The sequence below is a fragment of the Kitasatospora sp. NPDC092039 genome (assembly GCF_044756065.1).
Classification (GTDB): Bacteria; Actinomycetota; Actinomycetes; order Streptomycetales; family Streptomycetaceae; genus Kitasatospora.
In genome coordinates, this window is the sequence record NZ_JBIVSD010000003.1 from 655884 (window position 1) to 698877 (window position 42994).

General features: G+C 75.6%; 38 protein-coding genes, 1 tRNA gene, 1 rRNA gene, 1 pseudogene and 1 riboswitch (1 of these 42 running past the window's edge). Of the genes and pseudogenes, 18 read left to right on the plus strand and 23 right to left on the minus strand.

The window, feature by feature from the left end; genetic code table 11:
- The 4 genes from ACIQI7_RS09360 to ACIQI7_RS09375 all read left to right on the plus strand — a co-directional run.
- A protein-coding gene (locus ACIQI7_RS09360) for a glycoside hydrolase family 65 protein (RefSeq protein WP_401106789.1) crosses the window boundary here: on the plus strand, positions 1-1161 show its end. It extends 1245 nt beyond the left edge of the window; only the last 1161 of its 2406 coding nucleotides appear in the window; its start codon lies off the left edge, out of view; the stop codon is at positions 1159-1161.
- Positions 1162-1346: 185 nt separating this feature from the next.
- Positions 1347-3080: a pyruvate dehydrogenase gene (locus tag ACIQI7_RS09365; protein ID WP_401106792.1), complete on the plus strand. Its 1734-nt coding sequence runs from the start codon at positions 1347-1349 to the stop codon at positions 3078-3080.
- Between the two features lie 76 nt (positions 3081-3156).
- Positions 3157-3792 (plus strand): helix-turn-helix domain-containing protein, encoded by a 636-nt coding sequence (locus ACIQI7_RS09370; protein ID WP_401106794.1) that lies wholly within the window; start codon positions 3157-3159, stop codon positions 3790-3792.
- Between the two features lie 32 nt (positions 3793-3824).
- Positions 3825-4001 carry a DUF6126 family protein gene (locus ACIQI7_RS09375; protein WP_387759078.1) on the plus strand — a complete coding sequence of 59 codons (177 nt, stop codon included), beginning with the start codon at positions 3825-3827 and terminating at the stop codon, positions 3999-4001.
- A gap of 56 nt (positions 4002-4057) precedes the next feature.
- On the opposite strand, the gene ACIQI7_RS09380 is transcribed toward ACIQI7_RS09375, so the two are convergent.
- Together ACIQI7_RS09380 and ACIQI7_RS09385 are read right to left on the minus strand one after the other, a co-directional pair.
- Positions 4058-5488 carry a PLP-dependent aminotransferase family protein gene (locus tag ACIQI7_RS09380; protein ID WP_401106797.1) on the minus strand — a complete coding sequence of 477 codons (1431 nt, stop codon included), beginning with the start codon at positions 5486-5488 and terminating at the stop codon, positions 4058-4060.
- A gap of 27 nt (positions 5489-5515) precedes the next feature.
- Positions 5516-5986 carry a carboxymuconolactone decarboxylase family protein gene (locus ACIQI7_RS09385; protein WP_401106800.1) on the minus strand — a complete coding sequence of 157 codons (471 nt, stop codon included), beginning with the start codon at positions 5984-5986 and terminating at the stop codon, positions 5516-5518.
- A 66-nt stretch (positions 5987-6052) separates the two neighbouring features.
- On the opposite strand from ACIQI7_RS09385, the gene ACIQI7_RS09390 reads away from it, so the two are divergent.
- Together ACIQI7_RS09390 and ACIQI7_RS09395 are read left to right on the plus strand one after the other, a co-directional pair.
- Positions 6053-6970 (plus strand): sigma-70 family RNA polymerase sigma factor, encoded by a 918-nt coding sequence (locus ACIQI7_RS09390; protein ID WP_401106803.1) that lies wholly within the window; start codon positions 6053-6055, stop codon positions 6968-6970.
- Positions 6971-7181: 211 nt separating this feature from the next.
- The gene (locus ACIQI7_RS09395; protein ID WP_401106805.1) at positions 7182-7892 is read left to right on the plus strand and encodes an alpha/beta fold hydrolase; all 711 of its coding nucleotides are present in this window, start codon (positions 7182-7184) and stop codon (positions 7890-7892) included.
- Between the two features lie 89 nt (positions 7893-7981).
- Here ACIQI7_RS09395 and ACIQI7_RS09400 read toward each other — a convergent pair whose 3' ends face one another.
- On the minus strand, positions 7982-8197 hold the full coding sequence (locus ACIQI7_RS09400) for a hypothetical protein (protein WP_401106808.1): 216 nt from the start codon (positions 8195-8197) through the stop codon (positions 7982-7984).
- A gap of 133 nt (positions 8198-8330) precedes the next feature.
- On the minus strand, positions 8331-9113 hold the full coding sequence (locus ACIQI7_RS09405) for an NRDE family protein (RefSeq protein ID WP_401106810.1): 783 nt from the start codon (positions 9111-9113) through the stop codon (positions 8331-8333).
- Positions 9114-9253: 140 nt separating this feature from the next.
- Between ACIQI7_RS09405 and ACIQI7_RS09410 the strand changes: the two genes are divergently transcribed.
- Together ACIQI7_RS09410 and ACIQI7_RS09415 are read left to right on the plus strand one after the other, a co-directional pair.
- The gene (locus ACIQI7_RS09410) at positions 9254-9742 is read left to right on the plus strand and encodes a carboxymuconolactone decarboxylase family protein (protein WP_401106813.1); all 489 of its coding nucleotides are present in this window, start codon (positions 9254-9256) and stop codon (positions 9740-9742) included.
- Positions 9739-10563: an isocitrate lyase/phosphoenolpyruvate mutase family protein gene (locus ACIQI7_RS09415; RefSeq protein ID WP_401106814.1), complete on the plus strand. Its 825-nt coding sequence runs from the start codon at positions 9739-9741 to the stop codon at positions 10561-10563. The genes ACIQI7_RS09410 and ACIQI7_RS09415 overlap by 4 nt, the downstream gene beginning before the upstream one ends.
- A 141-nt stretch (positions 10564-10704) precedes the next feature.
- Here ACIQI7_RS09415 and ACIQI7_RS09420 read toward each other — a convergent pair whose 3' ends face one another.
- The 10 genes from ACIQI7_RS09420 to ACIQI7_RS09465 form a co-directional block, all read right to left on the minus strand.
- The gene (locus tag ACIQI7_RS09420; protein WP_387759095.1) at positions 10705-10965 is read right to left on the minus strand and encodes a hypothetical protein; all 261 of its coding nucleotides are present in this window, start codon (positions 10963-10965) and stop codon (positions 10705-10707) included.
- A 43-nt stretch (positions 10966-11008) separates the two neighbouring features.
- On the minus strand, positions 11009-12097 hold the full coding sequence (locus ACIQI7_RS09425; protein WP_401106817.1) for a cytochrome P450: 1089 nt from the start codon (positions 12095-12097) through the stop codon (positions 11009-11011).
- The gene (locus ACIQI7_RS09430; RefSeq protein WP_401106819.1) at positions 12094-13554 is read right to left on the minus strand and encodes a cytochrome P450; all 1461 of its coding nucleotides are present in this window, start codon (positions 13552-13554) and stop codon (positions 12094-12096) included. The genes ACIQI7_RS09425 and ACIQI7_RS09430 overlap by 4 nt, the downstream gene beginning before the upstream one ends.
- Positions 13551-14186, minus strand: coding sequence for a GTP-binding protein (locus tag ACIQI7_RS09435; protein WP_401106822.1), 636 nt, complete (start codon positions 14184-14186; stop codon positions 13551-13553). The genes ACIQI7_RS09430 and ACIQI7_RS09435 overlap by 4 nt, the downstream gene beginning before the upstream one ends.
- Positions 14164-14511: a DUF742 domain-containing protein gene (locus ACIQI7_RS09440; RefSeq protein WP_387759103.1), complete on the minus strand. Its 348-nt coding sequence runs from the start codon at positions 14509-14511 to the stop codon at positions 14164-14166. Before ACIQI7_RS09440 ends, ACIQI7_RS09435 begins: the two co-directional genes overlap by 23 nt.
- Positions 14508-14921, minus strand: coding sequence for a roadblock/LC7 domain-containing protein (locus ACIQI7_RS09445; protein WP_387759104.1), 414 nt, complete (start codon positions 14919-14921; stop codon positions 14508-14510). The genes ACIQI7_RS09440 and ACIQI7_RS09445 overlap by 4 nt, the downstream gene beginning before the upstream one ends.
- Entirely contained in the window at positions 14905-16170 is a 1266-nt protein-coding gene (locus ACIQI7_RS09450; RefSeq protein ID WP_401106911.1) for a sensor histidine kinase, read from the minus strand. Before ACIQI7_RS09450 ends, ACIQI7_RS09445 begins: the two co-directional genes overlap by 17 nt.
- Before the next feature lie 300 nt (positions 16171-16470).
- Complete coding sequence (locus ACIQI7_RS09455; RefSeq protein WP_401106826.1) at positions 16471-17037, minus strand: TetR/AcrR family transcriptional regulator; 567 nt, start codon at positions 17035-17037, stop codon at positions 16471-16473.
- A 51-nt stretch (positions 17038-17088) separates the two neighbouring features.
- Positions 17089-17916: an alpha/beta fold hydrolase gene (locus ACIQI7_RS09460; RefSeq protein ID WP_401106828.1), complete on the minus strand. Its 828-nt coding sequence runs from the start codon at positions 17914-17916 to the stop codon at positions 17089-17091.
- A gap of 118 nt (positions 17917-18034) precedes the next feature.
- Positions 18035-18325 carry a YiaA/YiaB family inner membrane protein gene (locus ACIQI7_RS09465; protein WP_401106830.1) on the minus strand — a complete coding sequence of 97 codons (291 nt, stop codon included), beginning with the start codon at positions 18323-18325 and terminating at the stop codon, positions 18035-18037.
- Between the two features lie 195 nt (positions 18326-18520).
- Positions 18521-18679, plus strand: a riboswitch (cyclic di-AMP (ydaO/yuaA leader).
- A 13-nt stretch (positions 18680-18692) separates the two neighbouring features.
- On the opposite strand from ACIQI7_RS09465, the gene ACIQI7_RS09470 reads away from it, so the two are divergent.
- Positions 18693-19538 (plus strand): M23 family metallopeptidase, encoded by an 846-nt coding sequence (locus ACIQI7_RS09470; RefSeq protein ID WP_401106833.1) that lies wholly within the window; start codon positions 18693-18695, stop codon positions 19536-19538.
- A gap of 64 nt (positions 19539-19602) precedes the next feature.
- On the opposite strand, the gene ACIQI7_RS09475 is transcribed toward ACIQI7_RS09470, so the two are convergent.
- Positions 19603-20478: a hypothetical protein gene (locus tag ACIQI7_RS09475; RefSeq protein WP_401106836.1), complete on the minus strand. Its 876-nt coding sequence runs from the start codon at positions 20476-20478 to the stop codon at positions 19603-19605.
- A gap of 42 nt (positions 20479-20520) precedes the next feature.
- Here ACIQI7_RS09475 and ACIQI7_RS09480 point away from each other — a divergent pair, with 42 nt between their 5' ends.
- The 3 genes from ACIQI7_RS09480 to ACIQI7_RS09490 all read left to right on the plus strand — a co-directional run bounded on the left by ACIQI7_RS09480 (position 20521) and on the right by ACIQI7_RS09490 (position 22522).
- Entirely contained in the window at positions 20521-21108 is a 588-nt protein-coding gene (locus tag ACIQI7_RS09480; RefSeq protein WP_401106839.1) for a GNAT family N-acetyltransferase, read from the plus strand.
- A 113-nt stretch (positions 21109-21221) separates the two neighbouring features.
- Positions 21222-21962, plus strand: coding sequence for a sensor domain-containing protein (locus ACIQI7_RS09485; RefSeq protein WP_401106842.1), 741 nt, complete (start codon positions 21222-21224; stop codon positions 21960-21962).
- A 113-nt stretch (positions 21963-22075) separates the two neighbouring features.
- Positions 22076-22522: a GNAT family N-acetyltransferase gene (locus ACIQI7_RS09490; protein ID WP_401106845.1), complete on the plus strand. Its 447-nt coding sequence runs from the start codon at positions 22076-22078 to the stop codon at positions 22520-22522.
- Here ACIQI7_RS09490 and ACIQI7_RS09495 read toward each other — a convergent pair.
- From ACIQI7_RS09495 to ACIQI7_RS09520, 6 genes are all read right to left on the minus strand, one after another.
- Positions 22519-23685: a hypothetical protein gene (locus ACIQI7_RS09495; protein WP_401106848.1), complete on the minus strand. Its 1167-nt coding sequence runs from the start codon at positions 23683-23685 to the stop codon at positions 22519-22521. The two genes, ACIQI7_RS09490 and ACIQI7_RS09495, sit on opposite strands and share 4 nt — an antisense overlap.
- Before the next feature lie 532 nt (positions 23686-24217).
- Positions 24218-24291, minus strand: a tRNA-Met gene (locus ACIQI7_RS09500).
- 50 nt (positions 24292-24341) lie between these two features.
- Positions 24342-25640 carry a PrsW family intramembrane metalloprotease gene (locus ACIQI7_RS09505; protein ID WP_401106851.1) on the minus strand — a complete coding sequence of 433 codons (1299 nt, stop codon included), beginning with the start codon at positions 25638-25640 and terminating at the stop codon, positions 24342-24344.
- A 115-nt stretch (positions 25641-25755) separates the two neighbouring features.
- Positions 25756-26586: a tRNA (guanosine(46)-N7)-methyltransferase TrmB gene (gene trmB / locus ACIQI7_RS09510; protein WP_387759123.1), complete on the minus strand. Its 831-nt coding sequence runs from the start codon at positions 26584-26586 to the stop codon at positions 25756-25758.
- Positions 26587-26769: 183 nt separating this feature from the next.
- Complete coding sequence (locus tag ACIQI7_RS09515; protein WP_401106854.1) at positions 26770-28344, minus strand: TROVE domain-containing protein; 1575 nt, start codon at positions 28342-28344, stop codon at positions 26770-26772.
- Positions 28345-28909: 565 nt separating this feature from the next.
- Complete coding sequence (locus ACIQI7_RS09520; RefSeq protein ID WP_355264844.1) at positions 28910-30337, minus strand: MFS transporter; 1428 nt, start codon at positions 30335-30337, stop codon at positions 28910-28912.
- 816 nt (positions 30338-31153) lie between these two features.
- On the opposite strand from ACIQI7_RS09520, the gene ACIQI7_RS09525 reads away from it, so the two are divergent.
- The 3 genes from ACIQI7_RS09525 (at position 31154) to ACIQI7_RS09535 (ending at position 35307) form a co-directional block, all read left to right on the plus strand.
- Positions 31154-33292, plus strand: a complete 2139-nt coding sequence (locus tag ACIQI7_RS09525; RefSeq protein WP_401106856.1) for an asparagine synthase-related protein — start codon at positions 31154-31156, stop codon at positions 33290-33292.
- 649 nt (positions 33293-33941) lie between these two features.
- Positions 33942-34463 carry a universal stress protein gene (locus ACIQI7_RS09530; RefSeq protein ID WP_401106858.1) on the plus strand — a complete coding sequence of 174 codons (522 nt, stop codon included), beginning with the start codon at positions 33942-33944 and terminating at the stop codon, positions 34461-34463.
- A 139-nt stretch (positions 34464-34602) separates the two neighbouring features.
- Positions 34603-35307: a DsbA family oxidoreductase gene (locus ACIQI7_RS09535; RefSeq protein WP_401106860.1), complete on the plus strand. Its 705-nt coding sequence runs from the start codon at positions 34603-34605 to the stop codon at positions 35305-35307.
- 104 nt (positions 35308-35411) lie between these two features.
- Here the strand turns inward: ACIQI7_RS09535 and ACIQI7_RS09540 are convergent, their stop codons facing one another.
- Positions 35412-37664, minus strand: coding sequence for a sigma-70 family RNA polymerase sigma factor (locus tag ACIQI7_RS09540; protein WP_401106863.1), 2253 nt, complete (start codon positions 37662-37664; stop codon positions 35412-35414).
- 338 nt (positions 37665-38002) lie between these two features.
- Positions 38003-38890 (minus strand): TetR/AcrR family transcriptional regulator, encoded by an 888-nt coding sequence (locus ACIQI7_RS09545; protein ID WP_401106866.1) that lies wholly within the window; start codon positions 38888-38890, stop codon positions 38003-38005.
- Between the two features lie 554 nt (positions 38891-39444).
- On the opposite strand from ACIQI7_RS09545, the gene ACIQI7_RS09550 reads away from it, so the two are divergent.
- The 3 genes and pseudogenes from ACIQI7_RS09550 to ACIQI7_RS09560 all read left to right on the plus strand — a co-directional run.
- The gene (locus ACIQI7_RS09550) at positions 39445-40818 is read left to right on the plus strand and encodes an NAD(P)/FAD-dependent oxidoreductase (RefSeq protein ID WP_401106914.1); all 1374 of its coding nucleotides are present in this window, start codon (positions 39445-39447) and stop codon (positions 40816-40818) included.
- A gap of 205 nt (positions 40819-41023) precedes the next feature.
- Positions 41024-42316: pseudogene (locus ACIQI7_RS09555) on the plus strand (SpoIIE family protein phosphatase); the annotation flags it as partial.
- A gap of 585 nt (positions 42317-42901) precedes the next feature.
- Positions 42902-42994: ribosomal RNA gene (locus ACIQI7_RS09560) — 16S ribosomal RNA — on the plus strand; the annotation flags it as partial.

Sequence of the window (42994 nt, forward strand, 5' to 3'; positions counted from 1 at the left end):
GAGGAGTGCTCCGGGTACTGGCCGGCCGGCACCGCGGCCTTCCACATCGGCGCCGACATCGCCGCCGCCGTCGCCCGCTACGTCCGGGCCACCGGCGACGCGGAGTTCGAGCGCGAGTACGGCCTCGAACTGCTCGTCGAGACCGCCCGGATGTGGCGCTCGCTCGGCCACCACGACGTGGCCGGGAAGTTCCGCATCGAGGGCGTCACCGGCCCCGACGAGTACAGCGCCGTCGCGGACAACAACGTCTTCACCAACCTGATGGCGCAGAGCAACCTGCGCGCCGCCGCCGAGGCCGCCGTCCGCCACCCGCACGAGGCCTCGCTGCTCGGCGTGGACACCGAGGAGACCGCCGCCTGGCGCGACGCGGCCGCCGCGATGTACATCCCGTACGACGAGGACCTCGGCATCCACCCCCAGGCCGACGACTTCACCCACCACCAGGTCTGGGACTTCGAGCACACCCCGCCGGAGAACTACCCGCTGCTGCTGCACTACCCGTACTTCGACCTGTACCGCAAGCAGGTGGTCAAGCAGGCCGACCTGGTGCTCGCCATGCAGGTCCGCGGCGACGCCTTCACCGACGAGCAGAAGGCCCGCAACTTCGCCTACTACGAGCGGCTGACCGTCCGGGACTCCTCGCTCTCCGCCTGCACCCAGGCGGTCATCGCCGCCGAGGTCGGCCAGCTCGACCTCGCCTACGACTACACCGCCGAAGCCGCCCTGATGGACCTGCACGACCTCGGCGGCAACACCCGGGACGGCCTGCACATGGCCTCGCTCGCCGGGGCCTGCATCGCCCTGGTGGCCGGCTTCGGCGGGCTGCGCGACCACACCGGGACGCTCTCGTTCCGGCCCCGGCTGCCGTCCGGGCTGATGCGGCTGGGCTTCTCCCTGCTGGTGCGCGGGCACCTGCTGAAGGTCGACATCACCCACGCGCGGACGACGTACACGCTGCGCCGCGGCGAGGTCCTCCACCTGTGGCACGACGGCGAGGCGGTGGAGGTCAAGTCCGGCGCCCCGGTCACCGTGCCGACCACCGTCCCGCCCGCCCAGGAGCGGGTCGCCCAGCCCCCGGGCCGCGAACCCGCCCGCCGCCAGCCCCAGGCCGGCCTCGCGGCGGGCAAGCTCGGCCAGCAGGACCACCTTCCGGCGGAATAGCCCGGCCGCCCGTCCCGCCCGGCAGCCCCGCTCCCCGGTCCTGCCTGGCCGCCCCGCTCCCCGGTCGGCCGCTCCGCTCGGTCCTGCCCAGCCGGCCCGCCCACCCGTCCGGCCCACCCCGGCTGCGCGCGGCACCGCCCCGGCGGAGGGTGCAGGTGTCCCGTGGCGACCGAAGGAGCGCAACCGTGCCGAGCGTGGCCGAACAGATGGTGGAAGTGCTCCGGCAGGCCGGGGTGGAGCGGGTCTACGGCGTCGTCGGCGACAGCCTCAACCCCGTCGTGGACGCGATCCGCCGGGCCGACGGCATCAGCTGGGTGCACGTGCGCAACGAGGAGGCCGGCGCCTTCGCGGCCGCCGCCGAGGCCGAGCTCTCCGGCCGGCTGGCGGTCTGCGCCGGCTCCTGCGGCCCCGGCAACACCCACCTCATCCAGGGCCTCTACGACGCCCAGCGCAGCGGCCTGCCGGTGCTCGCGCTCGCCTCGCACATCCCGTCCGGGCAGATCGGCACCGGCTTCTTCCAGGAGACCCACCCCGAGCGCGTGTTCACCGACTGCAGCAACTGGTGCGAGATGCTCTCCGCCCCCGCCCAGCTGCCCCGGCTGCTGCGGGTCGCCGTCCAGCACGCGCTGGGCTCGCACGGCGTCTCGGTGCTCGCCTTCCCCGGGGACGTCGCCGCGCTCCCCGCCGCCACGCCCACCGGCACCAGTCACTTCCTCACCGAGCAGGCCGTCGCCGCGCCACCGTGGTCCCAGGTGCAGGAGCTGGCCCGGCTGCTCAACGCGGCCCGCAAGGTGGTCCTGTTCTGCGGCGCCGGGGTGCGCGCGGCGCACGCCGAGGTGATGGCGGCCGCACGGGCCCTGAACGCGCCGGTCGGCCACTCCCTGCGCGGCAAGGAGTGGATCCAGTTCGACAACCCGTACGACGTCGGCATGAGCGGCCTGCTCGGCTACGGGGCCTGCCACGAGGCGCTGCACTCCGCCGACCTGGTGCTGCTGCTCGGCACCGACTTCCCGTACGACTCCTTCCTGCCGCAGGCGCACACCGTCCAGGTCGACCACGACGCCACCCGGCTCGGCCGCCGCACCGCCCTCGACCTGGCCGTCCACGGCGACGTGGCCGCCACCCTGCGGGCCGTGCTGCCGCTGCTGGACGCCAAGTCCGACCGCGCCTTCCTGGACGGCATGCTGCGCAAGCACTACCGGGCGCTGGAGGACGTGGTCGGCGCGTACACCCGGGACATCGAGAAGCACCTGCCGATCCACCCCGAGTACGTCGCGTCGGTGCTGGACGAGGTGGCCGCCGAGGACGCGGTGTTCACCGTGGACACCGGCATGAACAACGTCTGGGCCGCCCGCTACCTCCAGCCCAACGGCCGCCGCCGGGTGATCGGCTCCTTCCTGCACGGCTCGATGGCCAACGCCCTGCCGCACGCGATCGGCGCCCAGCTCGCCTGCCCTGGGCGGCAGGTGGTGGCGATGGCGGGCGACGGCGGGATCGGCATGCTGCTCGGCGAGCTGCTCACGGTGGCCAGGCACCGGCTGCCGGTGAAGACGGTGGTCTTCAACAACGGCGCGCTCGGCATGATCAAGCTGGAGATGCTGGTCTCCGGCTACCCGGAGTCCGAGATCGACAACGGGGACGTGGACTACGCCGGGATCGCCCGGGCGATGGGCATCCAGGCCAAGCGGGTGACCGAGCCGGCCCGGGTCCGGGAAGTGCTGGCGGAGGCGCTGGAGCGGCCGGGCCCGGCCCTGGTGGACGTGGTCACCGACCCCAACGCGCTGTCCATCCCGCCGCACATCACCGCCGCCCAGCTGAAGGGCTTCGCGCTGGCGGCAGGCCGGACGGTGCTCTCGGGCGGGGTCGGGCGGATGATCGACCTGGCCCGGAGCAACCTGCGGAACATCCCGCGGCCGTGAGCGCGCGGGCTTCCCGGCACCTTGCCTCTGAGGCAAATTTCTTGCCCGAGCGGCACGCCGGGTGTCCACTGGACACATGACCAGCAGCTCCACCGGTGCCGCAGCCACCGGCGAACAGCTCGACGACCAGGAGGTCGCCGGCCTCGCCGCCCGTCTCCGTGAGCACCGGCTCAGCAGCCGGCTCACCCTGGAGGTGGCCGCCGGGCGGGTCGGGCTCTCCCCAGCCTATCTGTCCCGGCTGGAGACCGGCCGCCGACAGCCCTCGCTGCCCGTGCTGCTCGGCCTCGCCCGCGCGTACGGGACCTCGGTCTCCGGGCTGCTCGGCGAGACGCTCGCCGAGCCGGACCCGATCGTCCGGGGCGGCGCCATCGAGCCCGGCCGGGCCGGCGGCTGGGGCTACCGCCGGGCCGGCGCCCCCGGCCGTGCCATGCAGGCGCTGCGGGTGCACGTCCCGCCGGGCGTGCAGGACGCGGTGGTCCGGGTGCACCCGGGCGAGGAGTGGCTGTACGTCCTGAAGGGCGCCCTCCGGGTCACCCTCGGCGACCGCGTCCACCACCTCGGGGTGGGCGACTCCGCCCACTACGACTCGCTGACCCCGCACTGCATCGCCGCGGAGTCGGACAGCGGCGTCGAGCTGCTCTTCGTCCACACCCTGTTGCAGAGCCCCGGCGGCGAACTCTGCCTCGGCGGCGGCCCCGCCGCCGTCCACTGACCTGCCGTCAGAACACCCCGGAGGAGATCACCATGGCCGATCCCACCACCACCGTCGCCCCCGACACCGCCGCCGGCCCGAAGACCATGGACGCCGGCAAGTGGGCCAACAAGCGGATCTACCTCCGCCTGCTGATCTACACCGTCGGATGCCACGCCTTCGCCGGCTTCATCATCCTCCTGTTCTCCCTCGGCAGCCGCAACAAGTAGTCCGCACCCCCGACCGTCCGCCCGCCCCCACCCCCGAGGGGGCGGGCGGACACGCCCTAAGCCCCGCGCAGCAGTTCGCAGAGGGCCCGCACGGCCCCCGGGAAGGCGTGCTCCGGCGGGGTGCCGTAGCCGATGACCAGGGCGGGCGGGGCTTCGGCGGCGGCCGGCGCGGCACGGTTCCAGGCGAGGCCGCCGAGCGAGAGCCCGGCCCGCCGGGCGCGGGCGAGGAGTTCGGCCTCGGGGGTGGATCCGGGCGGCAGCTGGAGGACGGCGTGCAGACCGGCCGCGATGCCGGTGACCCGGACCCGCGGGGCGTGTTCGGCGAGCGCCGCCACCAGGTGGTCGCGCCGGCGCCGGTAGTGCAGCCGGCAGCGCCGTACGTGCCGGTCGTACGTGCCGGAGGTGATCAGCTCCGCCAGCGTCAGCTGGTCCAGCACCGGGGACATCGTGTCGGCCAGCGCCTTCAGCCGGGCGACCGGCTCGACCAGCGCGTCCGGCAGGGCCAGCCAGGCCAGCCGCAGGCCCGGCGCCAGGCTCTTGGCGGCCGTCCCGGCGTACACCACCCGCTCCGGGTCGAGGGCCTGCATCGCGCCGAGCGGCTGCCGGTCGTAGCGGAACTCGCCGTCGTAGTCGTCCTCGACGACGTACCGGTCCTGCTCCCGCGCCCACCGCACCGCCGCCGCCCGCCGGTCGGCGGCCAGCGCCGCGCCGGTGGGGAACTGGTGGGCAGGGGTGAGCAGGACGGCGCCGGCCCGGTTGTCGAGCCGGTCGACCAGGGCGCCGTCGGTGTCCAGCGGCACCGGGGTGACGGTGAGCCCGGCGGCCCGGGCGACCGCGTGCTGCGGCGGCAGCCCGTACTCCTCGACGGCCAGCGCGCGGGCCCCGCGCTCCCGCAGGGCGGCGCAGAGCAGGCCGAGGCCCTGGGTGACGCCGGTGCAGACGAGCAGGTGGTCGGGGTCGGTGCGGACGCCGCGGACCCGGGCCAGGTAGTGGGTGAGCGCCTGCCGCAGCTCGATCCGGCCGAGCGGGCTGCCGTAGTCGAGGGCCTCGTGCGGCGCAGTGGCGAGGGCGCGACGGGTGGCGGCCAGCCAGGCGGTGCGCGGGAAGAGCGAGAGGTCGGGCCGGCCGGGCATCAGGTCGTAGCGGGCGGCCTGGCGCCGCGGTTCCGGCCGGGAGGCGGGCCGTCGGGCCGGGACCGGCTCGGGCACCGCTCGCCGGGCGACGGTGGTGCCGGAGCCCTGCCGGGAGCTGAGCCAGCCCTCGGCGGTGAGCTGGCCGTACGCCTCGACCACGGTGTTGCGGGCGATGCCGAGGTCCTCGCCGAGCGCCCGGGAGGACGGCAGCCGGGTGCCGGGGGCGAGCCGCCCGTCCTGGACGGCCTCGCGCAGCGCGTCCTCCAGGGCGGCCCGCAGTCCGGCGCCGGCGGCCCGCCGCCCGCCGAGGTCGAGGTGCAGGTCGCCGCCGAAGGTGGTCCAGGAGGTGCTCACGGCCCCATTCTCGCCCGCGGGTCGGGGTCACCAGGCGGCGCCGGCGGGCTCCTCGATGGTGGTGTTGACGCGGTTGAAGAGGTTGGTCAGTCCGATCATCAGGATGATCGCGGAGAGCTGTTCCTCGGTGAAGTGGTCGGCGGCGGCGTCCCAGACGTCGGCCGGCACGGCCCGGCCCGAGCGGTCGGCGATCCGGGTGGCGGCCTCGGTGAGGGCCAGGGCGGCGCGCTCCTCGTCGGTGAAGAACGGCGCCTCGCGCCAGGCGGCCACCGCGTGCAGCCGCTCGTCGGTCTCGCCGTGCTTCCGCGCGCCCTGGACGCCCGCGTACACGCAGGCGCCGCACCCGTTGATCTGGCTGGCCCGCAGGTGCACCAGCTCCAGGACCTTCGGGTCGGCGCCGCCCTGGTACACGGCCCGGTAGACGGTCTGGATGCCCTTCATGGCGTCCGGCAGGACCGTGGCGGGGTTCTTCATGCGAGCGGTGTGGGCGGTGCTCATGGTGTCCTCCTCGTCGGTTAGCGTCCGTCACTGGACCGACGGATCCCGACGCGAGGATGTGACAGAGTGAGCGAGGAAATCCCTCCGACCGGTTCGGCGGAGCTCCAACCGGCCGAACTGGCCCGGCGTTTCGAGGCGGAGCGCCCCCAACTGCGGTCGGTGGCCTACCGGATGCTCGGGTCGATCGCCGAGGCCGAGGACGCCGTCCAGGAGACCTGGCTGAAGCTGAGCCGCAGCGACGTGGGCGGGGTGCGCAACCTCGGGGCCTGGCTCACCACCGTCGTCGGACGGGTCTGCCTGGACCAGCTGCGCTCGCGCACCTCCCGCCGGGAGGAGCCGCTGCCCGAGCAGGACGGCCAGGTGCGGCTGCCGGACCCGGTGGTCAGCGGGCTGTCGGCGCTGGACCCGGTGCACGAGATCCTGGTCGCGGACTCGGTCGGGATCGCGCTGATGGTGGTCCTGGAGACGCTCTCCCCGGCGGAGCGGGTGGCCTTCGTGCTGCACGACATGTTCGAGGTGCCCTTCGACGGCATCGCCGAGGTGCTCGGCCGCACCTCCGCCTCCACCCGGCAGCTGGCCAGCCGGGCCCGCCGTCGGGTCCAGGGCGCCACCCCGGCCGCGGACTCCGACAACGCCCGCAAGCGCGAGGTGGTGGAGGCCTTCCTGTCCGCCGCCCGGGGCGGTGACTTCGACGCCCTGCTGACCGTGCTCGACCCGGACGTGGTGGCCCGTTCGGACGGCGGCACGCTGGTGCCGAGCGCGCTGTCCCGCGGCGCCGCGGACGTCGCCGCGCAGGCGATCGCCTTCGCCCGCTTCGCCGCCGACGGCCGGCTGGTCCTGGTCAACGGCTCGCCCGGGGTGGTGTCCTTCGCCGGGGGCCGCCCGCTGTCGGTCATGTCGTTCACCATCCACGCGGGCCGCGTCACCGCGATGGACATCCTCACCGACCCGACCCGGCTGGCCGCCCTGGGCCTCACGCCCTGACCGCCCTGACGCCCCCTGACCGCCCTGACGCCCCCGGGCCGGCCGGCACCCGGCCGGTCCGGGGGCGCGCTCAGGCCAGGCCGCCCGTGGCGCGGAGGTTCTGGCCGGTGAGCGGGCCCGGCCCGCTCGGTGCGTCCAGCACGTTTCCTCCACGTGGTGTTCCCCGGTGCTTCCCGCGCCGCCCGGACGGCCACGCGCTACCGTGCCGCCCATGGCGAACTTTGTACTGGTGGCGGGCGCCTGGCTCGGTGCCTGGGCGTGGGACGGGGTCGTGGCGGAGCTGGGCGCGGCCGGGCACGGAGCGTACCCCGTGACGCTCTCCGGGCTCGCGGAGAGGCGCGGTTCGCCGGCCGGTCAGCAGACGCACGTGGCGGACGTCGTCGCAGAGGTGGAGCGGCTGGACCTGCGCGACGTGGTGCTGGTCGGGCACAGCTACTCGGGGATCCCGGTGGGCCAGGCCGCCGAACGGATCGGCGGGCGGCTGGCCGGGCTGGTCCTGGTGGACGCCAACGCGCCGGTCACGGGGGAGTCGTTCGCCGACCAGATGCCGGAGCCGGCCGCGCTGCGGGCGGACCTCGCCGCGCACGACGGCTGGTGGCCGCCGCTGCCGCCGGCCGAGTTCGCCGAGCAGGGTCTGACGGTCGGGCAGATCAACCGGATCGCGGCGGGGGCGACCCCGCACCCGGGCCGCTCGCTGACCGAACCCGCCGCCCTGGAAGGCCCGTTGAGCGCGCTCCCGGCGGTGTACGTGAAGTGCCTGCTGGACTGGCCGGAGCCGCCGCCGGTGGTCGCCCGGCTGGTCGCGGACGGCCACTGGCGGCTGGTGGAACTGGACACCGGGCACTGGCCGATGTTCTCCCGGCCGGTCGAACTCGCCAGGGTCCTGGCCGGGGCGGCGCAGCCGGCCCGCAGCGACCGGTAGGCCGCGCCGCGGCCCTTCGGCCAGGAGGACCGGGGGGGACGGGAAGGAGGGCGGACCGCCGACGGTGGGCGCGGCCCGCCGTCGGCGGTTCACCCACCGTACGGCTGCGGGGCGCCGGGGCCGAGGTGACCGATCAGCGCCGCCGCCACGGCGGCCAGCACGGTGGCGGACGGGACGGCCCGGTGCGCCGCGTCGCAGAGCAGCACGACGGCGGTCACCGCGGCCGGGGTGCCCGCCAGCGGCAGGGCGACGGTCAGCACGGCGAGCAGGCGGCGGGGACGGTGCGGGGCGTCCGGGCGGGTCACGGCGGGTCTCCTTCGGGCTCGACCCGCGCCACGATGCCGCCTCCCGCAGCGTCAGGTTCAAGTCCTTTTCCGCCGCCGACCCGTGGCCGCCGCCGATCCGGCCCGCCGGCCCGGCCCCCGGGCCCGCCGTCGCTCAGCGCGCGGCCACCCGGCGCCACCCCGGTCCGTCCGCGGCCACCGGCGCGGCCGCGAAGTCGTAGCGCAGCAGCTCCGGCCCCAGCGCGAGCAGCGAGATCGACGAGGAGCCCCAGATCCGCCCGTCGCCGAAGTCCCGCCGCTGGATCAGCGCGGCGTCCGCGTCGGGCGCCAGCCCGTCCCCGGTGACGATCGGCAGCCATCCGCCCCAGGCCGCCGCGGCCGGCCCCGCGGCGGTCGGCCCGGGCCGGGGCTCGGCGGTGAACCGGGCCCGGAAGTGGGCGGCCCGCGCGGCCATCAGCGCGTGGATCCGTTCGGAGGTGGTCCGCCCCGCCGCCAGGCCCTCCAGCCCGTCGTTGAGCACCACGCTCAGGCCGGACGGCAGTTCCCGCTCCACCAGCCGCCCGCCGTCCCAGCTGGACACCCGGGCGCCGTCGGCCCGGACCAGGACGAGGTGGAAGGGGTCGTACGGGGTGAGGTCGAGGTGGCCGATCCCGCCCTCCCGGACGGCGGTGAGCGGCAGCCGGCCGCGGCTGAGCCGGGCGCCGGCGGGGGCGGGTGGCCCGAAGCCGTTGAGCAGGCAGGCGGCGGTGCGCCGGTCGGGGTCGACGGCCAGCCAGGTGCCGCCGGCCGCGAGGTCCAGTCCGCCGAGCAGTTCGGGCCGGTCCGGCCAGTGGTGGTCCGGCGGCAGCCAGGCGCGGCCCAGGTACTCGTCCCGGACGGACAGCAGCAGCACCGGGACGGCCGCTCCCGGTTCGATGCTGACGAACGCCGTGCACACGGCCCGCCCCCTGACCTCGTCCTGTCGGCGATCTCCTGCCAGCGATCCTCGCACGGCCGTTCGCACGCCGGAAGTGGCCCAAGGAACGGACGGCCGAACGCACCAGGGCGGCAGGCCACCGCGCCCCTAGGCTGGCGGCCATGACGACGAACGTGACGACCGCGACCGACGGCGCCCCGGTGCCCGCCCCCGAGCAGCGCCTGAGGATGGACAAGCTCGCCCCCGCCTTCTACCAGGCGATGGTCGCCGTGGACCGGGCCTCCCGGGAGGGCCTCGACCCGGTGCTCGCCGAGCTGGTCAAGGTGCACGCCTCGATGATCAACGGCTGCGCCTTCTGCATCGACATGCACGCCACCGACGCCCGCGGGCACGGCGAGCGGGAGCACCGGCTGCTCGCCCTGCCGGCCTGGCGCGAGACCCCGTTCTTCACCGCCCGCGAGCGCGCCGCCCTGGCCCTGACCGAGTCCGTCACCCTGCTGACCCGGGGCCACGTGCCGGACGCGGTGTACGCGGAGGCCGCCGCACAGTTCGACGAGACCGAGCTGGCCCAGCTGATCGCGCTGATCACCACCATCAACGCCTGGAACCGGATCGGCGTGTCCACCCGCATGAGCCCGGCCGCCAGGTGAGCGCCACCGACCTCGCCGTCCGGCGGGAGAAGGCCCGGCTGCTGCGGGAGCTGCACCGCCCGGGCGGGCCGCTGGTGCTGGCGAACGCCTGGGACGTGCCGAGCGCCCGGCTGGTGGCCGCCGCCGGGGCGCGGGCGGTGGCGACGGCCAGCGCGAGCGTGTCCTGGTCGCTCGGCAGCGCGGACGGCGGCGGCGCCGACCGCGAGCAGGTGCTGGCCCGGACCGCCCAGGTGGTCCGCGCGGTCGACCTGCCGGTCACCGCGGACCTGGAGGCCGGCTACGCGGACACCGCCGCCGGGGTCGGCGAGACGGTCGCCGCGCTGCTCGCCACCGGCGCCGTCGGGGTGAACCTGGAGGACGAGGGCCGACCGACGGAGGAGGCCGCCGAGCGGATCGCGGCGGCCCGGGCCGCGGCGGACGCGGCCGGCGTGCCGCTCTTCGTCAACGCCCGTACCGACGTGTTCCTGCGCGGGATCGGCGCCCCCGAGGGCCGGTTCGACGACGCGGTGGGCCGGCTGCGGGCGTACGTCGCGGCGGGCGCGGACGGGGTGTTCGTCCCCGGGGTGTCCGACCCGGAGACCATCGCCGCCCTGGTGGCGGCCGTCCCGGCGCCGCTGAACGTGCTGGCCGGCCCCGGCTCCCCGGCGGTGGCCGAGCTGGCGGCGCTCGGCGTGGCCCGGATCAGCCTGGGCCCGGGCCTGGCCGAGGTGGCGTACGCGGCGGTCCGCCGGGCCGCCGAGGAGGTGTACGGGCACGGCACGTTCACCGCGCTCGCCGAGGGGCTGAGCTACCCGGAGCTCAACCGGCTCGCCGCGGGCTGAGCGGCGCGGGGCCGGGCGGCGCGGTGCCGGGTGCCGCCGCCCGACCGCCGCGGGCCGAACGCCGTGGCCGGCCGGCCGTACGGGGGTCGGCCGGCCGGCCACGGGCGGTTCACCGGGTCCGGCGGCCGCCGGACCGGCGGGTCAGTTCAGGACCTGCCCGCTGAGCCCCGGGTGGCTCATCTGGTTGGTCCCGAGCGCCTCGACCTGGTCGGCGGCCTTGCCGACGACCGGGAGCTTGCCCACGGTCCGCAGGGCGAGGTCGGCGGGGGAGACTTCCAGCCCGTCGGTGAGCCCGCCGGAGACGTCCGGCGAGGAGGCGGTCTGGGTGGTGGCGGAGGCCGCCGGGACGGCGAGGGCGAGGCCCGCCATGGTGAGGGCGGCCAGGGTGGCGAGTTTCTTCATGCCCTGCCGAACGACCCGGACCGCCCTCAGGTCACCGGATCGCTCAGACCGTCACCCACAGGGTGCGAACGCTGTTGCTGACGAACGAGGCGATCGGCTCGTCCGTCCGGCCCTCCGCCAGGGCCAGCCCGGGGAACCGGGTGAACAGGTGCCGCAGCGCCGTCTCGGCCTCCAGCCGGGCGAGCCCGGAGCCGAGGCAGAAGTGCGGGCCGTGGCCGAGCGACAGGTGCTTGGCGGGCTGGCGGGTGAGGTCGAAGCGGTCCGCGTCCGGGTGGTGCCCGGAGTCCCGCCCGGCCGCCGCGTACGAGGCCAGCACGGCCTCGCCGCGCCGGATCACCACGTCGCCGACCTCGATGTCCTCGATCGCGTAGCGCAGCGGGAACTGCCCGACCGGGGAGTCGTAGCGCAGCGTCTCCTCGACCACCGCCGACCACGGCTGCTCCCCGTCCAGGACGAGCCGCAGCTGGTCCGGGTGCGCCAGCAGGGCGCGGACGGCGTTGGTGATCAGGTTGAGCGTGGTCTCGTGCCCGGCGACCAGCATCAGCAGCAGGGTGCCCACCAGCTCGGCCTCGCTGAGCCGCTGCTTGTCGAGGTGGTGGCCGGCGTCGTGGGCGGCGATCAGGTCGCTGGTCAGGTCGTCGCCGGGCTCGGCCCGCTTGGCCGCCACCACCGAGGCCAGCAGCGCGTTCAGGCCCCGCTGCGCGGCCAGGGCCGCGGCCGGGGTGGCCGAGCTGGAGACCATGGTGTCGGACAGCTCGTGCAACTCGTCCTGCTGCTCCAGCGCCAGGCCGAGCAGCTCGCCGATCACCTGCATCGGCAGCGGGTAGGCGAAGTGCCGCCGCAGGTCGAACTCGCCCTCCAGCTTCGCGACCCCGTCCAGCAGCGCGATCGTCCGGGCCTCGACCGCGGGCGCCAGGTCGGCTATCCGGCGCGGGGTGAAGGCCTGCGAGACCAGCCCGCGCAGCCGCCGGTGGTCGTCGCCGTCGGCGGTGACCATGCCGGGGACGACCACGAAGTTGAGCAGCGGCCAGCCCTCCGGCAGCCGTCCCTCCCGGAAGGTCGTCCAGAGCCGGGCGTCCTTGCCGATCCGGGGGTCGGCCAGCAGCGACTGGAGGGTGGCGTGGTGGGTCACCGCCCAGACCACCACCCCGCCAGGGAGCTCCACCAGGACCGCGGGGCCGGCCGCACGGAGTCGGGCGTTCTCGCCGTGCTGGTCACGGCCGAAGGGGTCGAGTCTGACGGGCTCGGCGCGGTTTCCGGCGTCGACGGTGTCCATGCGGGCCTCTCGGGGGCTGGCGGGCGGGGTGGGGTGAAGGCGCTGTAGAGCACCGGAAGGGCGGTCAGGGCCCGTGACCACGGGGACGGGCGCCAGGTCAACTCTCCCGGAGGTACGGCAAGTTGGAGGTCGGGAAGGCGGTGCAGCAGGGTCTCGACGGCGGTCTCGACGATGATCCGGGCCGGGTGCTGGGCCGGGCAGACGTGCCGGCCCGCGCCCCACGCGAGGTGCGCCCGGTTGCCGCCGAGCGAGCCCTGGGCGGCGGCCGAGACGCCCTGCGCGGCCGGGTCGGCGTTGGCCGCGGCCAGGCCGAGGACGAGCATGTCGCCGGCGCTGATGTACTGGCCGCCGAGCACGGTGTCACCGGTGGCCCAGCGGCCGGGGAAGTTCTGCGTCGGAGGGTCGCGCCAGAGCACCTCCTCCAGCGCGTCGGAGACGGTCAGCCGCCCGCCGGTGAGGGTGGCCCGGAAGCGCCGGTCGGTGAGCAGCAGCCGCAGGGTGTTCCCGGTCCAGTTGATCGAGGTCTCGTTGCCCGCGACCAGCAGCACCACCAGGTGGTGCACCGCCTCCTCGTCGGTCAGCTCGGCCGGGTGGGCGAGCAGCCAGGAGGTGAGGTCGGCGCCCGGGACGGCCCGGCGGCTGCGCACCAGGTCGACCAGCAGCGTCTGGAACTCCACGCCGGCGCGCTGCGACTGCGCGCTGCTGTCCACGAAGTGGCTGATCAGCTCGACCAGCCGCGGCCCGCTCTGCACCGGCAGTCCGACCAGCTGGGTGAAGACCAGCAGCGGCAGGATGCGGGCGTACTGGGCGATCAGGTCGGCGGTGCCGTCCGGGCCCCAGCTGTCGATCAGCCCGTTGGCGGCCGTCTCGGTGGTCCCGCGCAGCTGGCGGTGGTCGATCTGGGCCAGGGTGTCCGAGACGGCGGAGCGCAGCCGCTGGTGCTCGGCGCCGTCCAGGTTGAGCAGGGTGGGCCGCCAGGAGGTCATCGGCAGCAGCCGGGAGTCGGCGGCCAGCCGGCCCTCGGCGGGCACCCGCCAGCGGCGCGAGTCCTTGGAGAACAGCGCCTCGTTGCGGGTGAGTTCGAGCAGTTCGGGGTAGCCGAGGACGAGCCAGGCCTCGACCCCGGGCTCCAGCTCGATCGGTGCGACCGGCCCGTAGCGCTCGCGCAGCCGGGCGTACAGGCCGTGCGGGTCGTCGGCGACGGCCGGGCCGTACAGCGGGGTCAGCGGCACGCCCACGGGCAGCCCGCCGGGCCGGCCGCCGCCGTGGGCGACGGGGCACCCGGGAGGCCCGGGCGGTTCGGGGGCGGTCATCCCTGGAGCTCCAGGACCGAGCTGCGGTGCAGGTGGTCGACGAAGTCGATCAGCAGGTCGTAGGCCTGCCGGCGGTCGCGCGCGTCGCAGTACAGGATCGGCACCTCCGGCAGCAGGTCCAGCGCCGACCGCAGCTCCTCCTCCGGGTAACTCGGCGTGTCCGGGAAGGTGTTGACGGCGACCGCGAAGGGGATGCGCTGCTCCTCCAGCCGGCCGAGCACGTCGAAGCTCTCGTCCGGACGGCGCAGGTCGACCATGGCGATGGCGCCGAGCGCACCGCGCGACAGGTCGTCCCAGAGCGGCCAGAACCGCTGCTGCCCGGGCGTGCCGAACAGGTACAGCGCGAGCCGCGGGTTGAGCGTGATCCGGCCGAAGTCCAGCGCCACCGTGGTGGTGCTCTTCCCGGCGAGCCCGGTGAGGTCGTCGACGCCGGCGCTGGCGGCGGTCATCGTCTCCTCGGTGCGCAGCGGGGTGATCTCGCTCAACGAGCCGACCAGGGTGGTCTTGCCGACCCCGAACGGACCGGTGACCAGGATCTTGACCGCGCCCTGCACCGAGGAGGGCAGGTACTGCGGCCCGTCGGCGGACCCGGTGGCCCCGGGGGCGGCTTCAGCGGAGTTGGCGGAGGCCAACGAGCACCTCTTCCAGAAGGGTTGCGGGCAGGCGTTCGGCCTGCGGTACGGGCGGGAGCACCTGCACGGCGCCGAGGTCCCACAGGTCCCCGACCAGCACCTTGACGACGCCGAGCGGCAGCCCCAGGTGGGCCGCCACCTCGGCGATGGACAGCAGGCTGTGACAGAGGGCGAGGATGCGCCGGTGCTCGCGGTTCAGCAGCTCGTGCTCGGGCAGGTCCGGCGCCTCCGGTAACGCGCTGACCAGGCTCTCCACGGCGAGCTCGGCCCGGGTGGGGCGGCTGCGCCCGCCGGTGATGACGTACGGCCGGACCGGGCCGCTCAACGGTGGCCCCCCGCCGCGTGGTCGACGCGCGGCGGGCTGGTGAGGTGGGCGCCGATCCGTTCGACCAGGACCTGCATCTGGTAGGCGACCAGGCCGGCGTCGACGGCCTCGCCGGTCACCACGGCCAGGTGGGCGCCGGCCCCGGCGGCGACGACGAAGAGGTAGCCGCCGCCGTACTCGATGACGATCTGGCGGGTGGCGCTGCCGGGGCCGCCGAAGCCCGTCGCGACGCCGCGGGCCAGCGACTGCAGTCCGGAGCAGGCGGCGGCGAGCCGTTCGGCGTCGTCGCGCGCGATGCCCGCGCTGCGGCCGATCTCCAGGCCGTCGTTGGAGACGACGACGGCGTGCTGGACCTGCGGGACGGCGATGATGTCGGCGAGCAGCCAGCCGAGATCAGGGGTGGTGGTCATGGAACTCTCCGGAGCGCTGGGGAAGTCGGGGGGAAGCGGGCAGGGAACGGTCTGACTGGGCCTGGGCCCGGACGGCGGAACGGCCGCTGGCGGTCCCGGCCTGGAACATCGCCATGAACGCCTGCGCGTCCCGGGCCGAGCGGTGGGGCGGCGCGGGCGGCGGTGGGGGAGCGGCGTGCTGGGCGGGTCGGCCGGTGCGGTCGCGCCGGTGGCTCCGGCGGGGCAGCGGGGGAGGGGCGTCACCGGTGGCGGCGTGCCGGCCGGTGGGCGGGGTCTCCACCATGGGATGACCGGCGGGAGAGGCCGGTCGGGGACCGGGGCTGAACGCCCGGTCGTCCGGCCCGAGGCCGGGGACGGTGGGCGGCAGCGGCTCGGTGAGCAGCGCGTTCGGCAGCAGCAGGACGACGCGCACGCCGCCGTACGGCGAGGGCGCCGAGCTGAGCGTGACCCGGAAGCCGTACTGCTCGGCGAGCCGGCCGACCGCGGCCAGGCCCAGCTGCGGCACCTCGCCCAGCCGGGAGACCTCCAGGGTGCTGCCGCCGGCCAGCGCGGCGGCGGCCTTGGCCACCGCCTGTTCCGGCATGCCGACGCCGCCGTCGTCGATCTCGATGACGGCGCCGTTGTGCACCGGCATCAGCGTGACGAACACCTGGGTGCTGGGCGGGGAGTAGCGGGTGGCGTTGTCCAGCAGCTCGGCGATCGCGTGGATCAGCGCCTCGGCGGCGGCGCCGACCACGGCGGTCTCGGTGCGGCTGCGCACCACCACGCGCTGGAACGGCAGGATGCGCGACTGGGCGCCGCGGACGACGTCCTCCAGGGAGACGGGTTCCGGCCAGTGCCGGCCGGCCCGGGCGCCGCACAGCACGGCCAGGGTCTGGGCCAGCCGGGCCTGTTGGGCGGCCGCGTGGTCGGCCTTGAGCAGGCCCTCCAGCAGCGCGGGGTCGTCGTGGGTGCGCTCCATCTCGTCCAGCAGCGCCTGCTGGTCGTGGGCCATCACCAGGATCCGGCGGGCGACGCTGAGGAAGGCCCGCTGGGTGGAGGCGGTGTGCTCCTGCTCCTGCTGGACGGCGGCGAGTTCGGCGCCGCGGCGGGAGAGTTCGACGGCCAGCTGGTCTTGGAGGGCGAGGAGTTCGCCGTGCAGCCGGTCGGCGCGGCGGCGGTGTGTGACGGACACGGCGCGGTACCGCGCGGCGGCCACGAGGGCGAGGACGGCGAGCACGCCGGTTGCCGTTACGGACCACTGAGTCATCGTCACGCGGCGAATTCTAGGGTGATGATCCTACGAAGGTGTGAACGGATCCCGCCAAGTGACCGGATCTCGTCAATATCGAGTCAATTCGGCGTCAATCGGCGCTCGTTCGACCCCGATCGCACCGCCTGACGAGGCGTCCCACCGGCCTGACCGGCCCCGGCGGCCGGCGGCGGGACCGAGCCGGTCGGCCGGATCGCGTCCTGTGATGTGTGGGGCCTGTGTGCGAGGTGTTGCGGAAGGGGCGTCGTCCGGTGCAGGGGCGCCGAGCCCCGAGGCCGGGCGGGACGGCCGGGGCGGTCAGGCGGGCCAGCCGCGCAGGCCGGCGGTGAGGGTGGCGATGAGGCGGTCGTGGGTGGTGGTGAGGTCCTCGGCGAGCTGGAAGGCGCCGGCGGTGGAGAGGGACGCGAAGCCGTGGGCGAGGGAGCGGACGGTGCGGGCGGCGTGGATCGCCTCGGCGCCGTCGAGGCCGTACTCCCGCAGGACGGCGATGATCACGCCGACCAGCCGGGCGGCCGCCCGGGTCAGGTCGTCGTCGGGCTGCGGGGCCTGGGGCAGGGCGTGGTAGCGGTGCGGGTGCTCGGTGGCGTACGCGTGGTAGGCGCGCAGGACGGCGGCGACGGCGTCGTCCCCGCTGCGTCCGACGGCCGCCTCGGCCAGCCGGTCGGCCAGGTCTCCGGTGACCCGGACGGCGATCATCCGCCGCAGTTCGGCCAGGCCGCCGCTGACGTGCTTGTACAGCGAGGGGGTGGCGACCCCGGCCCGGGCGGCGACGGAGGCCAGGGTGAGGGCCTCGGCGCCCTGCTCGTCGATGAGGGCGAGGGCGTGGTCGACGACCTGGCCGGGGGTCAGTCCTACGCGGGGCATGGGTTCGGGCTCTCCGTACGGGTGGGGTCGGGTGGCGGGCGGGGGCGGGGCTCAGCCGAGTTCGGCGAGGAACGGCAGCAGGGCGTCCGCGGTGGCCGTCGGGTTGTCGGCCATCGGGTAGTGCCCGGACCCCTCGATCATCACCTTCCGCGCGCCCAGGGCGGCGGCCTGCCGGTCGGCGACGAGTTCCGGCTTCGGGAAGTCGGGGTCCGCGCTGCCCATGACCACCAGCGCCGGGCACCGCACCGCGGCCGTCCAGCCGGCCGGCGCCGAGTCGCCGCGGACGTACCCGCGGGTGGCGGCCTTGCGGCCCGGGGTGCGCAGTGCGGCGACCAGGCCGTCCACGTACGCGTCGAAGTCGGCGGGCTTGGCGCCGGGGAAGGCCATCCGGCGCAGGTAGAAGCCCCAGGAGGCCGGCCAGTGGACGAGGGCCGCGCCCATCAGGCCCATGACGCCCCGCATCAGGGCGCCCGGCGGCGGGTTCTCGACGAAGGCGTCGAGCAGGACGATCCCGGCGACCCGCTCGGGCGCGTCCCCGGCGGCCCTGACGACGGTCGCCCCGGTGTAGGAGTTCCCGGCGAGCACGGCGCGCTCGATGCCGAGGTGGTCGAGCAGGGCGAGGACGTCGCCGGCGAGGGCGGCCGGGCCGTAGTCGTCCCAGGCGACGGAGGACTCGCCGAAGCCCCGCAGGTCCATGGTGACGACCCGGTGGCCGGCGGCGACCAGCAGCGGGCGCAGGTGCCGGTAGGCGGCCCGGCTGTCGAGCATGCCCGGCAGCAGGACGACGGGGGCGCCGTCGCCCTGCCGGGTGTCGTCGAAGGCGATCCGGCCGCCGGGAACGGTCAGGTACTGGGTGCTCGGGGTCGTGGTGCCGTTCATGGTGGTCCTCCTCGGGCCGCCGGTGCGGGGCATCGGCGGGTGCCGCCGATAGCCATAAAGCTAAGGCTAATAGCCTTAGCCGTCAAGCGGTCGGCGGACGAGTCGGCGCAGGGGGCGGTCAGACCCCCTCCACCTTGAACGGGTCGTGCTCGCTGAGCAGCTTCTCCAGCCGGGCCTGGTCCACCCGGGTCACCATCTCGTTGGACTCCTGCCGGTCCCGGATCACCTTCGCCAGCGTGAACGCGGAGGTGACGGTGTAGAGGAGGCCGATCCCCAGGAAGGCCCGGGTCCACCCGCCGACCGGCAGGTAGGCGATCCCGACCGCGAGGGCGGTTCCCGAGACGGCGAAGGAGAGGACGGCCTGGATGTAGTAGGCGGCCGTGGTGCGGCTCTGCATCGGTGTGCTCATGGCGTCAGGATGCGGCCGCCCGGTCGGACCGCACATGAGTAGGCGTACTCAGATGGAGCCGTGCATGAGGGGTCGTTCGTTGACGTCCGATCACCTGGGCGTAAGCTGCTCGGAACGGATGGCTTGGAATCAGAGCCTCCTAGGATTAACGTTTGATAACGCAGCGCGGTCGTCAACGCCGTACCCAGACGGCACCGTGCGCCGTCGCCTAATCCCGCCGACCGGCCCCCGGGCAGGTCAGGGAGCCGGGGAACCACGTTCCTTGGGGTGAATCGGCGGGGCCCCGGCCCGGCCGTAGGAGACCTTCCTGCTCCGAACCCGTCAGCTAACCCGGTAGGCGCGAAGGAAGGAAAGGAGCGCGCCTCCCGTGGCGTCGACGCACACCCCGGCACACCCCGGCTCCGCAGCCGGCACCCAGCTTCTCGACCACCCCGGCACGGACGGCCCCGAGGCCTTCGGTGCGGAGGCCTTCGGCCCGGAGGTCGAGACCAACCGCCACCGGATGCCGCGTCAGACCCGCGGAGCCTCCCCGCTGCTCGGCGTCACCGCCGTCGCCGCCACCCTGGGCGCCACCGGCTTCGCCTCGGCCACCCCGGCCGCCGCCCCCGCCGTCGAGGCCCCGGACGAGACCCCGGTCGCCCTCTCCGCCGACCCCGGCCTCGCGCTCGCCGCCCGCATCCAGCACCAGGCCGACAGCCAGCGCACCGCCGCCGAGGAGACCGCCCGGCTGCAGGCCGCGCAGGAGGCGGAGGCCAAGGCCGCCGCCAAGGAGGCCGAGGCCAAGCGCGCCGCCGAGGAGGCCGAGCGGGTCAAGGCCGCCGCCCTCACCCTCCCGGTGAAGGAGTACCGGCTCTCCGCCCACTACGGCCAGAGCGCCCGCTACTGGGCCAACCTGCACACCGGCCTGGACTTCGCCGCCGACACCGGCACCCCGGTCCACGCGCTCGGCCAGGGCACCATCACCTCGGCCGGCTGGGCCGGCTCGTACGGCTACCGGATCGTCGAGACCCTGCCCGACGGCACCGAGATCTGGTACTGCCACCTCTCCTCGATCACCAAGGGCTCCGGCAAGGTCGTCTCCGGCCAGCAGATCGGCAAGGTCGGCGCGACCGGCAACGTCACCGGCCCGCACCTGCACATGGAGGTCCGCCCCGGCGGCGGCGCCCCGGTCGACCCCGAGCCCTGGCTCGAGCAGCGCGGCCTCACCCTCTGACGCACCCGCGAAGGCCCCCGGCCCGGAGCCGCAGCTCCCGGGCCGGGGGCCTTCGCGCGCCGACTCACTCCTCGACGGGCAGCTGCGCCAGGTACGCCTCGATCTCCTCGTGGCCCGGCTCCGGCGCCAGCTCCGGGAACTCCGTCACCAGCAGCCGCGGCAGCCCCGGCACCGTCCACCCGCCGAACAGGTCGAGCGCCGCGTCGACCGCCGCCTCCTCGAACCGGCCGAAGTCCCCGGCCAGTTCGTCCGGCATCGGCCGTCCCAGCGAGGTCAGCTCGGCCAGGTTGCGGTAGCTGCGCCGCATCAGGCCCTGCTCCAGCAGCCGCCGCGCGCCGTCCGTGGCCATGCCGACCGCCAGCACCCGGCCCGGGCCCCAGCCCTGCTCGTCCGGCTCGTCCAGCCAGCCGGCCGGCACCAGCGCCCCGTACGCGGCCAGCCGCTCGTCCTCCGACAGCTCCGCGAAGCCGGCCAGCCAGTCCCGCACCGCCGCCGCGTCCGTGACGTCCACCCCGTGCGCGTGCAGCAGCAGCGCGTACAGCCGGGGCCAGGTCACCAGGTCGGCGCGGCGCAGCAGCCCGGCCGCGACCTCGCCCTGCCACTCGGCCTCCGCGTGCAGCCGCTCCTGGCGCTTGGCGTTCAGCCGCCGGGCCGCCCGCTGGTGGTCGATCAGCAGCCGGACGGCGTCGCCGTAGGCCAGCGGGTCCTCCTCGGGCGCGGGTTGGACGTACAGGTGGAGCCGCTCGTACAGCAGGTGCTCCACCGCGTCGGAGGTCAGTTCGGGCCAGCCGTCGCGCATCCTGCCCTCGCCCAGCTCCAGCAGCGCCAGCACCGCGCGCAGCGGCCCCTCGGCCACCGGCGCGCGGCCCTGCTCGGCCGCCCAGTCGAGCAGGTCGGCGGCCTTGGTGCGCGGGGCGAGCCGCAGGTCTTCGTCGTTCATAGTCCGAACGGTAGCCGCCGGGCGGGGATAGGGTCGGCAGCCATGGTCCCCGTACGACTCACCGGCCCGCGACTGGCCGTCCGCGAGTACCACCACACCGAGCGCGACGTGGACGCGCTGCACGCGCTGTTCGGCGACCCGGAGGTCACCCGCCACCTGCCGTTCGGGCCGGGCGACCGGGAGGAGTGCGCCGACCAGGTCGAGCTCTACCTGGAGGAGGCGATGGCCGGGGAGCGGGACACCTACCGGCTCGCCGTCACCAGGCTCGCCGACGCCGAGGACCCGGCGGACGCCACGCCGGTCGGGCAGGCCTCGCTCACCCTCGACGGGTACCGCGCCGCCCAGCTCGGGTGCGTGCTGGCCCGCGGGTCCTGGGGGCGCGGCTACGCGGGCGAGACCGTCGGCCTGCTCTGCGACCTCGCCTTCGGGCCCCTGGACCTGCACCGGGTGGCCGCGCGGGTCGCCGTGGCCAACGAGGCCTCCGTCCGGGTGCTCACCCGGCTGGGCTTCCGGCGCGAGGGGCGGCTGCGGCACGACGGGTTCAAGGACGGCGTTTGGACCGACTCGTACCTCTACTCGCTGCTCGCCGACGAGTGGCCCGGCCCGGCCGCCCGGACGCAGGGGGGTTAACCCCACCCCGGATCCGCCAGGCCCCCGGATCCCGACCGGCCACCGCATCCACCAGACTGGACACCGTCAGCGGGACGAACGACCGACAGCACGAGGGGCCGGGGGCCGGGATCATGAGCAGCAGCCGCAGCACGGAGGACCGGGAGTGGGACGTCCCGGGCGTCCACGGGGACGACCGGCGCCCCGCCGGGGCCCGCCGGACCGAGCGGCGGCCGGCCCTGTGGCGGGCGCCGTTCTCGGCGTACTACTACCGCGAGGTCGGCTACGCGCTCACCGGGCTGCCGGTGGCGATCGCCGGGTTCGCCGTCTCGGTCACCATGTTCTGCCTCGGCCTCGGCACCTTCGTCACCGTCCTCGGCCTGCCCGTGCTGGGCGCACTGACCAGCCTCGCCCGCGGTTTCGGCCGACTGGAGCGGGCCCGGGTGCGCGGCATGCTGGCCCTGGACGTCCCGGGCCCGGAGCCGGTGCGCCAGGTCCGCCCCGGCAGCTGGGGTGCGATCACCGCGCGGCTGGGGGACGGCGCCGGCTGGAAGGCCGTGCTGTACCAGGTGGTGATGTTCCCCTGGGCGTTGTTCAGCTTCACGATGACGCTGGTGTTCCTGGTGCTCGGCTGGGCCCTGACGCTCTACCCGCTGTACCACTGGGTCTTCCCGACGTACACCTCCTGGAAGGGGTACCGGGTGTTCGACTTCCGCGACAGCGACGGCATCCGGCACCTGTACGAGATCCAGTCGCCCTGGCAGATCGCCGGGCTCTCGCTCGCCGGGCTGCTGCTGGTCTTCCTCACCACCCAGCTGGTCCGCGGCCTGACCAACGTCAACCGGGCCGCCGCCCTGGGCCTGCTCGGCCGCTGACCGCTCCCGTCGGAGGCTTCCGGCGGACCGGGTCCCGTCGGCGGCTTCCGGCGGCTGCCCGGCATCCGGGTATGTAATGGTCACTCATCATGGATGCCCCTATACTCGCCCGCATGACCGAGACGACCATCCGGCTCGCCGACGCGACCGACGCCGACCGGCTGACCGCGCTCATCCAGGCCTCCGGCGCCTACCGCGGCGCGTACTCCGCGATGATCGACGGCTACCGGGTGTCTCCCGACTACATCGCCCGCCACCTGGTGCGGATGGCCGTGGACGCCGCCGACGACCGCCTGCTCGGGTTCTACGGCCTGATCCGCGAACCGGCCGAGCTGGACCTGATGTTCGTCGCCGACGAGGCGCAGGGGCTGGGCGTCGGGCGGCAGTTGATCGCCGACATGCTCGACCGCGCGCGGGAGGCGGGCACCGCCTCGGTCAAGGTCGTGTCCCACCCGCCCGCCGAGCGCTTCTACCTGCGGGTCGGCGCCGTACGCACCGGCACCCGGCCCCCGCAGCCCAGGACGCCCTGGGAACAGCCCGAACTGCGCTTCACCGTCTAGGAGTTCCCGCCTTCCGACGGAGCGTCCGGTGCGCCCGGCTGGACCGGCACCACCACCGGTACGACCTGCGGTACGGCCTGCGGGGCGGGCGGCCCCGACCGCGCCGGCACGAGGCCCGGCGCCTGGATCCGGGACAGGATCTTCTCCGCCAGCCAGCTGCGGTCCGACCCGTACGGGATCCCGCGCGGGTCGACCAGCTGGGTCGCCACCGCGTCCCGCACCCGCTGCGCCTCGGCGGCGGGCAGCCGGGAGAGCAGCCCCCGGGCGGCCAGCAGCGCGTGGTACTGCTCGAAGTCCGAGCGCGGGTGCCCGATCGCGTCCAGCACGCTCGGCAGGTCCGCCAGCGCCGGATCGCCCTGCATCAGCGCGAGCGCCTGGATCCGCCGGCCCTCGGAGCCGTCCGCGAAGAGGTCCCGCACCTGGTCGGCGGTCAGCGCCGAACGCCGCGCGGTCGAACGGACCTCGGCCACCACGCCCTCCGGCCCGGTCGGCGATCCGGAGGAGGGCGGCAGCTGCCCGGCCAGCGCGGCCGGGCGCTCCGCGCTGCCGCCCAGCAGCCCGAGCTGCTGCATCGCGCGGACCCGCAGGTCGTCGGCGCCCACCTTGTCGCCGTGCCGGTCGTGGTCCTGCCCGGCGAGGAAGAGGTCCAGCGCCTGGTCGGTCTCGGTCAGCGCCTGCGGCAGCGCCAGCCGGGTCACCAGCCAGCCGGCCAGGAAGCCGAGGACCAGGAAGTACAGCACCAGCGCCGCCGCGAACGGCGCCACCCCCTCGCCCCCGCCGAGCGCGGGCGCCAGCGCCGTACCGAGGTCGTGCAGCCGCCGGCCGAGCGAGCCGAGCTGGGTCAGCCCGACGCCCAGCAGCACCTTGGTCAGCCAGTCCGAGACCTGCTCCAGATTGGTGTTCGGCGCGTACGAGCCCGGCGGCTCTCCGGCGCCGGCACCACCGCGCACCCGCGGCACCCCGAACAGGAAGCCCAGCCCGCCGCCCAGCACCACCGAGGCGCCGACCACCACCAGCCCGCCGCCGAGCGCCTGCCAGGCGTGCTCCCGGCCGAGTGCGAACAGCACCAGCCCGAGCAGCCCCGTCCCGGCCGCCACACCGGCGGCGCCCCACCGCGCCGTCCGCAGCGCGGCCCCGCCGCCCGGCCGTCGTGCCTCCGCCATCGCCCGCCCCCTGTGTCCGCGCCGCTCCGCTCCGGAACCCGCGCCGACTCTAGCGCCGCGGGGAGCCTGCGGACCGTGCCGGAAGCTCCCCGGGAACGCAGACGGCCCGCGGGCTGCTCCTGCGACGCCGGCCCGTGCACTGGCCAGGCGCCGAGGCACCGGGGATGTACCGGTGAGCCCGCGGGCCGGGTGACTGCTATGGATTTCGCCTGCCGGAGGCCTGGGGCCTCACCCCGCGCAGGCAGGGGCGGCTCTAGCGAGCAGCCACCTCACGCATCCTGATGGAACTCAACTCAGGATCACCTCCCTTCAGTGTGCTGCCAGCCTAGGCAGCGCACCGGGCGGAGGCAACGGATTTATTTCGCGGAGCCGCGTCCGCCGCAGTCGGTCCTGAGCCGGTCCCGGACCCGCCGGAGCCGGTCCCGCCGTCGCCGTCCTCGGCGCGCCCGCCCGCGGCGGGACCGCGGGCTGCCCGTACCCGGACATGCGAAAGGCCCGGAGGACGTGTCCTCCGGGCCTTTCCGCTACTGAGTAGCGGGGACAGGATTTGAACCTGCGACCTCTGGGTTATGAGCCCAGCGAGCTACCGAGCTGCTCCACCCCGCGTCGGTGAACACAACGATACGTGGAAGTCGCCGGGATGGGAAATCGGTTCCTCAGGGCGCCCTGGCGACCCGCGGCCGGCCGGGCGCCGCGTGCCGCGCCGACCGGCATCTCGCCCAGGCCGCGAAGCAGACCAGCGCGGCGAAGCAGGGCACCATCAGCGCCGCGTACACCACCAGGAAGCCGTCCGTGCCGAGGTCGGCGGCGGCGTTCCAGGTGCCGTGCAGGGCCATCGCCAGCAGCAGGCCGGCCGGCAGCGCCAGCCGGGCCAGCCAGCGGCGGCCGGTGGTGAGGGCGACGGCCAGGCCGATCCCGGTGAGCGCGGTGAACAGCGGGTGGGCGAAGGGGGAGAGCAGGGCGCGCAGCACGAAGGTCTGCACGGTGCTGTCGAAGTCGCGCAGGCTGGGCGGGTCGCCGAGGCCGATGCTGTCCAGCCGCTGCCGCTGGTCGCTGGTGAAGGCCCGGCCCAGGTAGAGGGCGTTCTCGGTGAACGCGAAGCCGCAGGCGGCCATCCCGCCGAGCACCACCCCGGCGGCCAGGGTGCGCGGCCGGGAGCGCTGGTGCGGCGGCGGGGCCGGCCGCAGGTAGGGCAGCGGCCGCAGGCGGGGCCGCAGCCGCAGCCGGCCGCGGGCGTGCGGCCCGGCGGGGTGGCGCGGGTACGGGCGGGGGCTCCGGGGCGCGGGCGACCGGCGCAGCAGCGGCGCGCAGGGGCGCCCGGTGCGGCGGCCGTGGCAGCGCAGCCGCTGGCCGAACGGGAGCAGCAGCACCAGCAGGGCGGTGGCCTTGGCGGTCTCCTCGATCACCGGGGTGGCGATCCCGGCGCCGAGCAGTTCCCCGAACGCGCCCCGGTGCCGGGTCAGGTAGCTCGCCGTCCAGTTGTTGGCCAGGATGGCGACGGTGGTGGCCGCGCAGGCGCCCCAGCCGAGGCAGAACACGGTGTGCCGCAGCGGCACCCGGGCGGTGAGGTTGAGCCAGGCCAGGCCGCCGAGCACGAACGGCAGCGGCACCAGCGCCAGGCCCAGGCCGACCAGCAGCCCGACCGTGCCGGTCTGCCGCTGGACCAGGTGCAGGATCAGCACCCCGCAGCCGATCAGGGTCAGCACGGCGGTCGTGGTGACCGAGGAGAGCGCCACCGAGCGGCTGCGGCCGGGGCGGGGACCGGGGGCCGCGGTCCGGGCCGGCCCGGCGGGGGCGGTACCCGGCCGGGGCAGCAGGCGCCGGGCCCGGTGCCTCCGGGGGCCCGGGATGGTCCGGGTGCCGCCGGTGCTCGGGACCGTCTCCGGTGCGTCGGCGGCGGCCCGGACCGTCGTCCGACCGTTCGTCCGGAACCCGCCGCCGGACGGGCTGCCCATGCGGCACAGGGTAGGCCACGGCGGCGGCCCGTCGGGAGGACCCGGGGCGGACCGCCCGTCCCCGGCCCGCCCGAACGGCCGCCGCGCGGCCGCCGGTTCGAACGGCGCCGGTGGGTCAGCGGCGGCGGAACAGCAGGTCGTGGACGACGTGGCCCTTGGCGATCCCGGCCCGTTCGAACTTGGTGACCGGTCGCCAGTCCGGCCGAGGGGCGTAGCCGGGGATGCTGCCGTCCGGGTGGTCCGCGGGCTCCAGCCAGCCGGTCCCGTCACCCTCGGGGTGCAGGTTCTCCAGCTCCGGCGAGGCGGACAGCACGTCCAGCATCTGCTCCGCGTACGGCTCCCAGTCGGTGGCGCAGTGCACCAGGGCGCCGGGGGCGAGCCGGGGCAGCACCAGGTCGAGGAAGGAGGGCTGGACCAGCCGGCGCTTGTGGTGCTTCGGCTTGGGCCACGGGTCGGCGAAGTAGACCCGCAGACCGGCCAGCGAGGCATCCGGGAGCATGTCGCGCAGCAGGATCACCGCGTCGCCGGCGGCGGTCCGGACGTTCCGGGAGCCGTCGCGCTCCAGCAGGCCGAGCAGGTTGCCGTGGCCGGGGGTGTGCACGTCGGCGGCGAGGATGCCCATGGCCGGGTCGGCGGCGGCCATCGCGGCGGTGGTCTCGCCCATGCCGAAGCCGATCTCCAGCGTCACCGGCAGGCCGCCGAACAGCTCCGGCAGGTCCAGCGGGGTGCCGTCGATGGGGATGCCGTAGGTCTCCCAGCTCCGGTCCAGGGCGCTCGCCTGGGCGTTGGTCATCCGGCCCCGGCGCGGCTGGAAGCTGCGGATGCGACGCTCGCGGTGCTGGGCCTCGGTGGCCTTGTGCGGGTACATCGGCGCGGGGTAGGCGGCCGGCGCGGCGGACAGCCGGGCGGACGGCGAGGGCTGGGGGATCGGGGCGGTGGCAGTCACAATCACCCGAGTCTACGGGGCTGTCGGGGGTCGTCGGCCGGGCCTGTGACCGGGCTCATCCGCCCGATCGCCGCCCGCCCGGCCCGCCGCGCGGTCCGCCCGGCCGCCGGTGGAGAAGGGGGGAGGAGCCACACCCCCGTGATGGCTCCTCCCCCGTTCCCCGCCCGGCCGGCGCGGGCTCCGCTACCCCTCCCAGGGCCAGTGGGCGTTCGCCCCGGACTCCAGGAGCGGGATCAGCCGGAAGGCCGCGTCGCTCAGGCCGCCGAAGGTGTGCCGGTGGGCGCCGCCGCCGGGCCCGTGGCCCGTGGCGTAGCCGGCCAGGTTCCAGGTGTAGACGGGCACCTGGGCCGGGACCGCGGCCAGCGGGTCGCCCCGGTGGCCCGGGCCGGTCTGCTCGTCGGTGACGATCACCACCCGGTCGTGGCCGCGGTAGTGGGCGCGGACGGCGTCGGCGGTGTTGGTGCCGCCGAGGCTGGAGAAACGTTCCAGTACCCGCAGCACCGCCTCGCCCCGGCCGACCTCGACCAGCCGGCTGGTGGTGCCGAACTCGACCAGGTCCGCCTCCTCGGCCCGGACCTTCAGCGCGGTGCCGAAGATCGCCGCCGAGTCCGCCCGGTTGAGCTCGGTCGGCCCGCCGGAGCGGTCGAACATCGAACCGGAGCGGTCCACCAGGACCAGCGTCCGGCCGGGCAGCTCCGGCACGTTGGCCAGCGAGTGGCCGAGCGCCGTCTCCAGCGCGTGCCCCCAGCGCAGCGAGGGCGCGTTGCGGTACGCGGCCAGGTAGCGGAACGGGAACTGGCGCGAGCGCCGCACCTCGCCCCGGTCGGAGATCCGCCGGGCGACCTCGGCCGCGACGGCGTCCGAGACGCCGGCCCGGTCGAAGTTGCGCAGGTTCCGCACCAGCGCCATCGGACCCATCGACGGGATGACCGCCTCCCAGACGGCCGCGTCCAGCGGCCCCTGCAGCCAGCCCGCCAGCGCCTCCCAGGACAGCCCGGCGGCGGCCAGCCGCTCGGCGCCGCCCTCGGCGGTCACCGCAGCCCGGCGCTCCTCGACGGGCAGCGCCAGCAGCTCGCGGTTGGCGGTCAGCATCCGGTCGACGGCCGGCGGGACGGCCTCCTCCGGCCGGTGCCGGCGGTCCAGCGCGTACGCGAACAGCGCACCCTGCCACGGCCGGTCCGGGGCCGGCGAGGGGTGGGTCAGCTCGATCACGTCGCCGAACCGGTAGCCCTTGCCCGCGGTGTCGTACTTGAGCAGCGAGCGGGCGTCGTACAGGCGCTGGACGGCGTCCGCGACGCCGCGCTTGAGCGGCTTGGGCAGCGCCCGGCCGTAGCGCGAGGTCCAGTAGGCGAGCAGCTCGCCGGGCTCGTCGGCGCGCCGCAGCACCGCCGCGACGGCCTGCCGGGAGTGGCCGTGGGCGCCGGCGTCCAGCCGGGCACGGGTGAACTCGGCGGCGCCGACCAGGGCGGCGGTGCGCATCTGGGCGCCGTGGCGCAGCCAGCGCAGCAGCCCGAGGGTCCACTCCGGCTCGGCGACGGCGAGTTCGCGCACCAGCGCGGTGTAGCGGTCGTCGCGCGTGCCGCCGCGCTCGTGGAAGGCGTCCTGCCCGACCATGTTGGCGATCGCGAGCAGGAAGAGCTCGGACCTGGCGTCCCGGACGTGGCCGACGCCGCCGTTGTGGTTGCGGGTGAGCCGCCCGGTGGTGGCCACCGGCGAGGTCGGACCCGCCTTGGCCCCGCGGAAGTTGAACCTGGACATGCGAAAGCCCCCCTCGGCCTGCTGGTGTCAGTGGGAGGGAGGCGTGCTGCGGTGCGGCGTGCCCGAGATCGTGCCGGCCGTGGGACGGCCGACGTCGGCGGAGGTGTATGCCTTGTGCTCTACCGGATTGAGCTACCGGCCGCGCTCGCGCACGGCCGCCCGGGATTCGAACCCGGAACCGCAAGATCCGAAGTAACCCCCGCCCGCGCACCGGGCACTCCGGAGCGCACTGCCTCCCGAGATCAGGATGGCGGCGGTGTTTCGCGGGCTCGAACCGCTACGCCGGAGAACCGGCGTCTACCAGAAGTAACCGCTGCCGTCGCACCGGGAGGTGCGGAACGAACTATTCAGGTATGGGTGTCCAGAGATCGAAGGCGGCTGAGGTGACGAAGCTGCTCTACCGACTGAGCTACACCGGCCCGAAGCCGGTGACGGGACTCGAACCCGCGACACGCCCATTAACAGTGGAAGTAACCTCTGCCTGCGCACCTGGACGAGAGAGACCTTAGCCAGGCCGTTCCCGCGCGTGCACCTCATTTACCGTCAACTCCGGCGGACCCACCGCTCACGCCGGAGCGACGATCACCGCCCGGGCCCGCTCGGTCAACTCCCGTACCCGGCGTTCACCCTGGAAGGGCTCCAGCCGCCGCAGCATCTCCACCACGTACTCCCGGCTGCGCTGCGAGGAGATCCGCCCGGCCACCTCGACGGCGCGCTCGCCGGCGGCGACCGCGGCGTCCAGGTTGCCCGCCTCCGCCTCGGCCATCGCCGAGACCACCAGCCGCAGGCCGTGCGAGCGGACGAAGCCCTCGGTGGGGGTGGCCAGCGCCTCGCGGGTGAACTGCCGGACCTTGGAGGGCACTCCGAGGTCGCGGAAGCACTCGGCGGCGTCGGCGGCTAGCCGGTCGTAGGCGTAGAAGTCCATCCACGCCGGATCGGGATCCCCGGCGCGCGCGCGTTCGAGCGCGCTCTCCGCCGCGCCGAGCGCCGTCGCACACGCCGCGGCGTTGCGGGCCTTGGCCTGGGCCCGGGCCTCCACCAGGTGGAAGAAGCTCATGGTGCGGGCGGTGGCCAGGCCCCGGTTGCGCTCCAGCGCGGCCTGGGCGAGGTCGACCGCCTCCTCGGCGAAGCCCCGGTAGCCGGCCTGGAGGCTCATCGAGGCCAGCACGTAGCCGCCGAGCGGCACGTCGGCGGCGGCCCGGGCGAGCCGCAGCGCCTGGATGTAGTAGCGCTGGGCGGCCTCGTGCTGTCCGGTGTCGAAGGCCATCCAGCCGGCCAGCCTGGTCAGTTCGGCGGTCGCGCCGAACAGCGCCCGGCCGACCGCGTCGCTGTAGGAGGCGAGCAGCAGCGGCGCCGCCTCCACCCGCAGGCACTCCGGCACCATCGACGAACGCCAGTCCCCGCCGCCGTACTTGGAGTCCCAGCGGCGGGCCTCCTGGGCGGCCTCGCGGAGCTTGGCGGCGTCCGAGTGGCCGACCCGGTAGGAGGAGGTGTCGGTGGGGGAGCGCGGCACCTCGCGGGCCACCGAGCCGTCCGCGGGGGTGATCAGCCAGCGGGAGACCGGGGTCGCGTAGGCGGCGACCGAGAAGGTGCCGGCCAGGCTGTCGCTCCAGCGTCCGCCGCCGGGGCCCCGGCGCAGGTCGAGGTCGACCCGCCACAGGTCGGTCGCCGAGCGGACCGCGTCGGCGACCTCGCGCGGGAAGGCCAGGCCGAGTTCGGGCGCCGGGTCGGTGTCGCCCAGGCCGATCTCCTCCAGCGGGACGGGCCGGCCGAGCTTGCCGCCGATCGCGGTGGCGATCAGGTGCGGGACGGGCCCCTGCGGCACCATGCCCTTGCTGACCCAGCGGGCCACCGAGGTCTTGTCGTACCGCAGGGTCAGCCCGCGCTGGGCACCGAGGTCGTTGACCCGGCGGGCCAGTCCGGCGTTGCTGATCTGGGCGAGGGTCAGGAGCGTGCCGAGCCGTTCGTTCGGTCCACGTGGGCTGACGGTCATGGTGGCGGCGGCACCTCCTGCGGCCTTGTGCGCGGGGCCCGGGCGGCACCGGGCCGTAGCTGCTGTACCTAGCGTAGTCGGACGCGTTCCGACGGTTAAGAGGTCGCATTCCGGATGGCGGGATCGCGCACTCGGCGGTGCCGCACCGGAGTTGGTCCGGACCGCTCGGATCCGGCCGACCGCACCGCGCGCCGGAGCGTCGTGCTCCGGTCCCGTGTTCACGTGCGCCCGGCCGTGCCCCCTGGCCCGACCGGCTGGTCGGCGATTCGCTGGTGGTCGTGGGTCGGCCTGCCGTCGAGGACCCGGCGGGCCGGGGGATGCCGCCGCCTCAATCCCCGCGGGCGGCGGTGAAGTCCGGGAGGGCATGCGGATGCCCTCCCGGGCTGGGCGACGCCTTTCGGCCATCTCGCGATGCCCATGTCAAGGCGTTCGCCGGCGGTCCGGGCCGGGGAGGGGGAGGCCCGGCCCGCCCGCCCCGCCGGAGTGGCGGGATGATCGAACTCTCTTCGACTGCACGGAACTTGACCCCCCGCAGTGATCGGGTGCCGCGGTGGTTCCGGGGCCGCCCCCCGGTCCGCGGGCGCACCTGCACCGGCCCGGACGCCCGCACCCGGCCGTCGAACGGCCGGTCCGAACGGAATCGGAACCCGGAACACCGGCCACGGCGGCGTCCCGCGGTGGCACGATGTCTCCTGACGGCGCGTCGAGCTGCGGGGGCACGCCGGGACGCGCACGGGCCGCCACGGCACACCACCCGGCCGCCCGGCGGGCGGCGAACGCGCCCACGGATGCAGGTCCTCGTCCGCTGGAGGCGCGATGCGGTGGCTGACGGGCTGGTGCACGGGCGTGCCGAGCGCGGGCACTCCGGCGCACGAGGCACTCGGCAGGGTCGAGCCCATCGCCGCGCGCCCCCTGTGGACCGGGCCCGACCCGCTCTGGGCCGTGGGCGACTGGCGCCCCGGCGAGATCCGCCTGGTCACCCTCCGCCCCGGCGCGCCCGCCGTGGTCAGCACCGGGCCCACCGCCCCCGACCAGGTCGAGGACACCCCCGCCACCTCCCGGCTCGCCGTCCTCGGCCACTGCGGCGCCACCGACGCCGAACTCGCCGCCGGCCTCGCCGCCGCCCGCGGCGGCGCCGTCCGCCACCTGACCGCCTGGCCCGGCAGCTACACCGTCGTGCTGCGCTCCGGCACCCGCTCCACCCTGCTGCTCACCGACCTCGCCGGCGCCCAGCCCGTCTTCCACACCCCGTGGGCCGGCGGCACCGCGTACGCCACCGCCGCCCTGCCGCTCGCCGACCTGGTCGGCGCCCCGCTGGACACCGGCCACCTCGCCGCCCGGCTCGCCTGCCCCGAGTCCCCCGAGGCGCTCGGCACCGGCACCCCGTACCTGGGCGTCCAGCGGGTGCCGCCCGGCCACGTGCTCGGCGTCCGCGGCGGCCGCCCGTACCTGTCCGGCTACGACGACCCGGGCGGCGCCGGTCAGCCGCGGGGCGAGGCGCCCGCCGTCCGCGAACTCACCCGCGCCCTGCTGGAGGCCGTCCGCTCCCGGGTCCGCACCACCGGCCCGGCGCTCGACCCGGCCGGGCGGGACCGGCTCGGCGTCGACCTCTCGTACGGGACGGCCTCCGCGACCGTCGCCCTGCTCGCCGCCGCCGTCCCGCTGCCGCCGGCGCCCACGGCCGCCGCGGCGGCCCGGGCGGCCACCGCCGGTGCCAGGAGCGGCGCCGTCAAGGGCTCCTGGGCCCGCGCCGCCGCCGTCCGGGAACCCGCCGCCCCCGAGCGGCTGGCCGCCGTCACCCTCGGCGAGACCGGGCCCCCGACCGGCCTCGCGCTCGCCCCCGACACCCCGCGGCTGCGGCACACCGTGCTCGACCCGGCCCCGGACACCCTCCCGTACGCCGGGCCGGGCGCCGACCCGCAGGCCGGCCGGCTCACCGACGAGCCCGGACCCGAACTCGTCGCCGCCGCCCGGGCCGAGGCCCGCTTCGACGCGGGCGGCACCGACCACCTCACCGGCTACGGCGCCCGCCAGGTGCTGGACGGGCACCCGGCCCGGCTCGCCGACCTCATCCGGGCCGGCCGGCCGCGCGAACTGCTGTCCCCGGTCGCCGCGCTGGCCGGCGCCGACCGGGCGGCCGCAGGCGTCCTCACCGGCGCGCTGCGCACCCCGCTCACCGTGGTCCGGGCCGCCCACCGGCTCTCCCGGGTGCGCTACGCCGAGGCGCTGGACGAGGCGGCCGCCAGGCTGACCGCCCGCCACGTCCCGGACGACGCCGGTACGGCGGGGGCCCGCTCGGCCGTCGACCTCGCCTGGTGCGTGCCCGGACCGGCCGCCCGCTGGCTCTCCGACGAGGCGCTCTCCTCGGTCGCGCTGCGGCTCCGCCTGGCGGCGCGCAAACCGGCTCCCGAGGAACACCCCGGCGCGTACCGGGCCCGGCACGCCCTCTACCGGCAGGCACGCTCCTTCCGCACGCTCGTGCACGCCGCCGAACAGCCAGGACAGCGGCTGCACGCGCCCTTCCTCGACAACCAGGTGGTGCGCGCCGCCCGGCTGCTGCCCGACGACGTCCGCCTCCAGCCCGGCGCCCGGCACGCCCTCCTGCACGCCGTCCTCACCGGCGCCGGCCGCACCGACCTGCCCCCCGACTGGGGCCGCGGCCCCCGCCCCGATCGCACCGCCCCCGCCCGCGCCGGACTGCGCCTCGCCGCCGACGGCCTCGCCGAACTCTTCGACGCCCCGCTGCTCGCCGAGGCCGGCCTCATCGACCTCCCCGCCGTCCGTGCCGACCTCGTCCACGCCGCCGACCCCGCCACGCCCCTCTCCGCCGCCGCCCTGGCGGGCCTCGCCGACCTCGTCTCCACCGAACTCTGGCTCCGCCGCATCCGCGCCCGCCGCCACGGCGCCTGCTGGACCGGCCTGCCCGGGCCCCGCCAGCCCGCCCTCACCCCCTGACCGCCGGGCCGCCGGCCCGCCCGCCCTGCGGACTGTCACCCTCCGACCTCCCGCCCGCTGCTGGGCCGGCTCCCTCCGGGCGCTCCCCGCCCCGCTGGCCATCCGGCCGTCCCGGTCCCCGCAGGCCACCCCGGCCTGCGGCCCGCCCCGTTCGGGCTCTGCCCGGCTCGCTGGCCGGCCCGTCCGGTCCGCTCCCACCGCCCTCTTCCTCGCTGGACGGCGCCTCACCTCCCGACGCCTGGCGCGCCGCCTTGCCGGCCCCCCGGGCGCTCCCGCCCGCCCGCTGGCCACCGGGCCCTGTCGTGCCGGGCCCCTGGCCGACCCCTCTCCGGGCGCTCCGCGTGCCGCTCCCCGAGCCCGCCCGTCCAGTCCTGCTCGCTGCCGCTCCGCTTCGCCGGGCGGCCCCTCAGCTGTGGCCGCTGCCCCGCCGCTGGGCCGGCTCCCTCCAGGCGCTCCCCGCCTCGCTGGCCACTGGCACCTGGTCGCCAGGCCACGCTGGTCCCCGGCCGGTCGCCCCCGGCCGGTCCAGGCGCTCCCCGTGCCGCTCCGCCCCGCCCCCGGTCCCCGCTCTGCGGCGCGGTTGCCGGGTGCGGGTCGTCGGGGCGGTGATGATGGCGGAGGTGTGGATCCGGGGTGAGGAGGGTGTGCGGTGGCCGGTGGGAGCGCGGAGCGGGAGGTGCCGGTCGTGCTGTCGGTGCTCGGGCGTCCGCCGGCGGGGCGGACGCCGGGGGTGCTGGCGGCGTGCGACGGGTCGGACGGGTCGCTGTGGGCGCTGGACCGGGCGATGACGGAGGCCGAGCTGTTCGGGCTGCCGCTGTACGTGCTCGCCGTCGTCAACCCGGCGCCGACCGGGTACCCCCCGGGGATGGCGGAGCTGGTGCAGGAGAGCGTGGAGACGCTGGTGGAGAGCATGGCGGACGGGCTGCGCCGCTCGGTGGCCGCCGTACAGCGCCAGCGCCCCGCGCCGTACGCGGGGGAGCTGTCGCTGCACGTGGTGCTGGGCAATGTGATCGAGGTGCTGCTGGAGGCGGCGACCCGGCAGCACACGCTGGTGATCGGCACCCGGGGCAACGGCGGCTTCGCCCGGCTGCTGATGGGCTCGGTGAGCTCGGCGGTGGTGCACCACGCGGCCTGCCCGGTACTGGTGGTCCCGGCACCCCCTGCGGCCTGACCGGCCCGGAGGCCGCGCCCGGAGGCCGCCCAAGGGGTGTCGGCCCGGCTGCCGGGGCCGGAGTGCCGGGAATGTACCGAGATGGTTCACCGTTCACCTATCTCGTACCCGTCTGAACCCACGCCCCTGGAGCCCCCGCATGAAGGTCGAAATCTGGAGCGACATCGCTTGTCCCTGGTGCTACATCGGCAAGCGCCGCTTCGAGGAGGCCCTGGCGGACTTCCCGGGCAAGGAGCAGGTCGAGGTCGTCTACCGCCCCTACCAGCTGGTCCCGGACGCCCCTGCGACCGCGAGCCCGCACCGCGCCTGGCTGGCCGAGCGCTACGGCCCGCAGTCGGTGGCGATGGACGCGCGGGTGGCCGAGCTGGGCCTCGCCGAGGGCATCACGTACGACTTCGACGCCGCGCTGCACGCCAACACCTTCCTGGGCCACCGCCTGCTGCACCTCGCCGAGGCCGAGTACGGCGCGGCCGTCCAGGGGCGGCTGAAGGAGGCCCTGCTGAAGGCGCACTTCACCGACGGCGTCGACGTCGGCGACCGCGCCGCGCTGACCGACGTCGCCGTGTCGGCCGGGCTGGACCGGGACCGGGTGGCCGCCTACCTGGCGGGCGACGAGGGCACCGCCGAGGTCAACGCCCAGCTGGCCGAGGGCCGGGAGCTGGGCATCAGCGCCGTGCCGACCTTCGTCTTCGAGGGCAAGTGGGCCGTCCAGGGCGGCCAGGACGCCGCGACCTTCGGCAAGGTGCTGGAGCAGGTGGCCGCCGAGATCGGCGAGCGCCGCCCCGCCCCGGTGCAGGTCGCCCCGGCCGGGGAGGCCTGCGCGGACGGCTCCTGCGCGATCTGACGGTCCGCCGCGCCCCCGGCAGGGCCCGCGGCACCCCGCGGACGAGGCCCGCTCCAGGAGTCCTGGAGCGGGCCTCCGTCACGACCGCCCGGGGCGCGCCCCGGTCACGAGCACCGGAAGCGGGCCTGGGCCCAGTCCGCGACGTTCATCGCCGACCAGATCCCGTTCACCGGCGTGACCACCAGCTTGACCGACTTCTGCCCGGCCAGCGGCACGTGCACCGGCACCGGGTCGTCGCCGAGGGCCAGCGCGCGGGAGCGCCACAGGGTGGTGCCGTCGCCGTCCTGGACGGAGAAGACGACCCCGCCCGGCGAGAGCGTGGCGTCGTCCACCCCGGCCACCGCGTCGAAGGACGTACAGCCGCGGTTGAGGTCGATCACGGTGGTCGCCGGGGCGTGCACGGTGATCGCGTGCGGGTGGTAGCCGCCGCCGATCCAGCCGCCGTCGCGCTGCCAGAACTTGTCGCTGCCCTTCTGCCGGATGCTCGGCTCGGACGGCGGCACCCGGTTGTTGCCGGGCTTGAGCACGGGCAGCGAGTTGCCCCAGTAGTCGCTGAGCACGGGCGGCGCGGGCGTGGTGACGGTCGGGGTCGGCACCGGCGGCAGGGTGGGCGTCGGGACGACCGGCACGTCGGGCGTGGGCACCGGCGGCAGGGTCGGCACGGTCACGACCGGGGGAACGACGGTCGGCCTCGGCACCTTCGGGCTGCTGGGCGCGGGCGCGACGGGCTCCGGCGCCCGGGTGGTGGCGGGCGGGGGAGTCGGCGTGGGCCTGGGGGCCGGCTTGGCCCCGGGGCTCGTCGCGGGTGCCTCGGGGGCCGCAGCGGCGGCGCCGGGTGGCGCCGGGGCCGGGGCCGGTGCCGCGGCGGGCGGGGCCACCGGCCGGGCCGGGGAGGCGGCGGCCGGGGCACCGGAGGCCGGGGGAGCGGCCACCGGGGGCTTCGGCTCGGGCGAGCCGGTGAGCGCGTACGCGGCGACGGCGGCCGCGGCCACCGCGATGGCGGCGGCGATCCCGGCCTTGGCAGCGGTGCCCAGGCCCTCGCCGGCCGCCGCGGCGGCGGCCCCGCCGGAGCCCGCACCGGTCGAGCCGGCGGTTGCCGCACCGGCCGCACCGGCCGCGGCTCCCGAGGACCCGGCGGTCGCGGCGGCCGTCCCGGCCGCTGCCGCACCGCCGACGGCGGCGGCTCCGCCCACGGCGGCCGCGGCCGCGCCGAACCCGCCGACGCCGATCCAGACCAGCACCCCGCCGGGCAGCAGGGCGCGCAGCCCGGTGTTGATCTCGGTCAGCTCCAGGCAGGCGGCCGTGCAGCGGTCGCACTCCTGGAGGTGCCGGCCGACCTCCGCCGAGGCCCGCTTGCGCAGTGAGCCGCGCGCGTACGCCCCGAGCCGGTTGGCGTACGCCTCGCACGAGCTGTCCTGGCTGCCCGAGACGTGCGCCTGGAGGAACCCGGCGGCGAGCCGGTCGCGGGCCCGGTGGGCCTGGACGGCGGTGGCGTTGGCGGTCTTGCCGAGCATCACCGCGACGGTCTTCGGGGACTCCCGCTCGACCTCGGTGTGCCAGAGCACCACCCGGTCGTCCTCGGGGAGTTCGGCGTAGGCCTGCATGACCATCCGCTGGTCGGCCATCGCCATCGCCCAGGCGTCGGCGCCCGGGTCGGCGAGGTCGAAGTCGACCACGGCGGCCGAGGTCTGCGCGAACACCGCGAAGTCGTCCACCAGTTGCTCGCGCCGCTCGCTGCGGTGCCAGGCGGCGGCGACGTTGCGCACGGCGGTCAGCAGGTAGGCGCGGACGGCGAACTCGGGGCCCTTGCCGGCCCGCAGCGCCTGCAGGGTGCGGGCGAAGACCTCGCCAGCGAGGTCCTCGGCGGTGAAGCTGTCCCGGCAGCAGGTGCGCGCGTAGCGGCGCACCGAGTCGGCGTGCCGGCGGTAGATCTCCTCGTACGCGGCGTCGTCGCCGGCCCGCACCCGGGCGGTCAACTCGGCGTCGGAGGCGGGACGCTCGCCGTCCACCGGGTCGGCGGGGGCGGGCACGGTCGACCGGGCGGTCCGGCCGTCACCGGGGAAGGGCTCGCCGACGAACGCCTCGGGGGCGACACCGCCCCGGCCCGCCGGGGCCTGCCCGGGCACCCGGCCCGGGGGCAGCGCGGCGGCGGAGGCGGAGAGCGTCTCGCGGCTGGGCATCCCGGCCTGGTCGGGGACCTGCCCGGCGGTCGAACCCGCTGCGGCGCCCGGCACTTGGGCCGTCCCGCCGGTGCCGCCGAGACTGCGGGGGCCCGCGGCGGACCCCTCGGCGGCATCGCCGGAGAGGCCCCCGAAGTCGAGGCCGTACCCGTAGTCGTTCTGTTCCTCGGCGCTCACAACGGACCCCAGATTCCACGACAGCCCCCGCAGTGTGGCAGGGCGCGCGGGAGTGCGTGGGCGCACGGTTCCCCGGCGTACGGCGCCGATGGCGCGCGAACGGCGCGCATCGGGACATTGGCTCCAACCACGGGCAAAGGATGGCATAGCGCAGGGAACGGCGGTAGCCGTACCGGCCGCCTTCCACCCCTCCGAGGGGCCGCCGCGAAGGTGTTCGCCCAGCGTGCGGCGGTGGGGTGTGCGACTTCCACACCCGGCGCGCGCACTCGGGCCGCGCGCCGGTCATCCCTCCAACTCCCGTGTCCGCCGGGCGCGGCGGACCGGACGCCCGACGGACGTCAGCCCGCCCGCAGGCCGTCCAGCAGGATCTGCAGCAGCCGGTCCGAGGGCCCGGCGACCGGCTGGCCGTCCGACTGCGGAGAAACCGGCGAGAAACCGCCGGCCGCCGGCACGGAGACCGACGGACGGGCCGCGTGCACCGGCACCGAGGCGGTCAGCACCAGCACCACGTCCGACACCGTGACGCCCGGACGCAGCTCGCCCGCCGCACCGGCCCGCGCCACCAGCGCGGCCAGCAGCTGCAGCAGCAGCCGCGGATCGGCGTCAGCCGCCGACGGCTCGACCGCCCCGCCCGAGCGGGCCTCCTCGCCGCGCAGGTCGAAGCGGACCGCCGCGGGCGGTTCCGGCGCGCGCTGCTCGGGCACCCGGCCCAGCTCCTCCGCGTACCGGAACGCCTCCGGCGGCAGCAGCCGCCCGGCGCCGCTGCTCACCGCGCGGGCCAGGTAGCCGGCCAGCGACTCCCAGGCGCCGTCACCGCCGTACAGCGACTCCCGCGCCTGCGCGGTCAGCCACGCCACCTCCTCGGCCGCGATCCGCTGGACCAGCACCTCCTTGCTCGGGAAGCGCCGGTAGACGGTGCCGACCCCGACCCCGGCCCGGCGCGCGACCTCCTCCATCGGCGCGCCGTAGCCGAACTCGCCGAACACCTCGCGGGCCGCCCGCAGCACGCTCTCCAGGTTCCGCCGCGCGTCCACCCGCAGCCGGGCCCCGGGCACCGGCGCGGCCGGTGCGGGCTCGACCCGGTACGGGACCGCGGCGTGAACCGTTCCGGCCTGTGGCAGCCCGCCCTGCGGTGGCAGGTCCACCGGGCCGCGCTGCTCGGGGACCATGCCCGTTCCGGCCTGCGGTGCACCCGCCCGCCCCAACACCTGCTCCTGATCCATCATCCCAACTCTCCCCCGCAGGCGTCCGAATCCGGACCCTGTCGTCGCCCGCCCCTGCACCCCCCGGTGCAGCTCAGCCCGTCAGAAATGACCCGATGACCCATTGCTCGTGCCGCCCGTCCGGTTCCGGTGACCACGGTTCGTGCCGCCGTGCCGGGTCCACGTCCGGCTCGGCGCGTCGGCACCGTCCGGGGCCCTGTCCGGGAACTACCCTTCCCCGGATGACTGTCCCCCAGTCGGGTTCTCACGCCAACGCTGGAACTGGCCGTAGTGGCCGCTCCACGGTGCGTCGTCGTCGATTGTCATGGCGACGGCCGCCCCGGTACACAATCCGACCATAGTTCACCACTCTCCGAGGCCGAAAGTGCGTCAGAAAGTCGCCCAGTAGGCACAACTGGCCCCGTGGGTCACCCGAGGTGCAACCAGCCCCGTACGGACTGTGGACAAGACCACCCCCGCCGGTCCTTCATAGGGGGCGTGAACGGGGGCACACCCCCGGCCGCGGGGCGGCCGGGAGGACACGTCGCTTCGGCAGGAGGTGCACCATCAGGATCCTGATCGCCGGCGGCGGCTGCGCCGGAACGGCCGCCGCCCTCCACCTCCAGCGCGCCCTGCGGGACCGGCTGCGGCGCGGCGAGGTGGAGATCACCGTCGTCGAGCCCCAGGCCTACTTCACCTACCACCCGCTGCTGGCCGAGGTGGCGGCCGGCTCGATCGACCCGAGACACGTGGTCGTCCCGCTGCGCCGGGTCCTGCCGGACTGCCGGGTGCTCACCGCCCGGATCATCCGGATCGAACACGCCGCCCGGCTCGCCCTCGCCGACGCCGCCGCCCCCGGCGAACCCCCCGCCCCGGTCGAACTTCCCTACGACGTCCTCGTGGTGGCCCCCGGCTCGGTCTCCCGCACGGCACCCGTGCCAGGCCTCGCCGAGCACGGTCTCGGCTTCTCCACCGTCGGCGAGGCGGTGGGCCTGCGCAACCACGTCCTGGAGCAGCTCGACCTCGCCTCCGCCACCCGCGACCCGGCCCTGCGCCAGTCCGCGCTCACCTTCGTCTTCGTCGGCGCCGGCTACGCGGGCGTCGGCGCGCTCGCCGAACTGGAGGACATGGCCCGCACCGCCGTGCGCGGCTACCACAACGTCCGCGCCGAGGACCTGCACTGGGTCCTGGTCGAGGCGACCGGTCGGATCCTCGCCGAGGAGTCGCCCGAACTCGCCGCCCACACCCTCGGCGAACTGCGCGAGCGCGGCGTCGACATCCGGCTGGGCACCACCCTGGAGTCCGCCGTCGACCGGGTCGTGGCGCTCTCCGACGGCAGCCGCTTCGGCGCCCGCACCCTGGTCTGGACGGCGGGCGTCCGGCCCTCCCCGCTGCTGCGCGAGACCGACCTGCCGCTGGACACCCTCGGCCGGGTGCGATGTCTGGCCACCCTGCAGGCCGTCGGACCGGACGGGCGCGCCCTGCCCGGCGTCTGGGCGGCCGGCGACTGCGCCGCCGTACCGGACCCGAACGCGGACGGCGCCCCCTGCGCGCCCAACGCCCAGCACGCCTTCGCCCAGGCCGAACTGCTCGCCCGCAACGTCGTGGTGGCCCTGGACGGCGGGCCGCACGCCCCGGGCCTGGCCGACTACCGGCCCGGCCCCGCCGCCTGCTCGACCTCGCTCGGCCCGCGCCGGGCCGTCGCGCACACCCGGCGCGGCCGCAGGCTCACCGGCCGCCGCGCCTGGTGGCTGCACCGGGCGCGGCACCTGCGGCGGCTGCCGAGCGCCGAGCGTCGGGTGCGGGTGCTGGTGGACTGGATGCTCGGCGGGGTGTTCTCCCGCGAAGCGGTCTCGCTGGGCGCGATGGAGCATCCGCGTTCGGCCTTCGAGAAGGAGTTCGACCCGAGGTCCGGACGGCCGTCCGACGCCGGACCGGACGCTCCCCGGTGACCGCGCCCTCCGACCCGGGCCGACGGCCGACCGGACGACGGACCGGTGGGCGAAACGGGCGACGGATCGGACGGCCACGCCGGGCGCGCGACTTCCGGAACCGGGCCTCCGCCTGACAGGATCAGCCCGTCTGGTCATTACCCCGTGTGCCGTTGCGCACACAAAAAGTGATGATATGCCTGGAAAACGAGGAAGCGGCCGTCGTTTGAACCTCATGCGCTGGAGCGCCCGGCTCACCGGAGTCCCCTGGCGTGCCCTCCCGCCCGACGGGACCGGCACCGAGGACGGTGCGCCCTGCCCCGACGGCGTCGTCGTGCCCAGCCCCCGCGACCCGACCAGCCCCGCCACCACCGCCGAACTCGCCGACCCGCACAAACCCCAGAACCTGCGCGAGGTCCTCAACCGCATCCCCGCCCCGGTCGCCGTCACCTACGGGCCGCTCCACCAGCTCGGCTACGCCAACCGCGCCTACCGCGAGCTCTTCGGCGAACGCCACACCGGCCTGCCGGCGGCGGAGGCGCTCCCCGAGCTCGCCACCATGGGCGTCCTGCCCCTGATGGACCAGGTCATCCGCGGCGGCCGCCCGCGCAGCGTCAAGGCCCGCTGCATCCTCGGCCTCACCGGCAACCGCTACTACAACGTCTCCTGCGTCCCTCTCGGCGCCGGGGAGAACGGCGACGCCCCCGCCGAGGGGCCGCCCGCCGGCGTGCTGATCTTCGCCGCCGAGGTCACCGACCAGGTCCTCGCCGCCGCCCGCCTGCGCGAAGCCGAACGCCGCCAGCGCGAGGCCGCCGTCACCCTCCAGCGCAGCCTGCTCCCGCAGAAGCTCGACCAGCCGGCCGGCCTGCGGGTCGCCGCCACCTACCAGCCGGGCGGCGCCGAGGCCGCGGTCGGCGGCGACTGGTACGACGTCATCGCCATCGACGGCGGGCGCACGGCCCTCGTCATCGGCGACGTCATGGGCCGCGGCCTGCGCGCCGCAGCCGTCATGGGCCAGCTGCGCACCGCCGTCCGCGCCTACGCCCGCCTCGACCTGCCGCCGCACGAGGTGATGCGCCTGCTCGACGGCCTCGCCATGGAGATCGACGCCAACCAGATCGCCACCTGCACCTACGCCGTCTGGGACCCGCGGCGCCGCACCCTCTCCTACGCCTCCGCCGGACACCTCCCCGTCCTGCTGCGCTGCCCGGACGGCACCATCCTGCGCAGCGAGGAACAGAACGGACCGCCGCTCGGCACCGGCGGCGGCCTGCACGTGTCCCACACCCTGCGGCTGCTCCCCGGCACGACCGGCGTCCTCTATACCGACGGACTGGTGGAGCGCCGCGACGAGGACATCGACCAGGGGCTCGACCTTCTGGCCCGCACCCTGACCGGTGCGATCGGCGCCCCCGAGGTGATCTGCGCCCGGCTGCTGCGGGCGATGGGCGTGACCTCCGAGCACGACGACGACGTCGCCGTCCTGGCCTTCCAGCTGCCGGCGGAGGAGGACGCGGAAAATCCGCTTGCGCCGCTTGACTCGGGCACCCCAGAGGTCTAGTGTTCTTCGAGCTGCCTGGCAGGGAGCACCGGACACGCATCAGCGCGGACGGTCCCGGGGCAGCCAATCCCTTGAAACACCACTTCCTGGTTCGAGCCGGGTCGCTCTGTCGTATTCACGTCGCGGCCTGGTGCGTATTTGGCGTGCGCATTTTATCGGATTGCGGCTGGATTCGCTTTTCGGAGCGGGGATCGGCTAGAGTTTGAAACGTCGGACGGGGCGTCAAACCCCGGAAGGCACCGGCGAGTTGGATGAAGGAAGCCCCGGAAACGGAGCGGAAAACATCTGATAAGCTGGAAACACGAAAGAACGAAGCCCGGAGGGCCTGCTGGAAGGCGGCTCGAAGGAAGCGTCCGTTCCTTGAGAACTCAACAGCGTGCCAAAAGTCAACGCCAGATATGTTGACATCCCCGGCCTCAGGATTCCTGGGGTTGGAGATTCCTTTTGAAACAAACACTAGCGAGGACGCAGTGCGCGGGGCCGCCCTATTCCGGTGGTTGCCGTGCCGCTCAACGCGGGTGTCGACCCGATTACGGGTAAACATTCACGGAGAGTTTGATCCTGGCTCAGGACGAACGCTGGCGGCGTGCTTAACACATGCAAGTCGAACGGTGAAGCCCTTCGGGGTGGATCAGT

Coding starts and splice junctions, on each gene's coding strand:
- ACIQI7_RS09455 (WP_401106826.1), bottom strand. CDS start 17,037: ATGCCCCGCGTAGGACTGACCCCCGGCCAGGTCGTCGACCACGCCCTC.
- ACIQI7_RS09520 (WP_355264844.1), bottom strand. CDS start 30,337: ATGACCGTCAGCCCACGTGGACCGAACGAACGGCTCGGCACGCTCCTG.
- ACIQI7_RS09410 (WP_401106813.1), top strand. CDS start 9,254: ATGACGACGAACGTGACGACCGCGACCGACGGCGCCCCGGTGCCCGCC.
- ACIQI7_RS09495 (WP_401106848.1), bottom strand. CDS start 23,685: ATGGCGGAGGCACGACGGCCGGGCGGCGGGGCCGCGCTGCGGACGGCG.
- ACIQI7_RS09460 (WP_401106828.1), bottom strand. CDS start 17,916: ATGAACGGCACCACGACCCCGAGCACCCAGTACCTGACCGTTCCCGGC.
- ACIQI7_RS09475 (WP_401106836.1), bottom strand. CDS start 20,478: ATGAACGACGAAGACCTGCGGCTCGCCCCGCGCACCAAGGCCGCCGAC.
- ACIQI7_RS09370 (WP_401106794.1), top strand. CDS start 3,157: ATGACCAGCAGCTCCACCGGTGCCGCAGCCACCGGCGAACAGCTCGAC.
- ACIQI7_RS09485 (WP_401106842.1), top strand. CDS start 21,222: ATGAGCAGCAGCCGCAGCACGGAGGACCGGGAGTGGGACGTCCCGGGC.
- ACIQI7_RS09465 (WP_401106830.1), bottom strand. CDS start 18,325: ATGAGCACACCGATGCAGAGCCGCACCACGGCCGCCTACTACATCCAG.
- ACIQI7_RS09445 (WP_387759104.1), bottom strand. CDS start 14,921: ATGACCACCACCCCTGATCTCGGCTGGCTGCTCGCCGACATCATCGCC.
- ACIQI7_RS09515 (WP_401106854.1), bottom strand. CDS start 28,344: ATGTCCAGGTTCAACTTCCGCGGGGCCAAGGCGGGTCCGACCTCGCCG.
- ACIQI7_RS09430 (WP_401106819.1), bottom strand. CDS start 13,554: ATGACCGCCCCCGAACCGCCCGGGCCTCCCGGGTGCCCCGTCGCCCAC.
- ACIQI7_RS09535 (WP_401106860.1), top strand. CDS start 34,603: ATGAAGGTCGAAATCTGGAGCGACATCGCTTGTCCCTGGTGCTACATC.
- ACIQI7_RS09490 (WP_401106845.1), top strand. CDS start 22,076: ATGACCGAGACGACCATCCGGCTCGCCGACGCGACCGACGCCGACCGG.
- ACIQI7_RS09450 (WP_401106911.1), bottom strand. CDS start 16,170: ATGACTCAGTGGTCCGTAACGGCAACCGGCGTGCTCGCCGTCCTCGCC.
- ACIQI7_RS09385 (WP_401106800.1), bottom strand. CDS start 5,986: ATGAGCACCGCCCACACCGCTCGCATGAAGAACCCCGCCACGGTCCTG.
- ACIQI7_RS09505 (WP_401106851.1), bottom strand. CDS start 25,640: ATGGGCAGCCCGTCCGGCGGCGGGTTCCGGACGAACGGTCGGACGACG.
- ACIQI7_RS09420 (WP_387759095.1), bottom strand. CDS start 10,965: ATGAAGAAACTCGCCACCCTGGCCGCCCTCACCATGGCGGGCCTCGCC.
- ACIQI7_RS09375 (WP_387759078.1), top strand. CDS start 3,825: ATGGCCGATCCCACCACCACCGTCGCCCCCGACACCGCCGCCGGCCCG.
- ACIQI7_RS09525 (WP_401106856.1), top strand. CDS start 31,154: ATGCGGTGGCTGACGGGCTGGTGCACGGGCGTGCCGAGCGCGGGCACT.
- ACIQI7_RS09395 (WP_401106805.1), top strand. CDS start 7,182: ATGGCGAACTTTGTACTGGTGGCGGGCGCCTGGCTCGGTGCCTGGGCG.
- ACIQI7_RS09545 (WP_401106866.1), bottom strand. CDS start 38,890: ATGATGGATCAGGAGCAGGTGTTGGGGCGGGCGGGTGCACCGCAGGCC.
- ACIQI7_RS09480 (WP_401106839.1), top strand. CDS start 20,521: ATGGTCCCCGTACGACTCACCGGCCCGCGACTGGCCGTCCGCGAGTAC.